The following is a 57671-nucleotide window of genomic DNA, read 5'->3' as shown; positions in this document are numbered from 1 at the left end:
CCGAGGTCCGCCCCGCCGGGCGGCACCGCGCTGCTCATCTGTTCACCTCTCGGTGGAAGTTCGGGGAGGGGGAAGGGTGGTGCGCGAGGGGGTGTGCGGGGCCGGGGCCGGCCCGCCGCCCTGGTGACGGCGGGCCGGCCGGACGGCCTAGTGCTCCAGGGCGGAGCGCAGCTCCCACAGGGTGCGCCAGGTGGCGGCGCCCTGTTCGGCGCGGCGGCGGACCGGGCCGTCCCAGTAGCCGAGCAGCCGGGCGGCGTCGGCCGGGTCGTCCTTGCGGACGACGCCGATCAGCTGGCCGGGGAGCCGGCCGAGCAGGTCGCCGCCGTCGGGCAGGTACGCGGCGCCGACCCCGATCGCGGTGGCCACCGAGACCGCCTCGGCGGTGCTCATCACGGTGGACGGGCGTTCGACGTCCCAGCCCTCGGTGGAGCGGCCGGTCCGCAGGTCGCGGAAGGCCGTGACCAGGGCCTCCAGCACCGCGTCGTCGACCGCGTAGGCGGCCCCGGCGCGGGCGACGGCGGCGGTGGACTGCCGGCGGACCAGCTCGACCTCGGCCGCCAGGCTCCCGATCGGCCCGACCGTCTCGAAGTTGAACCGGCGCTTGAGCGCCGCGGACATCTCGCTGACGCCCTTGTCCCGCAGGTTCGCGGTGGCGATCAGGGTGAAGCCGGGGGCGGCGTGCAGCTGGCCGTCCGGGGTGCCGGCCAGCTCGGGGACGGCGATCCGCCGCTCGGAGAGCAGCGAGACCAGGGCGTCCTGGACCTCCGGGAGGCAGCGGGTGACCTCCTCGACCCGGGCGACCGCGCCGGTGGCCATCGCGCTGAGCACCGGGGAGGGCACCAGCGCCTCGCGGCTGGGGCCCTTGGCGAGCAGCAGGGCGTAGTTCCAGCCGTACTTGAGCTGGTCCTCGGTGGTGCCGGCGGTGCCCTGGACGGTGAGCGCGCTGGTGCCGCAGACGGCGGCGGCGAGCAGTTCGGAGAGCATCGACTTGGCGGTGCCGGGCTCGCCGACGAGCAGCAGGCCGCGCTCGCCGGCGAGGGTGACGACGCAGCGCTCGACGAGGGCCCGCTCGCCGACGAACTTCTGCTCGATCGCCAGGCTCCTGCGGCCTGCCTTGAGCTTCTCGCCGCCGCTGCCCATCACGAAGGTGACGACGGCGCGCGGGGTGAGCCGCCAGCCGGGCGGGCGCGGGCCGGAGTCGTGCGCGGCGAGGAACTCCAGTTCGGCGGCGAACCGCTCCTCCGGCGGGACGACCTGCCGGGCCGGGGTGTCGGTGCCGGCGCTGGAGGTACTGGTGGCGGGAGTGGTGGTCATCGGCGGGCCTTCCTGCGCTTGCCGGTCCGGAGCTCTTCGAAGCCCGGGGCGTCCCCGTCGGTGACGCGCTGCCAGGCCCGGGCGAACAGCTCCGGGACGGCGAACCGCGGCAGCACGTCGTGGTGGGTGGGGAGATCGTAGAGGGCGGCCTTCCAGGTCTCGACGGGCAGACCGGGGGCCTTGGCCTCCTGCCAGCCGCCGGGGAGGAAGAGGGTGCGCCCGGCGCGGGCCCGCTTGGCCTCCATGACCAGGCCGGAGGCGAGGAGTTCGGCGCGCGCCTTCTTCAGCCGGGCCGGCTTCCAGCCCGTCCAGCGCGCGACATTGCGGTCGGTCGGGTCCGGCAGCGCGAGCAGCTGGAGGTAGAGGACGGCGGCGTCCTCGCCGAGCTCGTGGGTCTTGGCGACCTCGGCGACCAGCTCGGGCACCGTGAGCAGCGGGTGGTGGGGCCAGACCTCGGCCCCTTCGGCCGGAGCACCCGCAGCACTGGCAGCACCGGCGGCACCGGCGGCGTCGGCGGCGTCGGGGAGCTCCGGCAGGACGACCAGCCGGTCCAGCTCCCCGCCCAGGAGCGCCGTGAGCACCGTCCGCTGACGGGACAGCCAGTAGCTGTCGCCCAGGCCGGCCAGCTGGTCCAGCGCCTGGTCCTGCGCGCCGTCGAGGCCGGCCGGGCGCCACCAGATCTGCTCCGCCTCGTCGTGCGTCGGCGAGAGCACCAGGGCCTCGCCGCAGCGGACCAGCCCGTCCGCGTCGGCGCCGCCCTCGGCGGGCAGGCCGAAGCGGGCGCGCAGCACGGCGGCCAGCGGCTCGCCCTTGCTGTTGCGGCGCAGTTCGTAGGCGAGCAGCAGCCCCGGGTCGGCCAGGCGGGTGTGCAGGGCCCGGACGGCGGGTGCGAGCGAGGCGCGCAGCGGGCTGTTCCAGGGCAGCCGGTAGGCGAGCCAGGCGATCGCCGCAGCGGCCTCGGACAGGGTGTGGTGGTCGGGCAGGGCCAGCGGGTCCTCGGCCTGCAGGACGGGCGTGGCCGCCTCCCCCAGGGGGAGCACCCGTTGGCGGGTGGTGCGGCTCAGCCACGGGGTGGTCGCGAAGTTGAGGATCTCCTCGACCTTCTGGATGGTGGTGCCGCTGACGGTGGACTGCTCCGCCTCGGGCAGGGTGACCAGCCGGCCGAGGCGGGCCGTCCAGTGCGCGGCGCCGGCGGCGCTGTCCGGGCCGGTGCTCCAGAGTTCCTCCGGGTCGGCGGGCAGCAGGGCGGACCAGACCTCGCCGAGGGCCTCCCGTTCGCACCCGCGCAGCCAGTCCCGGGCGGCCTTGGCCTCGCCGGACTTGAGGCCGTACTCCTTGAGCGCCTCGGGGGGCAGCGGCGCGCCGTACCAGTGGATCAGCGCCTCGGTGGGGCTGAACAGCAGGGTGGAGCGGACTGCGCCGATGCCGGTGCGCGCGCCGAAGTCGGCGGCGCGGTCGGGGCGGTGGGTCATCGCGCCGTGCTCGCGGAGCAGGGCGGTGAAGCGGGCCACCCACGCCGCGTCGACGCTCTCCTCGGTGCCGCGCTCCTCGGCGGTGCCGAAGTGGGCGACCGCGCCGAAGGCTCCGCTCGGGTCGTGGTCGACGGCGATCCAGTGCGCCTTGTCCTCGTGGTGGTGGCTGCAGGCGAGGACGACGACGGTGCGGTCGCCGTGCCGCCAGACCTGGCCGGCCCGCCGCTCGTGCTTGCCCTGCTTGGCGGTGGGGTCGGTCAGCGGCTCGGTGAGGACGATCTCGCGCAGGGTGGCGCCCCGGTCGGCGAGCGGCCCGGCGGTGAGCTCGGTGAGCAGCAGCGCGAGCGAGTCGCGCTGCTCGGCGGAGGTGAGCGGGGCGGCCGCCGCGTAGGCGAGGGTGCCGAGGCGGCCGAGGGTCTGCAGCCAGCCCTGGTGGTCGTCGTCGCCGTGCAGCGCGATCCGGTGCGGGGTGCTCCAGCCGTCGCCCTCGGCCGCGGGGGGCTCGGCGAGGACGGCGGTGACGGCCCTGAGGTTGTTGAGGACGCGGTAGTTGGCGCTGCGGTCCCAGGAGCGGCCGAAGCCGCCGACACCGGGCAGCAGCAGGGCGACGGCCTGGCCGAGCTCGTAGTCGGTGCCGTGCTCGGGCCGGTAGGCGCACTCGACGGCGCCGGAGCCGCCGACGGTGCGGCCGTCGTCCTCGGGCTGCGGCAGGTAGCGGGCGATCCGGTCGAGCAGGTCGGCGGCGGTGCGGGCGAGGCCGGTGACGCCGGCCAGCAGCAGCCTGTGGGTGATGCCGGGCAGGACGCCGGCGACGGCGTCGACCGGCAGCCGCTCCTCGGCCTTGTCGCTGCTGACGACCGGGCGGCGCACGCCCTGGACGGTGATCCAACGCTGCCGGGCGGCGGGAACGGGCTCGGCGTCGGCCGGCCAGGCGGCGTCGACGAGCCGGGCGGCCTGCTCGTGGCTGATGCCGCGCAGCTCGGTCGAGCCCTGCTCGTCGCGCGGGCGCAGGACGTGCCAGTGGGAGAGCGGCAGGACGAGGGCGGTGCCGGCGCCGCCGAGCCCGCCGGGGCGGCCGGGTTCGAAGTCGGCGGTGAAGCCGGCCGGGTCGGCGGTGACGGTGCCCTCGGCCGGGGAGTCCGCGGTGGGCAGGGCGAGGGCCAGGTGGCGCCCGCGGCCCTCCTGGACGACCGGCCGGCCGCCGCCGGGCAGGGTGAGCCGGCCGAGCGGGTACAGCGATCCGCCGCCGGTGTTGTCGGCGACGAGCGTGGTGCCGTCGGCGGTGACGGTGGTGATCCGCTTGCCGTCCTTCCGGAGCCAGCTGCCGAGGACGGTGCCGTCGGTGCCGAGCGGGGTGGCCTCCAGGCCGGGCTGGAGCGGCAGCAGCCAGGTGCGGCGGACGTCGAGGCGGCCGGCCGCGGCGCCGGCGGCGATCCGCGGCGGCTCGGCGGCTCGGCCCGCGGTGCCGGTGGCGGCGTCGAGTTCCTCCAGGTCGGGCCCGCCGGAGCGGCGCTGGGCCGTCCAGTGACCGGTGCCGTCGCCGAGGACGCGGCTCTGGGCGGGCAGCACGGTGTCGCCGACGTGCAGCGGCCGGTGGCCGCCGGTGCGGCCGCCGCCGGGCAGCGGCAGGGTCGGCGTCTCGATGTCGCCGCCGCCGTAGTAGTGGGCGATCTGCTCGCCGCCGAGCTCGAAGATCTCGGCGGGCCGGCCGGACCAGTAGGCCCGCTGCTTGCCCTCGTGGGCCCAGGCGACCAGGAGTTCGCCGTCGACGAAGCGGAAGCGGGGGCGGTGCCAGGAGTCGAGCTTGTCGGGGATGCGCAGGGTGTGTTCGAACAGGATGCCCTGCGGGCCGGCCACCACGACCTGGTTGCCGCGGGCGAGCACCAGGTGCGGCCAGGCCTCCTCCAGCAGCAGCCCCTCGGGGAGGTTGCGGCCGCTGCCGACGCCGGGGGTGTCCGAGGCCTCGACGCCGAGCCGGACGAGCGCCTCCTCCAGGGCGGGCCAGCCGAGTTCGTCGAGGATCCCGCCGCGCAGGGTGTCGGCGAGCAGTGCGGTCACGTCGAGTGCGGCGATCCGCCGTGCGGCGGCCGGGTTCTCGTCGCGGATGCCGGTGCGGTGGGCGCTCAGCTGGTGCAGGATGCCGCTCGCGCTCTCCAGGCCGCGGGCGGCCGTCAGCTCGTCGGCGCGGGCGTCGGACCACTCGACGAAGAGCTCGCGCAGGACCGGTCGGGCGGCGAGGCGGCGGCTGTCGACGGTGTCCCAGACGGCCGGGACGGCGGCGCGCAGCGCGGGCCGGAAGCGGGGGTCGGCGGCGAGGGCGGCGAGGGTGCGGCCGTCGGTGTCGGAGGCGGCGACCCAGTCCTGGAGGACGAAGGTGTGGCCCTCGGCCGGGTCGGCGACCGGGACGCCCTCGGCGAGCAGCAGGTCGAGGAGTTCCAGCTGGGTGGCGCTGCGGCGCACGCCGGTGAAGAGGTCGACGGGTACGGCCTCGGCGCGCAGCCGGTCGAGCATCCGGTGGGCCAGCGCGACGGTCTCGGTGCTGAGGCCGATGGTGCGCCAGCCCCGGCCGAGGTGGTTGGTCCAGCGCTGGAGCCAGGCGGCGGCCGGCTCGGCGGGAAGATCCGCCGACGCCCCGGCCGCCGGGTCGGCGGGCAGGTCGGTGAGCAGGCGCTCGGCGCCGCTCTCCGCCAGCACGGCGAGCCAGCCGGCGTCCTGGCGGGTGCGGTCGTCGTTGCCCGGCGGGTCGGGCATCAGCTCCAGCAGGCGGGCGCGCACGGCGGCGTCGCCCCGGCCGAGCTCGACGACGGCCTCGTGCCAGCTCTTCCAGAAGGTGCCGGGCGCGCGGTTGACGGCGGGTGAGGCGAGGAGTTCGAGCAGCAGGGCGCGCTCGTGCTCGTCCCGCTCCAGCCCGGCGGCCTTGAGCAGGGTGCGGGCGTCCTCGGCGACCCCGGCGTAGGGGGCCATGCCGGCCGCCGAGCGCTCGGTGCACAGCTGGCGGAACCGCTGCCAGGCGGTCAGCGGGTCGAGCCGGCCGCTCAGCTCCTTGACGTACTGGCGCAGCGCCTTGACGGTGAGGGCGCCGGCCAGCGCGAACTCCAGGAAGACGGCGCGCAGCCGCTCCTCGTCGACGGCCAGGTTGTGGGTGCGCTCGGCCTCGCGGGCCCGGCCGAAGAAGGTGCTCGCGTAGGTCTGGTTCTCCTGCTCGAGGAAGATCCGGCCGACCTGCTCGCAGTAGGTGGGCAGGAAGTGCGGGACGGCGCGGCCGAGCCGGCGGCCCAGCTCGTCGAAGCCGTCCTTGGCGTTGCCCGGCTTGGACTTGGCCTGGCGGGCGAGCCGCTCCATCTCCTTGACCAGGGCGAGCGCGTGGTGGCCGTTGGCCGGGTCGTGGACGAGCGCCCAGGCGGGGAAGCCCAGTGCCTCCTGGCGGACCTGGCCGACCTCGACCGGCTCCTCGGCGGGGACGAGCCCGAGGAAGTCGACGGCGAGGTCCTCGGCGGGTCCGAGCGCGCCGGGGACCAGGCGGACGATCCGGCGGCCGTCGAGCGCGGGGTGGGCGTAGGCGCGGGCGGTGAGGACGTCGGCGGCGCTGTCGGGGGTGCCGGCGCCGGGCAGGGTGCCGGGGGCGAGGATCGCCCCGGACTCCAGCAGCCGCTGGTGACGGTCGGCTCCGCCGAGGGCACCGGTGGCGGTGCGGTCGGGCCCGGTGGTGGTGCTCATGCGGCTTCCTCCCCTTCGATCGTGCGGCCGGCGTACAGTGCGGCGGCCATCCGCATCCCCTCGGACCAGGCGACCGGTCCGACCTCGGCCAGCGGCAGGACCTTGCCGTCCGGGCCGGTCCAGCTGAGCGCGCCGGTCTCGCACTCGTCGTACTCGTAGTAGTCGCCGACCCAGACCCGGGCCTCCAGGGCCCGCCCGTCCTCGACCACGGGCAGCACGGCGTGCCCGCCGCGGACCCGGTGGCCGAGCCTGGCGCAGCGGCCGAGCAGCTCGCGCAGCGCGGCGTAGCGGCCGCCCGCGTAGGTGTCGACCTGGGTGCCGGTGACGCCCTCCGGCCGGTGCCAGACCTCCCGGTACAGCTGCTGGACCTGCTGGGAGACGCCGAGTTCGACGGCGAACTCGCGCAGTTCGTCGAGCTCGTCCAGCAGGACCGGGTGGGGTATCCGCAGCTCGCTGCCGGTGAGCCGGACGGTGTCCCCGTCGAGGTCGACCAGGCCGATGCCGCGCTCGGCGTCGGCCCCGCGCAGGAAGCCGGCCACCTCGCCGTCGGCCCCCGTGACCACGAGGTCGCGCAGGACCTCGCGCCACGCCTCGTCCGCCCAGACGGCGGTGACGACGGCGGCGGGCACCGGCAGCGAGCGCACCATCCACCGCTCGGCGGTCTCCAGGCAGCCGCGCCGGTGGGCGTCCAGCCAGTCGGTGAGCTGCCGGAGTCCGAGCACCACCGGATCGTCGTTCAGCTTCGGCGGGACGGCTTTCAGCTGACGGCCCGCCGCATTGCGGCAGACCACCTTGCCCTCCTCGTCGAAGGCGACGAAATAGCCGCCCGAACCCGTTTCAACCCACGCCACGGCCGCTCTCCTCCCAGCTGGTCGGTCAGTTGGGAGGAACGTAACGGGACACACTGACAACGCGGCGGGCAGGGAGGGGTACTGAACGGTAGGAAGTGGCGGATCCCCGGTCGAACCGCGTTCAAACCGCTCGAACGGGTGGCCGGATACGACTCTCCGTCACCCGCCGTTGACGTCCAGTCGCAGAATCCGGTCGTCGCCCGGCCGCGGCGAGCCCCGGCCGTCGGTGTTGTCCGTGACGAGGAGCAGGGTGCCGTCCCCGTCGGCCGCCACGGTGCGCAGCCGGCCGTACTCGCCCTTGAGGAAGTCCTGCGGGGCGCCGGCCGCCCGGTCGCCGTCCACCGGGACCCGCCAGAGCCGGGTGCCGCGCAGCGCGGCCACCCAGACCGCGCCGCGGGCGAAGGCGATGCCGCTCGGCGAGGCGTCGGCGGTGTGCCACTGGGCGATCGGGTCGGTGAACCCCGCCCGCCCGGCGGCGCCCTCGACGGTGGGCCAGCCGTAGTTGCCGCCGGGGGTGATCAGGTTCAGCTCGTCCCAGGTGTCCTGGCCGAACTCCGAGGCCCAGAGCCGCCCCTGCGGGTCCCAGGCCAGCCCCTGGACGTTGCGGTGGCCGAGCGACCAGACCGGCGAGCCGGGGAACGGGTTGCCGGGCGCGGGGTCGCCGTCGCGGGTCAGCCGGAGGATCTTGCCGCCGAGGGAGTCGCGGTCCTGGGCGAGCGAGCGGTCGTTGGCGTCGCCGGTACCGGCGTAGAGGAAGCCGTCCGGGCCGAACGCGATCCGCCCGCCGTTGTGCCGGGGCCCGTGCGGGATACCGCTGAACAGGAGCGTGGGGGCGCCGAGTCGGGAACCGGCGGGCCGGGAGGGGTCGAGGTCGAACCGGACGATCCGGTTGTCCGAGCCGGTGGAGAAGTACGCGTACACCTGGTGGTCGGTGGCGAAGTCCGGCGAGAGGGCGAGGCCGAGCAGGCCGCCCTCGCCGCCGGAGGTGACACCCGGGACGGTACCGGCCACCGCCTTGCCGCCGCCCTTCGCGGAGACGCGCAGGATCCGGGCGCTGTCGCGTTCGGAGACCAGCAGGTCTCCGCCGGGCAGGACGGCCAGGCCCCAGGGGGACTCGAGGCCGTCGGTGACGGTGCCCCGGACGGACACCGAGGCGGGGGCGGGAGCGGAGGAAGAGGAGGGCGCGGGAGCCTCGGTCGAGGCGGAGGCCGTCGGAGCAACGGGCGTCGGAGCAGGGGTCGTCGGAGCAGGGGGCGTCGACGCGGAGACCGCCGGCGTGGAGACCACCGGGGTGGGCACGGAGGCCGCAGCACCCGCCCCCGAGGACGACCCGCCGGCCGGCTCGGGACCGGCGGCCGAGGAACAGCCCGCCGCGGCGGCCGAGCCGAGGGCGATGGCGACGAGCAGGGCGGCGGTACGGCGGGGCATCGGTGACCCTCCCGGAGGCGGCGCGGGCGCGGCGGCGGCCCGGACGTCCGGCGGACGCCCGTCCAGCAGACCACACCGGGCCCGGCGCCCGCCCGGCAACCCGCCGCGCCCCCAGGTCCGTTCGGAGGACCCCGGAAGGCCGGACCGGTCAGGCCGCCGCCCGGCTCCCCGCACGCGGGACGATCACCGGCGCGCCGTCCCCGGGGGCCGCGAGCACATCGCTGTCGACGTCGTACAGCGCCCGCACCAGCGGCGCGTCCACCACCTCGCGCGGCGGACCGCAGGCGATCATCTCGCCGCCGCGCATCGCCACCACCAGGTCGGCGTAGCGGGCGGCCGCCGCGAGGTCGTGCAGCACCATGACGACGGTGCGCCCGCCCGCCGCGACCTCCCGCACCAGCTCCAGCACCTCGACCGCGTGGCCGAGGTCGAGGGCGCTGGTCGGCTCGTCGAGCAGGACCACGGGCGCGTCCTGGGCCAGCACCATGGCGAGCCAGCAGCGCTGCCGCTGCCCGCCGGAGAGCCGGTCGAGCCGGCGGTCGGCGAACTCCTCGACACCGGTGGCCCGCAGGGCCTCGGCGGTGAGCCGCTCGTCGTCGGCGGACCACTGCCGGAACAGGCCCTGGTGCGGGTGGCGGCCGTAGCGGACCAGCCCGGCCACGGTGACCGCCTCCGGTGCCTGCGGGCTCTGCGGCAGCAGCGCGACCCGGTGCGCGGCCTGCCGGGGGCGCAGCTTCCAGATGTCCTCGCCGCCGACCAGCACCCGGCCGGAGTCGGGCCGGTGCAGCCGGGCGATCGATCGCAGCAGGGTGGACTTGCCGCAGCCGTTCGGGCCGACGACGGCCACCACCTGCCCGCCGGGCACGGTGAGGTCGACGCCGCCGAGCACCGGGCGTCCGGGGCCGTAGCCGGCCGTGAGGCCCTCGACCGTCAACTCCATGGCGGATTCCTCGGTTTCGCAATATGGCGGGATGGCAACGATGGCGGGACGGCACAGATGCCGGGACAGCAGAGATGCCGGGACAGCGGGGAAGGGGCGCGGCGGGCAAGGGACCGCGGTGGGGAAACACCGAACGGCGGGCGCCCGGTGAGGAGGGCGCCCGCCGTCGGCGGGTCACTTGGCGGCGAGCGCCTTGCCGATGTCGCCGATCACGACGTCCGCGGCGAGCGGGCCGCCGCGGGTCGACCAGACCGAACCGTCCACGGTCACGGTGTGGTTGTTCTTCACGGCGCCGAGCTCCTGGTAGGCGGGCTTGGACTGGACGTCCTTCAGCGCGGCCTTGCCGTCGTCGGTGAGGGTGGACAGGAACAGCCAGTCGCCGTCGATCTCGTTGATCTTCTCCAGGCTCAGCGCCGGGGTGTGCGCGTTGCCGTCCTTGTCCTGGGCCTTCGGGCGGGTCAGGCCCATGTCGAGGGCGACGCCGCTGGCGAACTGCTTCTTCTCCATCCAGCTGGGGCCGGTCGGGTTCCAGCGGACGATGGAGACGGCCGCGCCCTTGTTGGCGCCCAGCTCGCCGCCGGCCTTGACGGCCTTGGCGTCGTAGTCGGCGATGACCTTGTTGGCCTGCTCCAGCTTGTTGAGGGCGTTTCCGATGCCGCGGAAGGAGAGCTTCCAGTCGTCGGTCGGGGCCATCGTGACCAGGGTGGCGGGGGTGATCTCGCGCAGCTGCTTGAGGACCTGCTGGTCCTGCATGTCGCCGGCCAGGATGAGGTCGGGCTTGGCGGCGATCACCTTGTCCATGACGGGCTGGAGCAGGTTGCCGACCACCGGGATGCCCTGGACCTTGTCCTTCAGGTACGCCGGCGGCTCGTTGAGGCCCTGGCCGTTGGTGATGCCGGCCGGCTTGAGGCCGAGGGCGAGCACCGCGTCGAGGTCCTCCTGGGTGAGGGTGACGATGCGCTTGGGCTCGGCGGGGATCTCGACGGCCGTACCGGTGGCGTCCTTGACGGTCCGCTTGTCACCGGCGGCCGGGGCGGCCGGGCTGCCCGCGGCGGTCGAGGCGCCCGCGGTCGTGGCGGCGGACGGGGAGCCCTTGTCGGAGGACGCCTTGTCGGAGGAGCCCGACGAGCCGCAGCCGACGAGCAGGAGCGTGGCCGCCCCGGTGGCGGCCACCGCCTGGACCGCACGACGGCGGGCGAGGTGCAGCGGGCTCTGGGGGGTGGACATGGATGCCTCCGGGCAAGGGTGTTACGTACGGGCCGTACGGACTGACGGTGCGGAATACGACGGTGCAGCGGTGGTGCGGTGACGCGAACCGGGATGATCCGGACAGATGCCCCCCGACTCGGACACCCGTCCGACCGCGCTGAGCATTAGGTTAGCCTTACCTTATGACATTGTCGCAAGTGGGTGCCGTCGAAGCGGCCGGCGCGGAGCCCTCCGCCCCCGCACCGCCGACGGCCGACCGGTCCCGCCGCACCGCCTGGATCACCCTCGGCGGCATCCTCGCCGCACTGCTCGCGCTGACGGCGCTCTCGCTGTCCGTCGGCGCCGGCGAGGTGGGCCCCGGCCGCGTGCTGGACTACCTGCTCGACACCGACGGCGCCCGCGCCGACAGCCGCCTCGCCCTGGTCGTCGGCGACCTGCGCCTCCCCCGCACCCTGACCGCGCTGCTGGTCGGCGCCGCACTCGGGGTGGCGGGCGCCCAACTCCAGGCCGTCACCCGCAATCCGCTCGCCGAGACCGGCCTGCTCGGCGTCAACGCCGGCGCCTCGCTCGGCGTCGTCCTCGGCATCGCCGTGCTCGGCGTCCAGACCTCTTACGGCTACCTCGCCTTCGCCTTCGGCGGCGCCGTCCTGGCCAGCGGACTCGTGCTGGCGATCGCCGGCAGCCGGGGCGGCGGCTCCCCCATGCGGCTCGTCCTCGGCGGCTCCGCCGTCGGCGCCACCTTCGGCGGCCTCACCGGTGTACTGATCGTCAACTCCCCTGAGGCGTACGACCGCTACCGGGTCTGGGTGCTCGGCTCGCTGGCCGGCGTGGAGGGCTGGACCACCCTGGGCCAGCTCGCCCCGGTGCTCGGGGTCGGCTTCGTGGTCGCCCTGCTCACCACCCGGCCGCTGTCCGCGCTCGCGCTCGGCGACGACCTCGCCCGCGGCCTCGGCCACCGCCCCGGCGCCACCCGCGCCGCCGTCGCGCTCGCCGTCACCCTGCTCACCGCCTCCGCCGTCGCCCTGGCCGGGCCGATCTCCTTCCTCGGCCTGCTCGCCGGCTTCCTGGCGCGGGCCGCGGCCGGCCCCCGGGTCGGCCGGCTCACCCTGCTCGCCGGGCTCGTCGGCGCCGCCGTGCTGACCGGGGCGGACGTGCTCGCCCGGGTGGTCGCCCGGCCCTTCGAGGCCCCCGTGTCGGTCATCGTCGCGCTGGTCGGCGCGCCCACGCTGATCGCCATCGTGCGGTCCAGGAAGAACGCCGCGCTCGGACTGACCGACACCGCCCCCACCGAGTCCTCCGGCCGCAGCGGCCACCCGGAGGAGAAGCCGCCCAGGCCGGACGTGGTGATCCGGCGCGGCGCGCTGTCCGTCCTGCTCCCGCGGCGCTCGGCACTGGCCGCGCTCGGCCTCGCCGCCGCGCTGCTCGCCGCCGTGGTGGTGTCCGCGCACGCCGGTCAGAGCGAACTCGACCTCGGCTCCACCTTCCGGGCCGTCTTCGGCTACGGCGACCGCCTCGACGTCCTGCTGGTGCAGAAGTTCCGGCTCGGCCGGATCGTCGCCGGCCTGGCCGCCGGCGCCGCGCTCGGCCTGGCCGGCTGCCTCACCCAGACGCTGGCCCGCAACCGGCTCGCCACCCCCGAACTGCTCGGCGTCAACGACGGCGCCACCGCCGCCGTACTGATCTCCGTCACCGCCACCGGCGCGTTCGGCGCCTGGTGGGCCGGGCCGATCGGCGCGCTGGTCGCCGTCGCCGTGGTCACCGCCGTCTCCGGCGGCCTCGGCGCCCGCGGCTACCGGGTGCTCGTGGTCGGCCTCGCCATGTCGGCGCTGGCCTCCGCGATCATCCAGGTCGCGATGGCCCGGCGCTCGCTCAGCTCCGCCTCCTCGCTGTACGTCTGGACCTCCGGCAGCCTCAATGGCCGGGACTACGAGGTCGCCACCCCGGTGCTGATCGGCCTCGCCGTCCTGGTGCCGGTCGCGCTGGTGGTGGCCCGCCGGCTGGCGGTGCTGCGCTTCGACGACAATGTGGCCTCCTCGCTCGGCGTCGACCCCGGCCGGGTCCGGCTCGCCTGCCTGCTGCTGGCGGTGGCACTCGCCGGACTCGCCGTCGGGATCTGCGGACCGGTCGGCTTCGTCGCGCTGGCCGCCCCCGTCGTGGCCGGCCGGCTGGCCGGGCCGTCCCGCGTCCCGGTGCTCGGCTCGGCCCTGGTCGGCGCGGTGCTGATCGTGCTCGCCGACACCCTCGGCCGGGTCCTGATCTCCGGCGTCGAGATCCCGGTCGGCATCGTCACCACCGTGCTCGGCGGCCCGTTCCTGCTCTGGGTGTTGCTCGGCCGCAAGGGCAACCCCGCCTGATCATCGAGGAGTTCTCACAGTGCAGAACGAACAGCCCTGCCCGGCAACAGCGAATGAGCAGCCCGGCACCGCGGCGCAGCACGGACAGCCCGGCACCGACGACGCGTTCTGGGCCCGGGTGGCCGCCGAGGGCGCCCCGCTGGTCGACCCCGACCCCGAGGACCCGGCCTACCGGCAGGTGACCTTCGTGCTGCGCGACGAGCCGGGCGAGGCGCCGTACGACGGCGTGCTCGCGCTCGTCCACACCGTCACCGACAAGGACCGGCACGCCGGCGACCTCACCCCGCACCTGATGGAGCGCCGGGCCGGCGGCTGGTCGCGCACCTACCGGCTGCGCGCCGACCACCGGGCGTCCTACCAGCTGTACCCGGTGCGCGGGACCGTCCCCGGTACCCATCGGGCGGACTGGCTGAAGGTCCTGGACGACGCCCGCCCCGACCCGCTCGACCGGGGACCCCGGCTGCCCGGCCGCGACGGACGCCACCCCTCCTCGGTGCTCGCCCTGCCCGAGGCGCTCCCCCAGCCGTACGCCGAACGCCGACCGGAGGTCCCGCGCGGGCGCACCGTGCGCGCCGAGGCGGCCGGGCGGACGATCGACGTCCACCTGCCCGCCGGGCACCGCGCGGACGGCGGCCCCTACCCGGTGCTGGTCCTGCTGGACGGCGACGTGTGGGGCGAGCAGCTGTCGGTCGGCGACACCCTGGACAACCTGACGGCCGAGGGGCTGATCCCGCCGACCGTCGCGCTGCTCGTCCACACCCCGCCCCGGACCCGGCCCGACGACCTCAGCTGCAACCCGGACTTCGTCGACCTGCTCGCCGACCGGGTGCTGCCCTGGGCCGGCGCCGAGTACCGGGCCACCGCCGACCCGGCCCGCACCGTGATCGCCGGCCAGAGCGCGGGCGGCCTCACCGCAGCCTTCGCCGCCTTCCACCGGCCGGCCCGGTTCGGCAACGCGCTCTCCCAGTCCGGCTCCTTCTGGTGGCCGGACCCCACCGAGCACAACGACGGCAGCGAGTGGCTGACCCGCCGGTTCGCCGCCGCCGAGCGGCGCGACGCCCGCTTCTGGGTGGAGGCCGGCCTCCAGGAGTGGCTGCTGCTCCCGCAGAACCGCAACCTGCGTGACGTGCTGCTCGACCGGGGCTACGACCTCGCCTACCGCGAGTTCAACGGGGGGCACGACTACGCCTGCTGGCGCGGTGGCCTCGCCGACGGCCTGGTCCACCTACTGGGGCAGCACGGCTGAAACCCCGGATTCCCGAGGGGTGGTGGGTGCGGCAGTCGCACCCACCACCCCTCCCGCTCAGAGCTCGACCTCCGCGAGGACCCCGGTCGCGACGTCGAACACGAAGCCGCGCACGGACCGGGTGTGCGGGATGAAGGGGCTGGTCCGGATCCGCGCGGCCGACTGCCGGACGTCGGTCTCCAGGTCGGAGAACGCCTCCGCCGCCCAAGGCGGCTTGACCCCGGTCTCCTTCCGGATGTCCTCGCGGAAGGCGTCGTCGCCGAAGGTGAGCATCCCGCAGTCGGTGTGGTGGACGAGGATGATCTCCTCGGTCCCGAGCAGTCGTTGGCTGATCGCCAGCGAACGGATGGCGTCGTCCGTGGCGACGCCGCCGGCGTTGCGGATCACATGCGAGTCGCCCTCGTTGAGGCCGAGCGCGCCGTAGACGTTCAGCCTGGCGTCCATGCAGGCCAGCACGGCCGTGCGCCGGGCCGGCGGGAGCGGCAGCGGACCCTCGAAGGCCGCGGCGTAGTCGGAGTTGTTGCGCAGGTAGTGGTCGGTGGCGGTGTCGGTCATGGCGGACGGACGTCCCTTCGGTGCGGTCGGATCGTGGTCGTCCGGGGACGCGGGGACGCCTGGCGGTGCGCAGGGGTCGGCCGGTACGCCCGGGACGGCGCCGCGCGGGCGCGGACCGGCCCGCCCGGAGGCGGCGGACCGAACGCGGCGGCGGAGAACGACGGCCGTCCGGCGCGGCGCCGTCCGGTACGGCGGCGCGGCCCGACGGGCCGGGGATCGATCGATCGATCAGAAGGTGACCGGACAGCCGGTGGAGTGGATGCGGCCGAAGTCGATGTGACGACGGCGGACGAGCACGGTCATGCGGGCACCGTACCGCCCACCGCACCCACCCGCCGGGCGAATCCGGCATTCTCCACCCCCTCGGGTGACCGCGCGCGTTGTCCGGGACGGGCGGCCGCCCGGTGTGCCGGGGAAACCCCGGACGGGACGCCGTCGAGGCCAGTACCGTGTCACATGTGACGCACTCGATTCTGTCCGGCGGCCGCGGGTGATCCGCGCGTTCCGGCCCGACACCGACTACCCCGCGCTGGCGGAGCTGCTCTCCGCCGACGGGGCCGGGCCGCCCGTCACCGCCGCCGAACTGCGCGGCCGGGACGCGGCGTTGCCCAACCTGGACCGGCTGGCCACCGACCGGCGGGGGCGGCTCACCGGGCACGGCCGGGTCCGGCTGGTCCAGCCCGGGCCCACCGGGGACCTGCTCGGCTACGCCACCGCCTGGCGCGCCCCCTGGACGCCGCCCGGCGACCTCGCCTCGCTCGTCGTCAGCGCCCCGGGGCGCGCCCCGGCCTGGCTGCTGCCGCTCTACGACGGGCTGGAGCGCTGGGGCCGCGAGGCCGGAGCCGGGCGGCTGCTCGGCGAACTCCCGGACGGGCACGACGGGTCGGCGACGGCGGGGCGGGACCCGACCGCCGACCTGACCGGGCTGCTGCTCGGCCGCGGCTACCGGGTGGACGCCCATGTCCGGTCGGCGAGCGCCCCGTTGGGCCCGCACCTGCCCGCCCCGCAGCCGCCGCCCGGCCTGTACCTGGACACCCTCGCCACCACCCTCGCGCCCGAGCCCGAGCAGCAGCTCCACCACCTCTACCGCGAGACGCTCCGCGACAACCCCGGATTCGCCGACGCCCTGCCGGAGTTCGACGGCTGGCGGGCCGAGGTCCTGGCCGGTCCCGGCGGCCGCCCCGACTGGGTGTTCACGGCCGAGTGCACCGGGCGGATCGTCGGCGCCACCGTGGTGCACGGGACGGACGACCCGACGGCCTGCCACGTCCACTACACGGCGGTGCTGCGGGCCTGGCGCGGACGCGGGCTCGCCCGGGCGCTCAAGCTGCACGCGGCGCGGCACCTGCTCGGGCACGGGGTGCGGACCGCGCACACCGAGGTCGAGGCCGGCAACGTGCCGATGGTCGCGGTGAACGCCGCCCTCGGGTACCGGTGGGGCGCCGGGCACCGGCGGCTGGTCAAGGAGCTCTGAACCGGGCGCGAACGGCCGGAAACGGCCGCAGGACGGCACCCCGGGCGGGGTGCCGTCCTGCGAGTGCCACGAGGTGCTCAGTCCATCGGCGGCGGCCCCGGGGCCTCCTTCGGCAGCCGGGCCGCGACCAGGGCGCCGAGCGCGACCGCGCCCGCCGTGGCCAGCAGCGCGACCCGGTAGGGCCCGGGTTCGGCGCTGTGCGTGCCGTCCTCGGCCAGCGCGCCGATCAGGGCCGCGGCGCCGGCGATGCCGAACGCGCCGCCCAGCGTGCGGACGATGGTGAACAGACCCATCGCCCGGCCCATCGCGGGCCCCGGCACGTCCGCGAAGCCCGCGATCTGCACCGTCAGCACGGCGGTGCCCAGGATCAGGCCGACGCCGAACATCAGGGCCCGGACGGCCCAGGCGTTCTCGCCCACACCCGGCAGGGCGAGGGCGGCCAGCACCAGGGCCGCGAGCAGCAGGGCCGGCAGCGCGAGCCGGCGCGGGCCGAGCCTCGGCAGCAGCCGGTCGACCACCTGGGAGGCGGCCATCAGGCCGATCGCCTCCGGGAACACGCTCAGGCCCGCGTCCAGCGCCGAGGCGCCGAGCGCCGCCTGGTGGAGCAGCGGGAACGCGAACAGCGCGCCCATCAGCCCGGCGGCGGTCAGCAGGGCCAGCCAGCTCGCCGCGCCGAAGGTCCGGTCGGCGAGCAGCCGCAGGTCCACCAGCGGCTCCTCGGCCCGCAGCTGGTGCCGGACGGCGAGGACGAGCAGCACCGCGCCGAGGACCCCGGACAGGCCCACCGCCGGGGAGGTCCAGCCGTGCGCGGGGCCGAAGCCGAGCGCGTAGGTGAGCAGGCCCAGGCCCGGGGTGGCGAGCAGGAAGCCGGTGGTGTCGAAGCGCCCGGCCGGCGGCTCCTCCTGGTCGCGCAGGGCGAACACGCCGGTCAGCACGGCCGCCACGCCGATCGGCACATTGACCAGGAACAGCCAGTGCCAGGACAGGTGCTCGGTCAGGAAGCCGCCGAGCGGCGGGCCGAGCGCGGGCATCAGGGCGGTCGGCACGATCAGCACCTTGCCGAGGCCGGCCCGCTCGTGCGGCTCGAAGGCCCGGAACAGCAGGGTCATGCCGACCGGGGTGAGCAGGCCGCCGGCCACGCCCTGGGCGGCCCGGGCGGCGGTGAGCGCGCCGAGGCCGGGGGCGGCCGCGCACAGGGCGCTGGCCAGGGTGAACACCGCGAGCGAACCGAGGAAGACCCGCCGGACCCCGAACCGGTCGCCGAGCCAGCCGGCCGCCGGGAGGCCGACGGCGAGGCCGACCAGGAAGGCGGTCTCCACCGCGTTGGCGGCGGAGACCGGGCGGCCGAAGTCGCCGGCGATGGTGAACAGGGCCGGGTTGACGATCGTCGAGTCCAGGCCGTTCATGCACATCGCGGCCGTGTACACGAGCACCACGGCGAGGCGCCCCGCGAACAGGGGGCGGGCCGGGGCGCCGCCCCCGGCCCCGGCGGGGGTGCCGGGACCGGGGGCGGGCTTGGCGTCCGTGTCCGTCATCGGGCCGGGCTCAGCTCGGTCCAGTGCGCGGTGATCCAGTCCAGCGCGGCGGCGCGCTCGCACGGCCCGTGGGCGACGGTCCAGCCGGCCGGGACGGCGGCGAAGTACGGCCAGAGCGAGTGCTGGCCCTGGTCGTTGACGAGCGCGAGGAACTCGCCGTCGCCGTCGAAGGGGTTGGCGGGGGCGTCACTCATGGGGTGGGTTCTCCTGATGCTTTCGGAGCGGGTTGCGGGTTCGGACCGGGCCGTCGGTTCGGACGGCGCCGGGTTCAGCGGCCGGCGTCGAGGGCGGTGAGGTGCTCGGCGACGACGCCCGCGATGTGCGCGATCGGCTCCGGCAGCGTCATGTCCTTGTGCGAGCAGGCGACATCGGTGTTGTCGATCCGCCCGGCCACGTACGGGGTCCACAGCTCGGGCACCAGGGTGTCGTCGATGGTGTCGACGACGGCGCGGAAGAACAGCACGTCGCCGGTGAGGCGGCGGTGGTCGTACTCGCGCACCAGCTGGTTGACGTGCAGGTAGATCCGGTTCAGCGCCTCGACGGTGGCGTCGTCGAGACCGGCCAGCGGGCTGCCCTCGCGGCGCAGCACCTCGGTGACGTGGGCGAGTTCCAGCGGGCGGCCGTCGAGGTCCTCGGGGCCGAAGCCGCCCATGGTGAGCAGCGCCTCCAGGGCCTCGGCCTGGTCCGGCACCGGCAGGTCGCGGAAGCCCTCGGCCGGGTAGGCGTCGAGGACGGCCAGCAGTTCGACGACGCAGCCGAGTTCCTCCAGCCGGGCGGCCATGGCGTGGGCGATGATGCCGCCGGTGGACCAGCCGAGCAGCCGGTAGGGGCCCTCGGGCTGGACCTCGCGGAGCCGGTCGACGTAGTGCGCGGCGAGGTCCTCCATGGTGGCGGGCAGCGGCTCGCCGGCGGTGGCGGCGCCGACGCCCTGGGCCTGGAGGCCGTAGATCGGCACGTCCGCCGGGATGTTGCGGATCAGTCCGGTGTAGCACCAGCTGAGGCCGCCGGCCGGGTGGACGGCGAACAGCGGGTTGCGGCGGCCGGGGGCGGCGGGCCGAAGCGGCAGCAGGACGTCGAGCGCGTCGGCACCGGGGGTGTCGGCGGACAGCGCGGTGTCGAGCGCGGCGACGGTCGGTGCCTGGAACAGGGTGCCGATGCCGACCTCCAGGCCGAGCACGGCCCGGATCCGCCCGGCGAGCCGGACGACCAGCAGGGAGTGGCCGCCGAGGGCGAAGAAGTCGTCCTCGACGCCGACCGCCGGCACTCCCAGGACCTCGGCGAACAGTTCGCAGAGCTGCTGTTCGCGCGGGTTGCGGGGCGGGCGGCCGGCCCCGGCGGCGGGGGCGTCGGGGGCGGGCAGGGCGCGCCGGTCGAGCTTGCCGTTGGCGGTGAGCGGCAGCCGGTCGAGCAGGACGACGGCGGACGGCACCATGTGGACGGGCAGGTCGGCGGCGGTGCGGGTGCGCAGTTCCTCGCCGGTGACCAGGTCGGCGCCGGGCGCGAGGACGGCGTAGCCGACCAGCCGCTTGTCACCGGGGACGTCCTCGCGGACGATCACGGCGGCGTCGGCGACCGCCGGGTGGGCGGCCAGGACGGCCTCGATCTCGCCGAGCTCGATCCGGAAGCCGCGGATCTTCACCTGCTGGTCGGCCCGGCCGAAGTACTCCAGGACGCCGTCGGTCCGGCGGCGGGCGAGGTCGCCGGAGCGGTACATCCGGGTGCCGCGCTCGCCGAAGAGCTCGGCGTAGGGGTCGGCGACGAAGCGCTCGGAGCTGAGCGCCGGGCGGCCGAGGTAGCCCCGGGCCAGGCCGGCGCCGGCCACGTACATCTCGCCGGTGACGCCGGGCGGGACGGGCTGCAGGTACTGGTCGAGCACGTAGATCCGCAGGTCGGGGATGTTGACGCCGATGGTGCTGCTGCTGCCGGCGGCGGCGCTCGCCCGGTCCAGGGCGATGTAGGAGACGTGCACGGTGGTCTCGGTGATGCCGTACATGTTGACCAGGGTGGGCGCGTCGTCGGCGTGCCGCTCGTACCAGTCGTCGAGGCGGCCGAGTTCGAGTGCCTCGCCGCCGAACACCACGTAGCGCAGGGCGAGTTCGGTGCCGGGCCGTTCCCGGTCGGCGGCGCTGAGCTGGTAGAAGGCGGACGGCGTCTGGTTGAGGACGGTCACCCGCTCGCGGGCGAGCAGGTCGAGGAAGGCCGCCGGGTCGCGGCTGACCAGGTGCGGGACGACGACGAGCCGGCCGCCGTGGAGCAGGGCGCCCCAGAGCTCCCAGACCGAGAAGTCGAAGGCGTAGGAGTGGAACAGCGTCCACACGTCCTCGGCGCCGAAGCCGAACCAGTGGTCGGTGGCGGAGAACAGCCGGACCACGTTGTGGTGGGTGACCGGTACGCCCTTGGGGCGGCCGGTGGAGCCGGAGGTGTAGATGACGTAGGCGGTGTCCTCGGCGGTGAGCGGCCGGGTGCGCTCGTGCTGGGCCAGCGGGACGGCCGGGTGGGTGTCCGCCTCGCCGCCGTCGACCAGGATCTGCGGCACCCGGTGCTCGGGCATCCGGGGCGCGGTCGCGGTGTCGGTGAGCAGCGCGGCGGGCGCGGCGTCGGCGAGCATGTAGGCGAGCCGGTCGGCCGGGTACTCGGGGTCGAGCGGCAGGTAGGCGGCGCCGGACTTGGCGACCGCGAGCAGGGCGGTGACCAGGTCGAGGGAGCGCGGCAGGGCGAGGGCGACGATGGTGCCGGGGCCGATGCCGCGGGCGGCCAGCAGCCGGGCCAGCCGGTCGGCGCGGGCGGCGAGTTCGGCGTAGCCGAGGGTCTCGCCGTCGCAGCTGACGGCGGTGGCCTCCGGGTCGGCGAGGGCGGCGGCCTCGAACAGCTCGGGAAGGGTGGCGCCGGGCTCCGAGCGGACGGGGGTGCCGTTCCACTCGACCAGGGCGCGGTGGTGCTCCTCGGCGCCGATCAGCGGGAGCCGTCCGATCGTGGTGTCGGGCGCGGTGGCGGCGGCGGTGAGCAGCCGGGCCAGGCGCTCGGCGAGGGCGCGCACGGTGGCCTCGTCGAAGAGGTCGGTGCGGTACTCCAGGAAGCCGGCTATGCCGCCCTCGCGCAGTTCGCCCGCGTTGAGGGTGAGGTCGAACTTGGCGGTGCCGGAGGGGATCGCGGCGACGGTGGCGGTGAGGCCGCCGCCGAGCGCGAAGGCCCGGTCGGGGACGGACTGCCAGGCCAGCATGACCTGGAACAGCGGGTGCCGGGCGAGCGAGCGGCGCGGGTTGAGCTCCTCGACCAGGCGGTCGAAGGGCAGGTCGGCGTGGTCGTGGGCGCCGAGGACGGCGGTGCGGGTGCGGCCGAGCAGTTCGCGGAAGCTCGGGTCGCCGGACGTGTCGGTGCGCAGGACGACGGAGTTGACGAAGTAGCCGACCAGGGCGGCGGTCTCGTCGGAGTCGCGGCCGGCGACGGGGGTGCCGACGGGGATGTCGGTGCCGCAGCCGTGCCGGGTGAGCAGTGCTGCCAGGCCGGCCTGGACGGCGGTGAAGACGCTGGTGCCGGTGGTGCGGGCGAGCGCGGCCAGCGCGGTGTGGGCGTCGGCGTCGAGGCGGAACGGCACGGTGGCGCCCCGGTGGGAGGCGACGGCGGGCCGGGGGCGGTCGGTGGGCAGATCGAGCTGGTCGGGCAGGCCGGCCAGGGTCTTGCGCCAGTGGTCGAGCTGGCGGACGGCGAGGGCGCTGGGCGCCTCTCCGGTGCCGAGGAGCTTCGCCTGCCAGTCCACGTGGTCGGCGAACTGCACGGTCAGCGGAGGCAGTTCGGGGGCGCGCCCGGCGAGGCGGGCGGTGTGGGCGGCGGCCAGGTCGCGGGCCAGCGGGGTGGTGGAGGCGCCGTCGCCGGCGATGTGGTGGAGCAGCAGCAGGAGGGTGTGGGTGCCGTCCTGGTGGGCGAACAGGCTGGCCCGCAGCGGCGGTTCGGTGCCGAGGTCGAAGGCGTGGCGGACGGCGTCGGTGATCTCGCCGGTGCCGGTGTGGAGTTCGACCGGGGCGGGCGGCAGGATCCGCTGGTAGGGCTCGCCGTCGGCGGACTCGCCGTAGACGGTGCGCAGGGTCTCGTGGCGGGCGACGAGGTCGCCGACGGCGAGCGCGAGGGCGTCGCGGTCCAGCGGGCCGGTGAGGGTGAGGGCGAGCGGGATGTTGTAGGTGGGGCTGGGGCCCTCCAGCCGGTAGTGGAACCAGAGGCCGCGCTGGGCCGGGGAGAGCGGCAGCCGCTCGGCGCGCTCGACCGGAACCAGGGCGGGGCGGGGTTCGGGGGCGGAGCGCTCGCGCAGCAGGGCGGCGAGGGCGGCCGGGGTGGGGTGGCGGAAGACGTCGGCGAAGCCGACGGCCACGCCGAGGGCCTCGCGCAGCCGGGCGGCGAGGCGGCCGGCCAGCAGCGAGTGGCCTCCGAGGTCGAAGAACCCGGCGTCGCGGGAGAGCGGTCCGGCCAGGTCGAGGAGGTCGGCGAACAGCCCGCAGATGATCTCCTCCTGCGGGGTGGCGGGCGCGGCGCCCGCCTCGGCCGCGTCGGACTCGGGCTCGGGCAGGGCGCGGTGGTCGAGCTTGTCGTTGCCGGTGCGCGGCAGGTCGTCGAGCACGAGCACGGCGGCGGGCACCATGTGCTCGGGCAGCCGGGCGGCGAGGCCCGAGCGCAGCGCGGCCGGGTCGAGCACGGCGCCGGCGGCGGGCACGGCGTAGCCGAGCAGCCGCTTGCCGCTGGGGCCGGTGCGGGCGATCACCACGGCCCGGTCGACGCCGGGGAGTTCGCCGAGCACGGCGGCGATCTCGCCGGGCTCGATCCGGAAGCCGCGGATCTTCACCTGGTCGTCGGCGCGGCCGAGGAACTCCAGCGTTCCCTCGGGGCGGCGGCGAACGAGGTCGCCGGTGCGGTACATCCGGCTGCCGGGCGGGCCGAAGGGGTCGGCGAGGAAGCGTTCGGCGGTGAGGTCGGGGCGGCCGAGGTAGCCGAGGGCGAGGCAGGCGCCGGCCACGTAGAGCTCGCCGGCGGCGCCGTCGGGGGCGGGGCGCAGCGAGCCGTCGAGCACGTAGGCGCGCGAGCCGCGGACGACCTTGCCGACCGGGGCGCCGTCCGGACCGGGGGTCCAGGTGTAGGCGTCGACGGTGGTCTCGGTGGGGCCGTAGAGGTTGACGGGGCGCAGGCCGTCGACGGCGGTGAGGCGGCGCCAGAGCGGCTCGGGGGTGGCCTCGCCGCCGACCGCGACCACGGCGGGGCGGTGGGCGTCCTCGGCGAGCAGGCCCTCGGCGATCAGCACGTCCAGGTAGGACGGGGTGACGTCGAGGTAGTCGATCCGCTCGGCGCGGACGTGGCCGACGAGGGCGGCCGGGTCGCGGTAGGTCCCGTCGTCGAGCAGGTGGAGCTCGTGGCCGTGGAGCATCCACAGCACCGGGTCCCAGGAGGCGTCGAAGGCGAAGGAGGCGCTGTGGGCGATCCGCAGCCGCTGGCGGCCGGTGCGGGCGAGGGCGGGGGTGATGTGGTCCTCGTCGTGGCCGGCGGCGAGGTTGGCGAGCGAGGCGTGGGTGACCACGACGCCCTTGGGGCGGCCGGTGGAGCCGGAGGTGTGCAGCAGGTAGGCGGTGTGCGCCGGGTCGGGGGCGGGCAGCGGTCCGGCGGGCAGCGCGGCGAGTTCGGCGCGGACGGCGGGGTCGTCGAGGGCGACGGCGGGGCGGTGGGCGGCGCCGGGCAGCGCGGCGAGGGCCTCGGCGGTGCCGACGGCGCACACCGGGCGGGTGTCGTCGAGGATGTCGGCGGTCCGCCGGCGGGGGGGGGGGAGGTCCAGGGAGAGGCAGGCGCCGCCGGCCTTGAGCACGGCGAACATCGCGACCAGGGTGTCGGCGCCGCGCGGCATGGCGAGGGCGACGGGGGTGCCGGCGCGGACGCCGAGGTCGGTGAGGCGGTGCGCGAGGCGGCTGCTGGCGGCGTCGAGCTCGGCGAAGGTGAGGGTGGTGCCGCCGCTGCGCAGGGCGACCGCGTCGGGGGTGCGGGCTGCCTGTCCGGCGAGCAGTTCGGGCACGGTGCGGGTGGCGGGCGGCTCGGTGCGGCCGGCGGTGGCGCGGCGCAGCGCGTCCTGGTCGAGCAGGTCGATCCGGGCGATCGGGGTGTGCGGGGCGTCGAGCAGCAGGGTGGCGAGGCCGTCGAGGTAGCGCAGCAGGCCGTCGCGGTGGGCGGCGAGGGCGTCGGCCCCGTACTGGTCGGGGTGGGCCTCCAGGCCGATCCGCAGGGCGCCGTCGGGGCCGGGCGAGACGGCGAGGGCGAGGTCGTCGACGGGGCCGGCGGCGAGGTTGCGGACGGTGCCGGGCAGGCCGGCGAGGTCGAGGTCGCGCTCGAAGGCCTTGATGTTGACCATCGGTCCGAACAGGGCGCGGCGGGTGCCGGTGAGTCCGAGGTCGCGGCGCAGGTCCTCCAGCGGGTAGCGCTGGTGGCGGCGGACGTCGCGGACCTCCAGCACGACCCGGCGCAGCAGTTCGGCGGCGGTGTCGCGGGGGTGGACGGCGAGGCGCAGCGGCAGCACGTTGGCGGTGGCGACGGGGGTGCGCAGGGCGGCGGGGCCGCGGCGGTTGGCGAGCGGCAGGCCGAGCACGACGTCCTCGGTGCCGGCGAGGCGGTGCAGGTAGCCGGCGGTGGCGGCGACGACGAGTTCGGCCCAGGTGGCGCGGGCGGCCTTGGCGGCGGCCTCCAGCCGGGGCAGGGTGCCGGCGGGGAGGGAGGTGGCCAGCCGGGGCAGTCCGGCGGGGCCGGCGTGGGTGCCCCCGGGGAGGGTGGCGGGGGCGTCGGCTCCGGCCAGGCGGTCGCGCCAGTAGGCGCGGTCGGCGGCGTGCTCGGGGCCGGCGCGGTAGGCGGCCTCCTCGGCGGCGACCTCGGCGGGGGTGGCGAAGGTGCGGTCGGTGGGGCGGGTGCCGGCCGTGAGCGAGGTGTAGAGCTCGGCGACCCGGCCGGTGAGCAGGGTGAGCGCGTAGGCGTCGACGGCGAGGTGGTGGACGCGCTGGTACCACCAGTGGCGGTCCTCGGCGAGGCGGATCAGGGCCTGGGTGAAGAGCGGGCCCTCGGTGAGGTCGACGGGGCGGGCCAGGTCGGCGCGCATCCAGGCTTCGGCGGCGGCCTCCGGGTCGGCCTCGGCGCGCAGGTCGAGGTGGTGCAGGGTCCAGGGACGGCCGGGGGTGAGCCGCTGACGGGGCGCCGGGTCGGTGTCCTCGCCGCTGTCGGGTCCGTCGGCGGCGGCGGAGTCCGGGGTGACGACGACGGCGGAGAGCGCGTCGGCCTCGTCGACGGTGCGGCGCAGGGCGCTCTCGAACAGTCCGGCGTCGAGCGGGCCGGTGATCTCGACGGCGTCGCCGGTGTTGTAGACCGGGCTGTCGGGGTCGAGCGCCTGGGCGTACCAGATCGCCGCCTGGGTGGCGAGCAGCGGTACGTCGGCTGCGGCGGGGACGGCGACGGGGTCGGACGCGGCCTGGTGGCGACGCATGGTTCTGAAAGCTCCTCGGGTCCGGCGGACGGCACGCCAATTGCCTGGTTAGGTTAGCCTAAGCTATCTGCATATTGTCTGGTCAACAGCCTGCCGCTGGGCAGGCCCTGACAGCCCCGGAGGCGCCGATGTCCCCCTTGAACGCGAGCGTGCCCGCGCCCGGTCCGGCGGTCGCCGCCGGACCGGCCGACCCCACGTCGAAGGAGGCCGTGCGCGAGCGCGTCCTCGCCCACCGGGACGAGCTGCTGGCGCTCAGCCGCCGCATCCACGCCCACCCGGAGGTCGCGTTCGAGGAGCACCGGGCCGCCGAGTGGTGCGCCGAACTGCTGCGCGGGCACGGCTACTCCGTCGAACCCGGCACCGGCGGCCTGCCCACCGCGTTCAGCGCGAGCACCGGCAGCGGACCGGTCACCGTCGCGATCGTCTGCGAGTACGACGCCCTGCCCGGCCTAGGCCACGCCTGCGGCCACAACCTCATCGCCGCCGCCGGTCTCGGCGCCGCGCTCGGCCTCGCCCCCCACGCCGACCGGCTCGGACTCACCGTCCGGGTGATCGGCGCACCGGCCGAGGAGCGCGGCGCCGGAAAGGCGCTGCTGCTGGACGCCGGCGCCTTCGACGGCGTGGACGCCGCGATGATGGTCCACCCCTGCCCGGTGGAGGTCGCCGACTTCCACTCCTTCGCGCTCGGCACCCTGTCCGTCCGCTTCACCGGGCGCGCCGCCCACCCCAGCCTCAACCCGCACGAGGGCCGCAACGCCGCCGACGCCCTCACCGTCGCCCAGGTCGCGCTCGGGCTGCTGCGGCAGCAACTGCCGCCGCAGTGGCGGGTGCACGGCATCACCACGGCCGCCGGCACGGCGCCCAACCTCATCCCCGACAGCGCCACCGCCGAGTACGAGATCCGGACCTCCGCCGCCGAGGACCTCGCGGCGCTGCGCGAGCGGGTCGAGGACTGCTTCCGGGCCGGCGCGCTGGCCACCGGGTGCGAGGTCGAGCTGACCCGGCCGGAGCCGGACTACCTGGACTTCCGCAGCGACACCGGACTGCTCGCGCTGTGGCGGGCCAACGCGGCGGCGGCGGGCCGCCCGGAGCCGGTCGAGAGCGGGCCGTTCGCCTGCACCGACATGGGCAACGTCTCGCACGCCGTCCCCTCCATCCACCCGGTCCTGGACATCACCGGCGGCTCCTGCGGCCCGCACGAGGCCGCGTTCGTCGAGGCCGCCGTCTCGCCGGAGGCGGACCGGGCGATCCTGGAGGGCGCGGTCGCGCTGGCCTGGACCGCGGCCGACTTCGCGGCGGCGCCGCGCGGGTGACGGGCCACTGACGACGGGCGGCGGACAGCGGCCGACGGACTCGGAGGTCCGTCGGCCGCTGTCCGTCGGGTCCGTCAGCCGCGCTCCGGGACCAGGTGCACCGGCCCCGGCTCGGGCAGCAGCTCGCCGAGCACCGCCGGCGCCGCACGCAGCGCGGTCACCCCGGCCTCCCGGACCAGCTCCCCGACCTCGCCCGGCCGGTCCGGGTCGGCCAGCACCAGCGCCGCCCCGGTCCGCAGCGGCCACAGGAACTCCCACAGCGGCAGCCCCAGTTGCAGCACCCGGTCGCCCGGGCCCAGCCCGTACGCGGACTGCAGCTCACGCACCCGGCGGTCCACCTCGGCATGGGTGGTCCACACCCCGGCCGGACGCCCGCCCGGCCCGTACGCCCGGCACAGCGGATGCTGCGGGGTCAGCGCCCGCGGCGGGTCGGTGTCCGCCCGCCCGGCCAGCTCGGCGGGGCTCGGCCGCTCCGCGTCCGGCACCCCCTCCCCCAGCACGCAGACCGGCGCCGCGTCGGCCAGCAGCCAGGACAGCCGCCCCGGGGCGTCGTCCGGGTCCAGCGCCAGGTACGCCGCACCCGACTTGGCCACCGCCAGCAGCGCCGGCACCAGGTCGGCCGGGCGGGTCAGCGCGAGGCCGACGACCGTGCCGGGGCGGGCGCCCCGGTCCGCCAGGCAGCGGGCCATCCGGTTGGCTGCGGCGTTCAACTCGCCGTAGCCCACCGGCGCCGCGCCGGCCGGCAGCAGGGCCGGGGCGTCCGGCGTCCGCGCCGCCTGGGCCTCGATCGGCCCGACCACCGTGGTGGCCGGCCACCGCTCCGTCCGCGGCGGCCTCGCCACCGCCGTGCCGGACTCCATCAGGACGCGCCCAGCAGTTCGGCCCAGGCCTCGACGGCCGGACGCTCGGCCAGCTGGAGGAACGCCACCTCGGCGCCCTCGGCCCGCCAGCGCTCGGCCAGCGCCATCAGCCGCACCGAGTCCAGGCCCCAGTCGGCCAGGTTCTCGTCCAGCGGGATGTCCGCCGGGTCCTCGCCGAGCAGGTCGGCGACCTCGGCCCGGATTCGCTCCACGGTGAAGGCCATGGCTGTCACTTCCCTTCCAGGACGGCGTCGGTACCGGTGACGACGCCGCAGCGCCCGGCCACCCAGCTGAGCGCGGCACGGTGCTCGTCCGCGCCGAAGTCGGCGACCGCGTCGGCCACCACGAAGGCCCGGATGTCCCGCATCCAGGCGTCGCAGGCGGTCGCCTGCACCCCGATGTGCGCGTACACGCCGGTGATCACCAGCTCGTCGCGGCCCTGCTCGCGCAGCAGCTCGTCCAGGTCGGTCCGGACGAAGGCGCTGTACTTCCACTTGGTGAGCAGCCGGTCGCCCTCGGCCGGGGCGACCTCGTCCACGATCGCCGCCGCCCGCGGGTCGTCCGGGATGCCCGGGCCCCAGAAGTCCTGCTGCAGGCCGCGCTGTTCGGCGCTCTGCCCGCCCGGCTGCGCCGAGTAGACGACGGGCACGCCGTGCTCGGCGGCCCAGGCGCGCAGCCGGTTGATGTTGGCGAGCAGCTCGGTGACCGGGGAGGCCGAGGTGTCGAAGGCGCCCATGAAGTGGTTCTGCAGGTCGTGCACCAGCAGCACGGCGCGGGACGGGTCGACCGTCCAGTCGACCCGGTTGGCCGGCAGCTCGGCGGCGGCGGGCATCGGATAGGAGGGGATGCGGGGCAGGCCCACGGCGGTGCGTCCTTAACGTTCGGGAGACTGGGAGGTCGGGCGGCGGGGACTCGGGGGTCGGGGCTCAGGAGGAGGTGAGGGAGGCGGCGATGGCGGCGCGCAGGTCCTTCTTGCTGACCTTGCCGATGCCGGTGGCGGGGAAGGCGTCGACGAACTCGACCCGGTCCGGCACCTTGAAGTCGGCCAGTCCGCGCTGGCGCACGAAGCGCTTCAGCTCCACGGACTTGGGCGGCTGCGCGCGGTGCTCCTCGCGCAGGACGACATAGGCGCAGGTGCGCTCGCCGAGGTACGGGTCGGGCATCGAGACCACCGCCGCGTCGTGCACGGCCGGGTGGGCCAGCAGGTGGTTCTCGATCTCCTCGGCGGCGACCTTCTCGCCGCCCCGGTTGATCTGGTCCTTGGCCCGGCCCTCGACAACCAGGTGGCCGGTGCCGGTGCGGCGGACGAGGTCACCGGTGCGGTAGAAGCCGTCCGCGGTGAAGGAGGCGGCGTTGTGCTCGGGCGCGTTCCAGTAGCCGCGGATGGTGTACGGGCCGCGGGTGAGCAGGTGGCCGGTGGTGCCGTCGGGCAGGTCGCGGTCCTCGTCGTCGACCACCCGCACCTCGTCGTCCGGGGAGATCGGCCGGCCCTGGGTGGTGACGATCACCTCCTCCGGGTCGTCCAGCCGGGTGTAGTTGACCAGTCCCTCGGCCATCCCGAACACCTGCTGGAGGGTGCAGCCCAGCACCGGGCGCACCCGCCGGGCCGCCTCCTCGCTGAACTTGGCGCCGCCGACGAGCAGCACCTCCAGGCTCTCCAGGCCGGTGCGCCCCTCGGCCTCGCGGAGCCGCTCGGCGGAGTCCAGCCAGAGCAGGGCCAGCGGCGGCACCAGGCCGGTGATGGTCACGCCCTCGCGCTCGATCAGCGGGAACGCCGTCTCCGGGCTCGGCTGCGGGCAGAGCACCACCCGGCCGCCCGCGTACAGCGTGCCGAGCGAACCCGGCGAGCTGAGCGGGAAGTTGTGCGCGGCGGGCAGGACCACGAGGTAGACGCTGTTCTCGTCCTGGCCGCAGAGCTCGACCGAGCCGCGCAGCGAGTAGATGTAGTCGTCGTGGGTGCGCGGGATGAGCTTGGGCACCCCGGTGCTGCCCCCGGACAGCTGGAGGAAGGCGACGTCCCCGGGCTGCGGCTCCTCACCGGGCGCGCCGGCCGCATCGGCCGGGTCGACCGGGACCTCGGCCAGCGGAGTGTGCTCCCCGGCGTCCCCGCCCACCACCAGCACGTGCCGCAGCGAGGGCGTCTCAGCCTTCACCCGGCTCGCCAGCTCGCGGTGGTCGAAGCCGCCCTCGACGGCCGGGACCACGTAGCCGACCGCGCCGGTGAAGGCGCAGAAGTAGGAGATCTCGGTGTAGCGGTGCGCGGGCAGCGCGAAGACCGGCAGCGCGCCGACCCGGAACAGCCCGAAGACCAGCTCGAAGAACTCGGCGGTGTTGGGGAGCTGGACCACCACCCGGTCGCCCCGGCGGATGCCCCGGGCGCGCAGTCCGGCGGCCATCCGGTCGGCCCGCAGGTCGAGTTCGGCGTACGTCCAGCGGCGGGTGGGGTCCTCGCCGCTGCCGCCGGCCGGGTCGACGATCGCGATCCGGTCGGGGTGGGCGGCCGCGCGCTCGCGCAGCATCGAGCCGAAGGTCTCGCCGCGCCAGTGGCCGTCGGCCCGGTAGCGGGCGGCGAACTCGTCCGGGTACGGGGCGAATCCGGCCAGCACCTCGGCCATCGGGTGGTGCGGATCGGTCACGGCGGAGGCTCCTGGGGCGGTCGGGTCGGTCACCGCGGAGGCTCCCGGAGTGGTCGGGCCGGTCACTGCGGCACCCCGGCGGCGTCCAGGAAGGTGCGGAACTTGGCGCTGGTCTCGGCGAGTTCGGATTCCGGCCGGGACTCGGCGACCACACCGGCACCGGCGAACACCCGCAGCGTGCGCTCGTCGGCCTCGGCGCAGCGCAGGGTGACCACCCACTCGCCGTCGCCGTCCGCGTCGCCCCAGCCGACCATGCCCGTGTACAGGCCGCGGTCGAAGGGCTCGATGCCGCGGATCGCCTCGCGGGCGAGCGGGGTGGGGCTGCCGCAGACCGCCGGGGTCGGGTGCATGGCGACGGCCAGCTCCAGGGCGGAGACGGCCGGGTCGATCAGCTCGCCGGTGATGGTGGTGGCCAGGTGCCACATCGCGGCGGTGCGCACCAGGGTGGGGCGCTCCGGCACGACCAGGTCGCGGCAGTACGGCGCGAGCGCGGCGTGGATCGCGTCCACGACGAAGGCGTGCTCCTGGAGGTCCTTGGGCGACTCCAGCAGCGCGGCGGCGCGGCGGACGTCCTCGCCGAGGTCGGCGCTGCGCGGCACCGAGCCGGCCAGCGGGTTGGCGACGACGGCGGCGCCGGTGCGCGAGAGCAGCAGTTCGGGGCTGGCGCCGATGAGGGTGCGGCCGCCGCCGGCGGGGACGGCGAAGGTGTAGCCGCCGGGGTCGCGGCGGCCGAGGCGCTGGAGGATCGCGGGCAGGTCGAGCGGGCGGTCGGCGTGCAGCTCCAGGGTCCGGGAGAGCACGACCTTGCTCAGCTCGCCGTCGGCCCGGAGCAGTTCCACGGCCTCGGCGACGCCGGCCCCGTACGCCTCGGGTGCGGGCACCGGGCGGACGTCCCAGTCGATCCGGTCGGCGGCCGGGGCGGGCAGCGCGATCAGCGGGTCGTCGCGCAGCGCGCCGCAGGTGCGCAGCGTCGCGGGGACGGCGAGCTCGGCCCGGCTGTCGTGGTCGAACGCCACCGCGCCCACCACCAGCGGGTGTTCGACGCCGTCCCGGCGGGCCCGGGCGAGGGTCTCGGCGACCCGGTCGACCAGCGGGCGCCCGTCCTGGGGCACCCGGGCGTGCACGCCCTCGGCGAGCAGCGTGCGGGTCGGGGAGGCGAAGAACGCCTCGTCGGCCGCGGCCCGATACTGGCCCAGCAGCCCGCTGGCCGCGCCGATGACGGTGTGGTCCGTCCCGGCGGGGGCGTGGTGCACCGTGGTCACCTGGAATCTCCCAGTCTGCGAGTGGTCGCCGGACGCTGCTCGTCGCGGCGGTCGGCGGTGGTCTGGTCCGGGGCCCGCCCCGGTGGGGGCGCGGTCCGGGTGGGGCGCCGGGCCCCGGGTGCTGCTCGCCCCGGGGGTCCGGCCCCGCCGTGGGTGTCGGGGGCCGCGACGGACCGGGGCGGGGCCGTCGTGGAGTCGTGCTGGAGGGCGGGCCGGATCCGGCCCGGGGCCCGCGCCGGGGCGTCAGGCCCGCAGGGTGGCGCCGCCGTCGACGTAGAGGTCGTGCATGGTGATGTGGCGGGCCCGGTCGGAGACCAGGAACGTCACCGCCTCGGCGATGTCGGCGGGTTGCGCGATCCGGCCGAGCGGGATGCCGACCCGGTAGCTGGTCGGGTCGCCGTCGATGACGCGCCGTTCGGCGGCCGCCGCGTCGTCCTGCCAGAGGCCGCGCTGCATCTCGGTGTCGGTGGAGCCGGGCGAGACGATGTTGCAGCGCACCCCGGAGCGGCCGAGTTCCAGACCCAGGCACCGGGTGTACATGGTGGCGGCCGCCTTGGAGGCCGCGTAGGCGGCCATCCCGGTGCGCGGGACGCCGGCCGCGTTGGAGCCGACGGTGACGATGGCGCCGCCGCCGCGCTCGGCCATCCGTCGGCCGAGCGCCCGGGTGGTGTGGAAGACTCCGGTGGTGTTGACCGCGAAGCTGTCCGCCCAGTCCTGGTCGGTGAGCTCTACCGCGGGGGCGACACGCAGGATTCCCGCGACGTTCACCAGGATGCCGATCGGGCCGAGTTGGCCTTCCATCAGCTCGACGGTGGACTCGACCGCCGCCGCGTCGGAGACGTCCAGCAGGTAGGGGTGGACGGGTCCGCCGGAGGCCGCACCACCGGGGGCGGTCCCGGCCGGACGGACCGACAGCTCGTCGGCGAGCTCGGCGAGCGGACCGGGATTGCGGTCGACCGCCGCGACGACGGCACCGGCGGCCACCAGCGCGCGCGTCACCGCCGCGCCTATCCCCTGTCCGGCGCCGGTGACCATCGCGACGGCGCCCGCGAGTTCGGACTGCTGCACTGAAAATCCCCTCCGACCAGCAACATTAGGCAAGCCTAACCTAACACAATTGTTCGGACTCTCCGAGGGGTCCCGCCGGTACGGACCGACCCTGCGGGGCCGTCAAGTGCGTTCGGCCGGAAGCGGGAAGCGCATCCGCCGGCCGGGAGCCGGCCGGCGAGCGAATGTAGACGCAACGTTGCGTCCGGTGTAGCGTCGGGGCATTGAATCGAGACGCAACGTTGCGTCCAGGTTCAGCTCCGAGGCGCGGGCCCCGACCGAAGGCCCCGACGCGCCCTCCTCCCACACCGTCACCCCCGAGGAGCACCCATGCCCTCCGCCCCGCCCCGGCGACCCGGCGGCCCGATCGCCCCGGCCGCCGTCGCCCTCGCGTTCTGGGTCACCATGGCCGGAACCACCGTCCCGACCCCGCTCTACCCGCTCTACCAGCACGCCTTCGGCTTCTCGACCTTCACCGTCACGGTGGTCTTCGCCGTCTACGCGCTCGGCGTCGTCGCCGGTCTGCTGACCCTCGGCCGGCTCTCCGACCGGATCGGCCGACGCCCCGTCGTGCTGGCCGCCCTGCTGCTGGCCGCGGCGGCCGCCACCCTGTTCGAACTCGCCGACTCGCTGCCCTGGCTGCTCGCCGCCCGGGTCCTCTCCGGCCTCGGCGCCGCCCTCGTCACCGGCGCCGCCACGGCCGCCCTGCTCGACCTCGCCCCGCCGGAGCGCCGGCTGCGCGCCCAGACCGTCGCGCTCGCCGCCAACATGGGCGGGCTGGCCGGCGGCACCCTGCTCGCCGGCGCCCTCGCCGAATGGGCCGACGCACCGCTGCGCCTGCCCTGGACGGTGACGCTCGTCCTCACCGGCGCCGCCCTGCTCGGACTGCTCGCCGTCCCCGAGACGGTGCCCGCCGAGGTCCGCCGCGCGGGCCGGACCGGCGGCTCCGCCCTTGGGGCCCGCGCCCGGTTCCGGATACCGCACGTCCCGCCCGGCATCCGACCCGCGTTCCTGCGCGCCGCCCTCACCGGCGGCGCCGGATTCGCCGTCACCGGCGTGCTGACCGCCGTCAGCGGACTCTTCCTGGCCACCGTGCTCGGCCTGCACAACCACGCGCTCACCGGACTCGTGGTCGCCCTGGCCTTCCTCTCCACCGCCGTCGGACAGTTGCTCGTCCGCGTCCTGCCACCGGCCCGCGCCCTGCCGCTGGCCTGCGCCGGACTCGTCCTGGCCGCCGCGCTGGTGGCCGCCGCCCTGCTCGGCGGGACGCTGACGCCACTGCTGCTCGGCGCCTGCGTCAACGGCCTCGCCACCGGCACCGCGATCGGCACCGGACTCGGCACCGTCAACGGCGGCGTGGAGCCGCACCGGCGCGGCGAGGCGGTGTCGGCGTTCTTCGCCGTGCTGTTCACGATGCTCTCGGTGCCGGTGATCGGGGTCGGCGTGCTCGTCCGGGCGACCGGGCTGCGCACCGCCGGGGTCACCTTCAGCGCGGCGGTCGCCGTACTGGCCCTCGCCGTCGCCGCCGGGCTGGTCCGCCGACCCCGGCACGGGGCATCGCCGGGGACGGTGCCGGGGCCGGTGGCGGGGGCGGCGGTGACAGCGACGGCTGAACCGGCACCGGCCGCCCCGGCCGGGCAGGCGTGAGAGGATGGCCGCCACCGTCGTCAACAGCCAGCAGCCGCCCCCGGACAAGGACCACACCGCCATCGCCGCCCAGCCCCGCCCCGCCACCGGAAGCCGGTCCGGCGCGAGCCGCGCCGCCGACGACGGTGCTGTCGCCGACCGCGCCGTCGGCGGTCGTGCCACCGCCGCCGCGCGCGCGGCCCGGGCGAGCGGGAGCGCGACGAAGAGCGACGCGGTCAAGGGCGAGGGGGCGACCACCGGCGGCAGCGGCCGGCGCAGCGAGGCCGCGCGGCTGGCGGTGCTGAACGCCGCCGACGACCTGCTGGTCGAGGTGGGCTTCGAGGGCCTGACCATCGAGGGCATCGCGGCCGCCGCCGGGGTCGCCAAGCAGACCATCTACCGCTGGTGGAAGTCGAAGGTGGACATCCTCTTCGACAACCTCGTCCTGGACGCCGCCACCGGTCTCGCCTGGCCCGCCGAGAACCCCGCCGACCCGGCCGATCTGCGCGCCTACATCCACCGGTTCGCGGACTTCCTCGGCGCGGCACCGGCCGGGAAGGTGCTGCAGGCACTCCTGGGCCATGCCCAACTGGACGCCCGTACCGCCGAGTTGCTGCACGGCGGCTTTCTGGACGCGCTGCGCGCCCGGGACGTCGGGCACACCCGCGCCTGCCTCGGGCGCACCGCCGACGAGCACGCCTCCGACAAGCACGCCTCCGACGAGGCCGCCGTGCTGCTGGACGCCCTGCTCGCCCCGCTCTACCACCGCGCCCTGGTGCTGCGCCGCCCGCTCGACCCCGCGTTCGTCGACGCGCTGCTCGACCAGCACCTGCCGGGCTGAGCCCCGCCCCTTCCCGCTCCACCCCTTCCCGCTTCCCCCCTCCGCGCCGCACCGCGCCACCCGTGTCGATCTCCCCGGGCCCGCGCCGGCGCCACCCTCTTCCCTGGAGTCTCCGTGTTCCGTCGCCCCCGGCCGACCCACGACGTACGGGTCACCGCCGTCACCCCGCTCACCCCCGCCCTGCTCCGGCTCACCCTGGCCGGACCGACCCTGGACACCCTCGCTGTCGAACACGCCACCCAGTGGGTGAAGTTGGCGACCCCCGACGGGCACTCCCGGGCCTACACGATCCGGCACCACCGCCCCGCCGAGCGCGAGACGGACATCGACGTCGTGCTGCACGGCAACGGCCCGCTGTCCCGCTGGGCCGCGACCGCGCGCCCGGGCGACCCGGCCCGGATCGCCGGCCCGCGCGGCCGCCGGCCGTCCTTCGAGGGCGCCGGGCACGTCCTGCTCGCCGCCGACGAGAGCGCCCTTCCCGCCGCGCTCACCGTCCTGGAGGAGCTCCCGCCGACCGTACCGGTGACGCTCTTCGCCGAGGTCGGCGATGCCGCCGGGGCCACCCTGCCGCTGCCCGCCCGGGCCGGTCTGACCACCCACTGGCTGGTCCGCCCCCAGGGCCGTGCCAAGGGCCGGACCCTCACGGACACCCTGCTCGCGACCGACGTCCCGCCCGGCACCACGGCCTGGCTGGCCGGGGAGTCGCAGGCCGTGGCGACCGTCCGCCGCCATTTGCTCACCGACTGGGCGCTGCCCCGCGAACGCGTCCACGGCAAGGGCTACTGGAAGCTCGGCGAGGCGAACCACAAGGACTGACCGACCCCCAGTTCACATCCTGGCAGGTCTACTTGCTGCTCAGACTCGTTCCGCCGGCCGAGAGGCGGTGCGGGCCCAGGAAGTAGGACAGGGCCGCCAGCGAGGCGCCGTCCGCCACCTCGCCCGAGGTCAGCAGTCCGACCACCTGGCGCTCGGTCAGCCACTCCACCCGGCTCGCCTCGGACCGGTCGACCGGCCCGCCGGTCGGCGTCGCCCCGGTGGTGTGGAAGGCGTGGAAGTGCATGGTCGAGATCCCGGACATCGCGTCGAACTCCGTCAACGGCTCGACCGACCCCGGCCGCCAGCCGGTCTCCTCCTCGACCTCGCGCGCGGCCGCCGCAGCGGGCTTCTCGCCGGGTTCGACCCAGCCCGCGGGCAGTTCCCAGGCCCAGCGACCGGTGATGAACCGGTGGCGGTGGAGCATGAGGAAGCGGCCCTCGGCGTCGGTCACCACGGCGACGGCGCACTCCTTGGGCATCCGCAGCACATGGTGGTCGACCCGGCCGACGCCGGGGATGTCGACATCGTCCAGCCAGAGTTCCACCCACGGCGAGCCGTACACCTGGCGCCGCCCGTGCACCGTCCACTCGGTCACTGCCGCTCCCTCACTGCCGCGCTCCCACCACTGCTCCGTCGACGCTCAGCGCGAGGCGGTCGGGGCGGGCGCGGCACTCCGCGCGGCCGGGGCGGCGGGCGCGGTCGTGCGCGCGGACGGCGAGGACGGCGAGGACGGCGAGCCGGACGCCGGCGCGGACGCGGGCCCGGCGGCGGCCCCCGGGACGGGGGCGAGGCCGGTGCAGCCCCGGAGCCCGTCCCGGCGCTTGAGCGCGGCGGTCGCGGCGGCGCCGGTCTGCGGCACCGGCACGCCCTTGTCGTCGATGGTCGCCGGCGCGAACGCCTCGCCGAGCACCTTGCCGTTCGGGCCCAGGGTCAGGGTGGTGACGCCGGTCTCGTTGGAGTTGGCGTAGTTGGAGGTGCCGTACCAGAGGAAGTTGCCGAAGCCGTACCCGATGTAGGTGGAGCCGAGCATGCCCGAGCCGACCATGGTGTGCGCGTGCGTGCCGACCACGGCGGTGGCTCCCGCGGTCGCGAGCTTCTTGGCGATGGCGGTCTGGGCGGGGGTCGGACAGGCCTTGCCCTCGTCCCCCCAGTGCAGGTAGACCAGCACCACCGGCGCCTGCTTCTTCGCCTCCTCGACCGCCTTGACGACCGCGGCCTGGTCCAGCGCCGAGGCGATGCCGGGCTTGTTCGCCCCGGCGCGCCACTTCTGGTTGGTGAGGTCCTCGACCTGGCTGGCGGCGACCACCGCCACCTTCACCCCGCGCACGGTGGTGACGTACGGGGCGTACGCCTCCTGGGAGTTGCGGCCGAAACCGACGATCGGGAGCGGCGAGGCGGCCTTGGCCGCGAGGGTGTCCGCGAGACCGTCGGCGCCGAAGTCGACGGCGTGGTTGTTGGCGAGCGAGACGACGTCGACGCCGGAGTCCTTGAGCGCCGTGAGCGCCTTCGGGGAGGTGCGGAAGGTGTAGGTCTTGGCCTCGGGCGCGCCGCGATCGGTGATCGCGGTCTCCAGGTTCAGGACGGAGAGGTCGGCGGCGGCGAGGCTCTTGGAGATCGGTCCGAGCGCCGTCTCGGGCGGCTGCACGGAGAGCCGCTCCTCGGTGCGGCCCTCGAAGTGGACGTCCCCGGCGAACGCCACCGTGATGCTGCCGTCCGGGCGGGGCGCCGCACTGTCGGAGGCGGCCTGGTCCCCGGCGGCGCCGGAACCGGCGGCGTCCGGCGAGGCCTTCGCGGCAGCGGCGGCGTCGGCGGCGGCCTTGGCGGAGCGGGAGGCCTTGACGGCGGCCGGGTCGGGGTCGTCCGGTCCGCAGGCGGCCACGGGTATCAGCCCCAGCAGCAGTGCGACGGCGGCCGCGGCACGGCGCATGTCTGTTCCCCCAAGGGTCGATCCGGAAGCGGTCAGCCTACGCCACTCCCCCGCGCCGCCTCCGCGCCACCGCCACAATCCGCGCCGGGCCGCCGGGTGGCGCGCGGAGTGGCAGCGTGGAGGTAGGGAGGCACGGCGGAAGCCGGGCGGAGGCCGCCAGGACGGAGGTGCGACGCGGGCTCGGCGGAGGCAGCGGGCGAGGCTCGGGGACCGGACGGCAGGTGGTGGGTCATGACTGACAACGGGACGGGCAGTGGGGCTGGGAACGGGAGCGCGGACACCGGGCGGCGGATCGTGGTCGGGATCGACGGTTCGGCGCCGTCCAGGGCCGCGCTGCGCTGGGCGGTCGGGCAGGCGGCGCTGACCGGGGCGACGGTGCACGCGGTGGCCGCGTGGGAGCCGCCCTCGCTGCACGGGTGGCTGGTGCCGCTGCCGGACGACGACTTCGAGCGGACGGCCATGCGCACCCTGACCGCCGAGGTGGACGAGGTGGTCGGCCGGGACCGGCCGGTGCCGGTGACGGAGACCCTGCTGCTCGGGCATCCGGCCGAGGTACTGCTGGAGCTGGCGGAGGGCGCGGAGCTGCTGGTGCTGGGCAGTCGCGGGCGCGGGACCTTCGCCCGGACACTGCTGGGGTCGGTGAGCACCCGGTGCGCGGCGCACGGGTCGTGCCCGGTGGTGATCGTCCGCGCGGACGGGACCACCGCCGCGCCGTCCCCGCGCCTCGCCGCCGGTGCCGGCGAGGAGGAGCCCGCCGTCCGCACCACCAAGGACTGGCAGCTGAGCCTGCACCTGGTGGAGGAGCGGGACACCACCCGGGTGCACGCCGTGCTGGACGCCGACGGCGCGGTGCTGCACAGCGACGCGTACGCCCGCCGCAATCCGCTCGACGATCCGGCGCCCGCGGTGGGCGACGAGTTCGCGGTCGGCCGGGCGCTGATCGACCTCGGCCACCAGTTGCTCCGGGCGGGCACCCGGCACGCCACCGGGTCCGCCGAGGAGTGACATGCTGGCTGCCGGGGGACGACGGTCCACGAACGCCCCTGACGGCCGACGGCCGAAGATCGACGACTGACGACTGACGACTGACGACTGACAGACCTCGGATGACGGACAACAGATGACAGATTCTGTCGGCCCACCCCCGGGCGACGATCGGGCCCCCGCCGCCGCCCCGGACCTCACCCCGGAGCGCGCCCCCGCATTCACCCCCGACTTCACCCCCGCCGAGCGCGCCCGGGGCCGGGCGCTGCGCCGCGCCCAGCTGCCCTGGGCGCTCGGCGCGCGGGCCACCGGCCTGGCGCTGACCCTCGCCCTCGGCCTGACGCCGGCCGGCGCCGGGCTGGTGTCCACCGTCGGCGGCTGGTTCGGCGGCTCCCGGACGGCGGAGGTGCTCGCCGGAACGGCCGCCCTGGTGCTGGTCGGCCGGGCGGCGCAGCTGCCGTTCGGGGCGGGCTCGCGGTCGGTCCGCGCCCGGTTCGGCCTGGTCACCCAGAGCTGGGCCGGCTGGGCGGTGGACGCGCTGCGCGGACTCGCCCTCACCCTGGCGCTCGCCCTGCCGGTGGTCCTCGGTCTGTACGCGCTCACCGGCCGCTCGCCGGAGCGCTGGTGGCTCCCGGCGGCGGGCGCGGCCGCGCTGCTGACGGCCGCGCTCTCCTTCCTCTACCCGCTGCTCGTCGAGCCGGTGTTCAACCGCTTCACGCCGATGGCCCCGGGCCCGCAGCGCGAGGCGCTGCTCGGCCTGGCCGCGCGGGACGGCGTCCGGGTGCGGGACGTCCTGGTCGCGGACGCCTCACGCCGGACCACGGCGCTGAACGCGTACGTCTCGGGGCTGGGGGCGACGCGGCGGATCGTCGCCTACGACACGCTGCTGACCACCGCCGATCCGCGCGAGGTGGAGCTGGTGGTGGCGCACGAGCTGGGGCACGTCAAGCACCGGGACGTCCTGACCGGGACGGTGCTGGGCGCGGTCGGCGCGGCCGTCGTGGTGGTGCTGCTGGGCCTGGCGTCCGGCTGGGACGTGCTGCTGTCGGCGGCCGGCGCGGCGGACGCGGCCGATCCCCGGTCGCTGCCGCTGCTGGCGGCGGGCGCGGCGCTGCTGGGCGCGCTGTCCGGCCCGGTGCAGTGCGCGGTGAGCCGCCGGGTGGAGGCCAGGGCGGACCGGCACGCGCTCGAGCTCACGGGGGACGCGGAGCAGTTCGTGGCGATGCAGCGCAGACTCGCGGTGACCAATGTGTCCGACGTCGACCCGCCGCGGGTGCTTGAGCTACTGTTCGCGACTCATCCGAGCGCCACCCGCCGGATCGCGGCGGCGCGCGCCTGGCAGGCGGGTCGGGCCGGTGCGGCAGGCCGCCCGCCGGGGGCTTCGGACGCGACCGAAGCTGTTGTATAGTGCAACTAATTTCCGCACTGCGGATTTCCCGAGCCCCCGGAGGACAGTCCCCGTGCCCGACCGCGAGACGTCGATCGCGACCATCCAGCGCGAACTGACCGCCTTCGCCCGCCGCGCCCGGCACAAGGCCTCCCAGCTGCACCCCGACCTCTCCCTGGTCACCTACAGCATCCTGGACCTCATCACCGAGCGCGGCGGCTGCCGGGCCGCGGATGTCGCCGCGCACTTCATGCTCGACAAGTCCACGGTGAGCCGCCAAGTCACCGCGCTGGAGAAGCTCGGGCTGCTGCGCCGCGAGACCGACCCGGAGGACCAGCGCGGCCAGATCCTGCTGGCCACCGAGGCCGGACTCACCCTGCTGCGCGAGGCCAACGAGCAGCGGCGGCTCTCCTTCTCGGCCCGGTTCACCAACTGGTCGGACGAGGACGTCGCCCGGTTCGCCGACTACCTCGCCCGCTACGGCTCCGAGGACTGACCCGGCCCGACCGCGCCGCCCGGCCGCCCCGTCCGACCGCACCTCCCGGCCGCACCGCCGCGCACCCCCGGCACCCGCTCGGGGTGCGGTGGACCACCCGGACGGTGTACAGAGGAGAGGTGCCACTCCGGCAGCCTCCCGACGACCGGCGTTCCCACGAGCGCCGCCGGTCCTGGCCGCCCGACCGCCGGGCACTGACGGCCGTACCGCTCGCCCTGATCGTGGTGATCACGGTGGTGGACGTGCTCGCCCCGCCGGACATCCACCTCGGCCCGCTACTGATCGTCGCCCCCGCGCTCACCGCGTCGCTGGCCGGTGCCCGCGCCACCACCGTGGTGGCCCTGCTCTCGCTCGCCGCGCTCACCGTCATCGGCATCCTGCGCGACGGCCTCACCACGGGCAACCACGAGACCCAGCTCGGCGCCCTGCTCGCCGTGTCGGCGCTGATCGTCGCCCTGCGGGTGCTGCGCGACCGGCACGAACGCGAGCTGGCACAGGTCCGCTCCGTCTCCGAGGCCGCCCAGCGGGTCCTGCTGCGCCCGCTGCCCGACCGGACCGGGCCGCTGCACCTCGCCTCCTTCTACCTGGCCGCCGAGGCCGAGGCCCAGGTCGGCGGCGACCTCTACGCGGCGGCCCGCACCGCCACCGGCACCCGGCTGCTGGTCGGCGACGTCCGGGGCAAGGGGCTGGCCTCGCTCGGCGACGCGGCGCTGCTGCTGGGCGCCTTCCGGGCGGCCGCGCACCTGTACCCGGACCTGCCCGGCCTGGTCGGCCACCTGGACGGCAGCATCGCCTGGGACCTCGCCCAGCTCGCCGAGCAGCAGCGCGCGCAGCGCGAGGACGGCCTCGGCGACCGGCCGCGCCTGCGCGCGTTCCGCCGCGCCGGACCGGCCGGCACCGGGGCTCCGCCGGGCACCGGGCCGCCGGACGGCGGACCGGCCGACACCCCGACGGACGACAGCGGCGAGTCCTTCATCACCGCCGTGGTCCTGGACGTCCCGGACGACGGCGCGGTGGTCCGCCTGGTCGACTGCGGCCACCCCCCGCCGCTGCTCCTGCACGGCGACCGGGTCACCGCGCTGGAGCCCCGCCGCACCTCGCCGCCGCTGGGCCTCGGCGAACTGGTCGCGGCGCCGTACATGGTGGAGGACTTCCCGTTCCTGCCCGGCGACCGGCTGCTGATCTACACCGACGGCGTGATCGAGGCCCGCGACGCCGAGCGGCGGTTCTACCCGCTGTCCGAGCGGGTCGCCGCACGGACCGCCGCCCACCCCTCCGAATCCCCGGCCGCCCTGCTGCTGCACCTGCGCCGCGACCTGCTGGCCCACGCCGGCGGACGTCTCGACGACGACGCGGCGATGGTCGTCGTCGAGCGCCTCGGCCGCTCGCCGGGCCCGGAACCGGCCCGGTGAGTACCCACCCCGGCCGGTTCCTCGGCGTCCTCGGCGTCCTCAGCCGACGGTGAGGACGATCTTGCCCCGGACATGGCCGCGCTCGCTCTCGCGCTGCGCCTCGGCCGCCTCCGCCAGCGGGAGCACCCGGTGCAGCGGGAGGTTCAGGCCGCCCTCGGCGGCGAGCGCGAGCGCACCCTCCAGCGCCGGGCGGAGGTAGTCGGTCGGCTCGTCGCCGGCGGTGAAGCGGACCCCGTGCGACGCGGCGCTCCAGTCGGCGATGGTCAGCACGTGCTCCGCGCCGCCCGCCAGCTCGATCGACAGCGGCAGCACACCCGCGCCGACCAGGTCCAGCACCAGGTCAACGCCCTCGGGCGCGGCGGCGCGGACCCGCTCGGCCAGCCCCTCCCCGTAGACGACCGGCACGGCGCCCAGCTCGCGCAGGTACGGGTGGTTGGCCTCGCTCGCGGTGCCGATCACCCGGATCCCGCGGGACCGGGCGAACTGCAGCACCAGCGTGCCGACACCGCCGGCCGCCCCGTGCACCAGCAGCGTCCGGCCGGGCTCGATGCCCAGCAGGTCGAGCGAACGCCAGGCGGTCTCGGCGGCCACCGGGAGCGCCGCCGCCACCGTCCAGTCCACCCCGGCCGGCTTGCGGACCAGCTGGTCCGCCGCCGCCAGCGCGTACTCCGCGTACCCGCCGCCGCGGACCTGGCCGAACACCTCGTCGCCGGGCTGCCACTCGGTGACGTCCGCGCCGACGGCCTCCACGACGCCCGCGATCTCGTAGCCGAGCACGGCCGGGAGGGTGACCGGGAAGACCTCGGTGAGCGCGCCGGAGCGGACCTTGTGGTCGAGCGGGTTGACGCCGGCCGCACGCACGGCCACCCGGACCTGGCCCGGGCCCGGCGCGGGCACCTCGACCTCGATCGGCCGCAGGACGTCCGCGGCGCCGTACTCGGTGATGCCGACGGCCTTCGTCGCGAGGGCAGTGGTGTCGGGGGTGCTGCTCATGGAGGATCTCCACCGTTCTTCCGGATCTGGGGGGACGCCGGGGCCGGGAGCCGCCGCCGTCCTGGTGACGGGCTCCAGCCTGGTACGGCGGGCCCGGTCGACCGGCCGGCTGTTCGGACAGTTCCACCTGGCCGTTCGGACGGGCGGGTGCGGGCGCTCGCGGACTAGGCTGGACCGCATGGTCGAACACAGCGGTGCGAACGACGACGGGGCGGCGTCCGGGAGCGGGCACGGGGCCGCGTGGTCCTGGGACGACGCCGAGGGAGTGCTGGCCCTCGCCGCCGAGCTGCTGCGCGAACCCCGGGTGACGATCCTGCCCAAGCTCTCCGAGGTGCTCGCCGGACTCGTCCCGCACCTCGCGGTGGCGCAGCTCAGCGGCGTCTGCACCTACTCGCCCGCGAACGCCGTCGGTCCCGAGGAGCTTTCCGCCCGGATCACCGGCAGCGAGCTGGGCCAACTCGCCCAGGAGGTCACTCCCGGCCGCCCCTGGCAGGGCGAGGCCGTGCTCGGCGGGCGCCCGCGCCCGGCGGTCGCGGTGGCCTCGGCCCCGCCCGGGAGCAACGGCGCCCTGCTGGTGCTGGTCCGCGCGGCCGCGACCGGACCGGCCGCCCCGCGCGGACGAACCGGCGGGCGGGCCGACGGCCGCGCGAAGGAGCCGCTGAAGCCGGTGGAGCTGCTGGAGCCGCTGCCCGAGCGCTCGCTCGGTCTGCTCCAGCTGCTGTGGGAGCTGCTGACCACCCACTCCCACCACCGCGCCGTCGACGCCGCGCCCGCGCAGGCCGCCGCCTCCCGCGCCTCGGCCAGTGCCCGGGCCCGGGCGATCGCCGAACTCAGCGGCGCCCACGCCTCCGCGCTGTCCGCGATCCTCGGGCCGCTGCGCTCCGCCGGACTGGACGACGCCACCGCCCGGCGCAACGCCACCGAGCTGGCCGTGACCGCGCTGCTCGACCTGCGCAGCGCCGGCGAGCTCGACCGCGAGCTGAGCGAGGAGCCGGCCGCCACCGCCTTCGCCCGACTCGCCGACGTGGTGAGGCCGTTGCTGCGGCACAGCCCGGTCCGGCTGGACCTGCTGGCGCCGACCGAGGGGGACCGCTCGGTGCCCACCGACACCGCGCACACCGCCCGCACCGCCGTCCGTTCCGCCGTGCTCGCGATGCTGGAGCAGGACGGCCTGACCCGGCTGCACGTGAGCTGGCAGTTCGTGGCGGACGGTCTGCGGGCCGTGGTCCGGGACGACGGCCCGGGCCTGCTGACCGCCGACGCGCTGGCCGTCCACCGCACGGCCGACCGGATCGCCGCGCTGGCGGGCCGGTTGACGGTCGAGGCGGTCCCGGGCTGGGGCACCGCGGTGACGGTCGACCTGCCGCTGCACGCCCCGGCCGGGCCGATCGGCGCGGCCCGGCCGCTGGAGGGCCTTCAGCCACGGGAGTTGGAGGTCCTGGACCAGCTGGCCCTGGGCCGCCGCAACCGGGAGATCGCCGCCGCCCTGCACATCAGCGAGTCGACGGTGAAGTTCCATGTGGCGAACATCCTGGCCAAGTTGGAGGTGGGCTCCCGGGGCGAGGCCGCCGCCCTCGCCCACCGGGCCGGCCTGCCGGCCACCCCGGCCGCGTGCACGCCGACCACCCTGCACGCCGCCTCCTGAGCCGCCCCGACCGGGCCCCGACCGGGCCCGGGAGCGTCCGGGGAACTCCGCCGCGCGGTACGGTCGGGCGCGTACCGCAGCCGTCGACACAGGAGCCGCGATGGGACCGGACCATGTCTCCGAGGGGTTCTGGGAGGTCCTGGAATCGACCCGACCGCGCCTGTCCGCCCTGGAGGCGTGGCTCGGGTCCCGGCCGCGGGAGGCACTGGAGGCGTTCGCGCTCGCCTACGAGTCCGCGGCGGAGTCGCTGGCCGACTTCTCCGAAGGCGTGAGCGTGGACGGGGAGGTCTGGTCCGAGGACAGCACCGAGGACCTGTGCCTGTGGGTGGTCGGGCAGGGCCGCGGGCTGTGGAGCTCGGTGGTCGAGGGTGACCTGCCACTGGAGGAGGCCGCCCGGATGTACCTGGGGCGTGCTCCGCTGCTTCCGGACGTCGTGACGCCCTGGGACGGGGAGGTCTCGGACCCCGGGCACCGGGGCTACCAGTCTCCCGGGGCCATCGTGCACGGCGTCTACCGGACGCGGTTCGCCGAGGACCTCCATGAACGGCTCGGGGGCAGGTGATCGGGGGCAGGTGATCGGGGACATCTGAGGGGATTGCCCGGGCCGGGCGCCCCGGCCCGGCGGAACCCTCAGTAGTAGCGGCGCAGTTCGGGCCAGAGCGCGGACCACGGCCGGTGCGGTCCCGGGCAGACCAGGACCGGTGCGTGCTGCTCCTCGTTGCGCACACCGTGGCCGTTGTCGACCCGGGCGACCTGGCGGCAGTCGGTGAAGTACCGCTCCACGTCCGGGAATCCCTCCGGGTGGACGAGCAGGACCGGACCGTCCCGGGTGTCCGGCGGCGGCCCCCAGTCGGCGAGGCTCATGTGGCCCGAGTACGGCGCCGGGAGGCCGAGCGCCGGGCCGTAGAGGGCGAGCGCGCCCGCCTCTCCGTAGTTGACGGCGAACACCACGGCCCGGTCGCGGAGTTCGGGCGGGACGGTGCGCCAGCCCGCGGCGGCGGCCGCGGCGAGTTCGGGCCAGCCGATCTGTTCGCCCTGCTCCTGGTAGATCCAGCCGACGGCCGGGGTCAGCCGGGCCGGGAGGAGGGGCAGGGTGATGACCAGGTTCACCGCCGCGCCCAGGGCCAGCGCACCCGCGAACGACCGGATCCGGCGCGGTCCGGCCGCCGTCAGCCGCCGGGCGACCGGTTCGCAGCCGGCCGCCGTCAGCACCAGCAGCGCGGGCAGCGCGTAGTACGGCTTGCCGCCGCTCGCCAGCACCAGCAGGCACAGCAGCGGGTGGACGACCGCGAAGGGCTTCGCCCAGGCGAGTTCGGCGTCCCGGCGCAGCCGCCGGAATCCGGCCAGCCAGACGGGCACCAGGACGGGCGACAGGTAGAGGAACTGCATCGGCACGAGGAGCAGCCGGTTCTCCGCGCCGTCCTGCCCGCTGATGCCGCCGGCGACGGTCAGTTCGGGCCAGCCGTGCGCGGCCTGCCACCACAGGTTCGGCAGCGCGACCGCCGCGGCGACGGCCAGGCCCGCCACCGGCCACCACCCGCGCAGCACCCCGCGCGGCCCGACCAGCAGCACGGCGGGCACGAGCGCGGCGGCCAGCAGCAGGACGAGGTCCTTGTTCAGCAGCGCAACCCCGGTGGCCGCGCCGACGGCGAGCCACCAGCGGCCGTCCCCGGTGCGCAGCAGCCGCAGGGCGAGCAGGCAGACCAGGAGCCAGGCGCACAGGTCGAAGGTGGCGGTGTTGAGCAGGTGCCCGACCGCGAGCACGAACGCCGAGCAGGCCGCGGCACCGGCGGCGAGCAGCTGCGCGGCCCGTCCACCGCCCAACTCCCGCGCCAGCAGGGCCACCAGGACGACGGTGGCGGCGCAGAGCAGGGCGGGCAGGATCCGCAGGCCGATCGGCCCGTCGCCCGGTCCGCCGCCGAACAGCGCCGTGGACACCCGCCCGAGCAGCGGGGTGAGCGGCGGTTGGTCGACATATCCCCAGGCGGGGTGGCGACCGGCGTTCAGGAAGTACAACTCGTCGCGGTGGAAGCCGTACCGGCCCGCCACCGCGATCTGCAGCGTGGCGACCCCGGCCGCGACGGCGGCGACCGGCCCCCGGGCGAACGGCTTCGGCGCGAACAACCCCCGTGTGTTCACGAGGGGAGTGTGACAGTCCCGCGGCGGCGCGGGAAGTCGTCGCGGCCGACTTCCGGTACCGGTCCGGCACCGCTCCGGCACCGGGGGCACCGGGGTCGGCTCAGGACTCCTTCGGGCGGGTGCGGGCGCGCAGGTGGAGGCGTTCGCCCTGCTTGCCGAAGAGGCTCAGGACCTCCACGTCGCCCGTCCCGGTGGAGCCGAACCAGTGCGGGTTCTGGCAGTCGAACTCGGCCGCCTCGCCGGGCGCGAGGACGACGTCGTGCTCGCCGAGCAGCAGCCGGAGGCGGCCGGAGAGCACGTAGAGCCACTCGTGGCCGGTGTGGGTGGCGAGGGTGGGGGTGTGGTGGGCGGCCGGGATCAGGATCTTGAACGCGCGGGGCTCGGTGCGGTGGCGGGAGAGCGGCACGAAGGTCCGCCCGTCGGCCCGGCCCGGGTGCTGGTGCACCCTCGGGTCCTGGACGCGCGGGGCGGCGACGATCTCGTCCAGCGGGACGGCGAGCGCGGCGGCGATGGGCAGCAGGAGTTCGAGGCTCGGTTTGCGCTGCTCGGACTCCAGCCGGGAGAGCGTGCTCTTGGAGATGCCGGTGGCCTGGCTCAGGTCGGCCAGGGACAGGTCCTTGCGCTCGCGCAGCCGGCGCAGCCGGGGGCCGATCTGGCGCAGGGTGGCCGCGATGGCCGGGGCCGAGGCGGCGGCGGCGCCGGCGGGGTCGTCGGCGGCGGAGGCGTGGTCGGGGGCGGGGTCGGAGACGGGGTCGGGGTCGGAGACGGGGTCGGGGGCGGCGGCGGATTCCTGGTCCATACGGACGATCGAACCAGGGCGTCCCGGTTCCGGCAACGCGGTGTCCCGCCGGGGCGGGCGGCCCGGTGCTCCCGGGTGCCCGCCCCGGCGGGACGCCGGGCGCGCGTCGTCAGCCGACGAGCAGCTGGCTGCGCAGGTCGTGCAGGTCCCGCTTGTCCAGGCCCAGGCCGGACTTGAGGTAGGCGTCGAAGGAGCCGAACTTCCGCTGCACCTCGTCGAACCCGGCGGCCAGGTACTCGGACCGGACGTCCAGCAGCGGCTTGTAGATCGCCTGGTAGGCCGGCGGCAGCTGGGCGAGGGTGGCCGCGATCTCGGCGGCGCGGTAGGTGTTGCTGGCGAGGTAGTCGGCCTCGACGGTCCCGCGCGGCACGCCGAGCGCGGTGAGCAGGGCGGCGGAGGCCCAACCGGTGCGGTCCTTGCCGGCGGTGCAGTGGAAGAGCACGTTTTCGTCGTTCCGCTCGACCAGGGCGTTGAGCACCGAGTGGTAGGCGGTGCGGGCGCTGTCGGCGGAGATCATGGTGCGCTCGGCGTCGACCATGGCCTGGACGGCGGCCTGCGGGCTGGTGACGTTGAACGCGCCGGTGTCGGCGACGCCCAGCACATTGGCGTTCACGGCGGTGGCACCGGCCGGGATGCGGTCGGGGGCGGTCTTCTGCTCCCCGGGGGTGCGCAGGTCGAAGACGGTGCGGACGCCGAGGCGGCGGAGCTTGGCGAGGTCCTGGTCCGTCAGCTTGGAGAGGTCGCCGGAGCGGTAGACGACGCCCATCCGCACCCACTGGCCGTCGGCGGTGCGGTAGCCGCCCGCGTCACGGAAGTTCGGCGCGGAGGCGAGGTGCAGCGAGCGGTCGGCGACGACCAGCGGCGCGCCCCGGTCCGGGACCAGCTCGAAGAACCAGCGGTCGGCGGCGGCCAGGCCGGTGACCGTGACCGTGGCGGAGCCCGCGCCCTTGGCGACGGCCTTGCGGTGGCGGATGTCGTCCGCGTCGGTGCCGGCGTAGACGGTGACGTTGCGGGCGCCCGGGGCGGCCCACGTCAGGGTGAAGCTGCCGTCGGCCTGCTGGGTGACGGTGGCCACGGTGAAGGGGATCGCGTGCCGGGCGACGGCCGGGGCAGAGGCCGAGGTGTCGGCGGAGGCGGAACCGGCGGCCGGGGCGGCGACGGCCAGCGCGGGGGTGCCGAGGACGAGGGCACCGGTCAGCGCCACGGCCGCGGTCAGCCGGGTGTGGGAGATGGTCATGGCCCGGCACGCTAGGCAGCGCGGAGTGTCACCCTGTGGCCGCCGGATGGCGTGATGGCAACAACTTGTTGAACGTCCTGGTGAACAGCCCTGCGAGCCTCGCACGAGCCCGGTCGCCGCGGCCGGCCGCCGCGCTGTGATCGAGGTCACCGCGCGACCGGCGGCACCGATCGCCGACCGGCTGTCACATCCGGCGGCACTGCGTCGTCTCCCTCGCGACAACGACGGTCGGGGCCCGGGGGTCCGGACGGTCGGACGCGAACGAGCACGGAGGACGGGGACATGGCACGGCGGATCACCATCATCGGCGGCGGCTTCGGCGGTCTGACGGCGGCAGTCTCGGCGGCGGAGGCCGGCGTCGAGGTGACCTTGCACGAGGCGCACCGGACACTGGGCGGCCGGGCCCGCACCGCCCCGGCGCCGTACCGGACCAACGAAGGCCCGCACGCCTTCTACCGGCGCGGCCCGCACTGGGCCTGGCTGCGGCGGCGCGGGCTGGTCGGACCGCTCGCGAGGGTCCCGCTGACCGCGCTGCCGCGGATGCGCTACCTGCTCGACGGCCGGCTGCGGGCGCTGCCGCCGCTCGCGGTCTCCCGGCTCGCGGCCCGCCGGGACGCGCCCGTCGGCCGGACCTTCCTGGGCTGGGCGACCGAGGTGGCGGGCGAGCGGACCGCGCGGGCGGCCGCCAACTTCGCGGCCGTCGCGACCTTCCACCACGCGCCCGGCCTGCTGTCGGCGGCGTTCACCCAGGAGCGGCTGCACCGGGCCGCGAGCCTGCCGCCGGAGGCCGTCTACCCGGTGGGCGGCTGGCAGTCGGTGATCGACCGGATGGCGGCCCGGGCGCAGGAGCTGGGCGTGCGGATCGAGACGGGTTCGCGACTGGAGGCGCTGCCGACCACCGGCGACCCGGTGATCGTCGCGACCTCCCTGGAGTCGGCGCGCCGGCTGCTCGGCGACCCGGACCTGCGGGGCGAGAGCGGCCGGACGCTGCTGCTCGACGTGGCGCTGCGGTCGCGGCGCGGCGACGCCTTCTTCGTCTCGGACCTCGACGGCACCGGCTGGGTGGAGCGGTTCACCACCCAGGACGCCGGCCTGGCGCCGACCGGCGAACAGCTGGTCCAGGCTCAGCTGCCGCTCGCCCCGGACGAGTCGAGGGAGTCCGGCCTGGCCCGGGCCGAGCACCTGCTGGACCTGGGCTTCAAGGGCTGGTCCGACCGTGTGCGGTGGCGCCGCACCGCCGTGGCCACCGGCCGCACCGGCGCCGTGGACCGCCCCGGGACCACCTGGCGCGACCGTCCCGCCGTCGACCGGGGCGACGGCGTCCACCTGGTCGGCGACCAGGTCGCCGCACCGGGCGTGCTGAGCGAGGTCTCCTTCAGCAGCGCCCTCGAAGCCGTCTCCCTCGCCCTCGGCCACCACCCCGCCCGGCAGTTCACCCACTGAGGCACCTCCCCGCACCGGAGGTCGGACCCGCCGACTTCCGGTGCGGGACCCCCGGAACCCGCCCCGCTACCCCGCGGCCGTGCCGGTGCGCAGCACGGCCTGGTCGCCGTGCGGGCCGAAGAGGTGGAGGATCTCGACCGCCTCGGTGCCCGCGGGGCCGAACCAGTGGGGTTCGGCGGTGTCGAACTCGGCGGCGTCGCCCGGGTGGAGGGTGAGGTCGCGGTCGCCGACGAGGAGGCGGAGCTCGCCCGCGAGGACGTAGAGCCACTCGTAGCCGACGTGGCTGACGAGCCGGGGTTCGCGCGGGGCCAGGACCTGCTTGAAGACCTGCACCCGGCCCGGGTACTGGGTGAGCGGGACGAGGACGCTGCCGGGGTCCCGGTGGCGGGGCCGGAGGTGGAGGCGCGGGTCGCCGGTCGCGGGGGCGGCGATCAGGTGGTCCAGGGCGACGCGGTGGGCGCGGGCGAGCGGAATGAGCAGGTCGAGGGTGGGGCGGCGGTGGCCGGACTCCAGCCGGGAGAGGGTGCTCACCGAGATCCCGGTGATCGCGGCCAGCGCGTCCAGGGTGAGGCCCCGGCCGAGCCGCAGCGCGCGCAGCCGGGGCCCGATGGCGGCCACGATCCCCTGGACGTCGTCGGTCGCGACGGGCGTGGTGTCCGCCTCGACCGGGCGGTCGGGCCCGGCGGGGCGGTCCGGCTCGACGGGGTCGGCGGGGTCGCTGGATCCGGCGGAATCGGCGGAATCGGAGGGGGCGGCGTCCATGGGGGCGATTCTGCCCCGTCCGCCGTTTTGCGGTTTCCGCAAGGACCCTGGGCCGCCGCCCGCCGCCGGTCCGAACATGGCGGTCACCAGCACGACCCGTACCCGTGTTCCGACCGGAAGGCGCCCCATGACCACCTCCCCCGAAACCGCGACCGCGACCACCGCGGCCGCCGCGGCCCCCGCCCCTCCCCCGCTGAGCGCGCGCCGGCGGTGGACCGTGCTCGCGGTCTGCGCGCTGAGCCTGTTCCTGGTCGGCCTGGACACCACGATCGTCAACGTCGGCCTGCCCGCGATCGGGCACGGGCTGGGCGTCGGCACCCGCGACCTGGAATGGATCGTGGACGCCTACACCGTGGTCCTGGCCAGCCTGCTGATCTCGGCCGGGGCGCTCGCGGACCGGTTCGGACGCCGCCGGGTCTTCCAGTGCGGGCTGGTCGTCTTCGGCCTCGCCTCGCTGGTGTGCGCGCTCGCGCCCTCGGCCGGCGCGCTGGTCGCGGCGCGCGCCCTCCAGGGGGTGGGCGCGTCGATGCTCAGCCCGGTGGCGCTGGCGATCGTGGTGAACGCGATGCCCGACCCCCGGGAGCGGGCCCGGGCGATCGGGGTCTGGGCGTCGGTGTTCGGACTGAGCATGGCGGCCGGGCCGGTCACCGGCGGCGCGCTGGTCGCGGCCCTCGGCTGGCGCTCGGTGTTCTGGGTGAACGTGCCGGTGGTGCTGGTGGCCGTGCTGCTGAGCGCCCGCTTCGTGCCGGAATCCCGCGCGCCCCGGGCCCGCCGCCCGGACCTGCCCGGCCAGCTCCTGCTGACCCTCGCGGTGTGCGCGACGGTGGCCGTGCTGATCGAGGGTCCGCGGATCGGGTGGGGCTCGCCCTGGGCGCTCGCCGGGTACGCGGCGGCCGCGGCGGCGACCGCCGGATTCGTGCTCGCCGAACGCGGCCGGGAGGAACCGCTGATGGACCTCGCGCTGTTCCGGCGGCCGGCGTTCAGTACGGCCGCGCTGGGCGCGGTGGCGGTGTTCGTCGCACTGACGGTGACCCTGCTGCTCACCACCTTCCAGCTCCAGCACGCCCGGGGGTGGACGCCGCTGGCCGCCGGGCTGGCCTCGTTGCCGATGGCGCTGGGCGCGACTGTGTGCGCGCCGCTGTCCGGCCTGCTGGTGGGCCGGGGCGGGCCGCGGCGGCCGCTGCTGCTCGCGGCCTGGTCCACCACGGCCGGCGGGGCGCTGCTGCTGGTCCGGGCGTTCCTGGTCGACGACGCCCCGCACGGCGCGGGCGGCCTGTCCGGCGCGGCGGACCTGCCCGGCCTGCTGCTCGCCCTGCTGCTGCTCGGTGTCGGCTTCGGCTTCGCCAACGCGCCGATCACCAACACCGCCGTGGGCGGGCTCCCGGCGGACCGCGCGGGGGTGGCCGGGGCCATCACCTCCACGGCCCGCCAGCTCGGTTCGGCGGTGGGCATCGCGATCGCCGGCGGACTGGTCGCGGGTGCGGCCCCGGACGGCCTCACCGCCGCCTCCCGGACCGGCTGGGTGGTGGTCACGGCCTGCGGCCTGTTCCTGCTCGTGGTCGCCCGCGCCGCCCGCCGCCGCTGAGCACCGCAGCAGGGCACCGCGGCGGCGAACGGGTGCCCGGGGCGGGCGCGGAAAACCCTTCGCGCCCCGTCCGGGGCCCGTGTTACGGTCGATCGTCGAGCCCGGCCCACCGGCCGTTCGAGCTCGCGCGAAGTCCGCTACGGAGACAGGGAAGGTGAATTGTGGTCGCGGTGACAGCCGCTGCGCACGTGCTGCGCGGCACCCGGACTGTTCTCACCTCCCGGGTCCCGGTCTGACGCCCTTCGCTCTCCGGGGCCCCTTCTCCAAGGGACTCCCATGTCTTCTTCCGCTTCCTCGCCCGCTTCCTCCTGGCACACCCGGGTCGAGCAGCCCCACGACCTCCCGGCCGTCCACGAGCTGACGGTCGCCGCCTTCGGGCGGCCGTCCGAGGCCGATCTCGTCGAGGCCCTGCGCGCCGACGAGGCGTGGATCGACGGTCTGTCGATCGTCGCCGCCGCCGGGGCCGGGGCCGACCCGGTCGGCCATGTGCTGCTCACCCGCGCCTTCATCGGCGACACCCCGGCACTCGCGATGGCTCCGGTCTCCGTACACCCCGACCACCAGCGCTCCGGCGCCGGCTCCGCCCTCGTGCGCGCCGGACTCGACGCCGCCCGCGCCCGGGGCGAGCGGTTCGTGATCCTGCTCGGGCACCCGTCCTACTACCCGAGGTTCGGCTTCGGCCGGGCCTCGGAGCACGGCATCACGCTCACCGTCGACGCGCCGGACGAGGCGTGGATGGCCCTGAGCCTGGACCCGGCCCGCCACCCGCTGCCGTCCGGCACGGCCCGCTGGGCCGCCGCCTTCGGCATCGCGTAGCACCTTCCCGGCGGGCCCGGGGGCAACCCCGGGTCCGCTACGCCGGCGGCACCACCGTCAACGGGGTGCCGCCGGTCAGCTCCAGCAGTTCCCCGTACGTCATCGGCACCACGGTGTGCGGGTGCCCGGCGGCCGCCCACAGCAGGGCGTGGCCCGCGAGGGCGGTGTCCACCACCGTGCGCAGCGGCGCGGGGTGGCCGACCGGGGCGACTCCCCCGATGGCCTGGCCGGTGGCCTCCCGGACCTGCGCGGCGCTCGCCCGGGTGATCGGGCCGGTGCCCAGTTCACGGGCGAGATGGCCGGTGTCGACGCGGTGGGCGCCGCTGGTCATCACAAGCAGCGGCGCGCCGTCGCAGATGAACACCAGGCTGTTGGCGATGGCGCCGACCTCGCAGCCCAGGGCCGTGGCGGCCTCGGCGGCGGTGCGGGCGGAGTCCGGCAGGACGCGGACCTCGCCGGGCAGTCCGGCCCCGGCGAGTGCGTCGGCCACCGCCCGGCTGCGGGCGGGCAGGCTGTCGTCGGTCATGGCACCATCCTGCCCCACCCCCACCCCTCCGGACGCCGAGCGGCGAGGCCGCGGATCCGGACGTGATCCCCCGGACGCGAACCCCCGGACGTGATCCCCCGAACGCGAACCCCTGCCGCGAGCCCCGGACATGATCCCCGGGGCTCGAACCCCGGACGTGAACCTCCGCCGGGGGCCCTCCCGTTCTTCCTCCGACGGCCGCTTCCCGGCAACGGGGCGGGCGGAGCCGGCGGACACCGTCCGACCAGCTCCGGAGGGGTGTCGGAACACCACCGGGAGACCCGGTGCGGGCATGAACCGCGTGCTACCGCGATGTTAAGGACTTGTGTGTGCACTGTCCGAAGATCGAACGGGCTTTCACTCCTAACACACCGTATGACTAGTATCGCTTCGTCATAAAGCCCGTGCCCCGGACGGTCCGACCCTCGCAGGCAGACCGGCCAGTCCCAAGGAGTCAGCTCTGCGCGCGCGTGCGAATCGGCGGCCCCCGACGCCGAAGGCCCCCCGCAGGCGTCGACCGCGCCTGTCGCTGCGGACGGCACTGCTCGTCCTGGCCCTCGTCCCCAGCATCGCCCTGGCCGCCCTCTGGGCGGTCACCAGCGGCGTAACCTTCTTCGACTTCCAGCGTCTGGCCGCCCAGGGCCTGCTGGCACAGAAGGCGGGACAGCCGTCCAACATCGTCTACTACAACCTCCAGGAGGAGCGCCGGCTCAGCGCCGAGGCGCTCTCCCGGCCCGGCAGCGTCGCCGACCAGCTGAAGCGCCAGCGCCAGCTGACCGACGAGGCCGTGGAGAAGTTCCAGACCCTGTCCGGCGAGACCGCCGACAGCGCGCCCGCCGAGGTGCGCACGGCCGTCGCCGAGGCCCGGCGCGCGATGGAGAAGCTGGGCGACCAGCGGGCCCTCGTCGACAAGGGCACCGCCGACCAGCAGGGCGTCTACGCGTACTACACCGACCTGATCGCGGTCGACCTGCGCCTGTTCACCGCGCTCAGCCATGTCGACACCGGTGAGGTCACCTGGATCTCCAAGACCCTGGTCAACTCCTTCTGGGCCAAGGAGATGCTGGCCCGCGAGGACGCGATCCTGGCCCGGGGCTGGCCGTCCGGCAAGCTCAGCGCCTCCGACTACCAGCTCGTGCAGCAGGCGATCGGCGCCCAGGAGCACCTGTTCACCGTCCAGGTCGTGCCCTATGTGCCGGCCGACGAGCGGGCCGCCTGGTCCGAGCTGATGAGCGGTCCGGCCTGGCAGGCCAAGGCCGCCGTCGAGCAGGCGCTCACCCGCCCGGCCGTCGCCGACGCCACCGGCACCGTCCGGCTCCCGCAGCTCCAGGACCAGTGGCGGCAGGCCGTCGACCAGGTAAACCCGCAGCTGGTGAAGGTCATCGAGACCCGTACCGAGGGCGTGGTCGAGGTCGGCAAGGGCTCGATCCTCTCGCTGCTCACCCGGGTCGCGCTGACCTCCGTGATCGGTCTGCTCGCGGTGATCGTCGTGGTCCTCGCCAGCTGGCGGCTGACCCGCTCGCTGCGCCGCCGGATCAACGACCTGCACGCCCAGGCCCAGGACATGGAGCACACCCTGCCCGAGGTGGTGGAGCGGCTGTCGCGCGGCGAGCAGGTGGACGTCGAGGCGGAGAGCCGGGCGATCACCGCCGGGGCGCACGCCCGCGGCGGCGACGAGCTGGCGCAGCTCGGCCAGGCCATGAACCTCGCCCGCACCTCCGCGCTGGGGGCCGCCGTCCGGCAGGCCGAGCAGCACCGGGGCTTCGAGCGGCTGCTCCAGCGGATCGCCCGCCGCACCCAGCTGCTGATCGGTCAGCAGCTGCGCAAGCTGGACGCCCTGGAGCGGCGGCACGAGGACCCGGAGGTGCTGGAGGGCCTGTTCGACCTCGACCACCTGACCGCCCGCCTGCGCCGCTACGAGGAGAACCTGGTCATCATGGCCGGCGGCCAGCCGCAGCGGAAGTGGCGCAAGCCGGTGCCGCTGCTGGACGTGCTGCGCGCCGCGCAGGGCGAGGTCCAGGAGTACCGCCGGATCGTGCTGGACGTCGAGGGCCACCCGTGGCTCTCCGAGCGCGCGGTCGGCCCGATCGCGCACGTGGTCGCCGAGCTGATGGAGAACGCGGCGAGCTTCTCCAAGCCGCCGACGCCGGTCGACGTCCGGGCGGCCGTGGTCGGCCGCGGGCTCGCGATCGAGATCGAGGACCGCGGCCTGGGCATGGAACCCGAGCAGTACGACACGGCCAACGCCCTGATGGCCGCCGCGCTCGCGGACGAGCCGCCCCGGACGGACATGCTGGCGCGCGGCGACGACATCCGCCTCGGCTTCCACGTGGTGGCCCGGCTGGCGTCGGCGATCGGCCTGCAGATCGAGTTCCGCCCGTCGGCGTTCGGCGGGACCAGGGTGGTCGTGCTCGTCCCCGGCGAGCTGATCCTCGACGGCGACTCCGGCCTGCCGGACCACGCGGCGGTCAAGCCGATCCCGCTCGCCCGGCGGCAGCGGCCGGCGGACCGGGCCCAGGCGGCCGTGCCGCTCGCCTCGGTGACCGAGATGCCTTCCCCGGCGTCCCCGGCCCCGGCCACGACGGAGACCGTGCCGGCGGCGGACACCACGACCTCCTCGGCGGTCGTCGCGGTGGACGAGGAGGAGGAGCGCGCGGCCCACGCGGACGCCGCCCCGCACCCCGACCGGCCCGGCGGCGACTGGTTCTCCCCCGGCAGCGCCCCCGTCGTCACCCCCGGCGCGGCCTCCGGCGCCCAGGCGCCCTCCCAGGCCCAGGCGTTCGGGTACGTCGAGTACGTGCCCCCGTCGGACGACGAACTCCTCGGCGCCCCGGTCCGGATCGACTTCGGGAAGCCGGACGACTTCGGGACCCAGGACGGCTTCCCGGAGCACGGTGCCTTCCCCGGGCAGGACGCCTTCGGCGCCCGCGACCTCTTCGGCGGGCCCGACTCGGACGCCTACGGCGGACCCGACGCCTTCGACGGCCGCGACGGCGCCTTCCCCGGCATCGGGGCGGACGGGTACCTGCACCCGTCGGCCGAGCACGGCCAGCCGGTCGAGCACGGTTCGCCGGCCCCCGCCGACGGCGGCCACGGCTACGACGGGCAGCCCTACGACGCCTCCCCCCGCTCCGCCGGGGACGCCCCTCCCGCCTACCCGGACATCGCCTACGCGACGGTGATGCCCGCCGAGGCGCCGTACGCCGACGAGCAGTACCGGCCCGCCGACCACTACCGGCTGGCGGAGCGGCGGCAGCACGACGGGCAGCCGGCGCACCCGCTCCCCGGGTCCGCCGTCGCACCGGCCGACCCCCCGGCCGACGCCCCGGGCGCCCCGACCGGCGGTCTCCAGCCGCCGCTGCCCCAGCGGGTGCGCCAGGCCAGCCTGGCCGCCGAGCTGCGCGTCCCGCCGCCGCCCCGCACCCCGTACCCCGGGGCCGGGACGGGCACCGGCTTCGGACCCGGCTTCGGCGACGCGACCGGCGGCGCACCCGGGTCCGGCCCCGCCGAGGGCCCGTTCCCGCGCCCGCCG

42 protein-coding genes and 1 pseudogene (1 of these 43 cut by a window edge) are annotated in these 57671 nt (G+C 76.0%); 18 read left to right on the top strand and 25 right to left on the bottom strand.

Going from position 1 to position 57671, the window contains the following annotated elements; translation table 11 throughout:
- The 7 genes from BI06_RS02830 to BI06_RS02800 form a co-directional block, all read right to left on the bottom strand.
- Nucleotides 1-38, bottom strand: the start of a protein-coding gene (locus tag BI06_RS02830) for a DUF5682 family protein (RefSeq protein ID WP_082558225.1). It extends 3760 nt beyond the left edge of the window; only the first 38 of its 3798 coding nucleotides appear in the window; its start codon is at nucleotides 36-38; the stop codon falls past the left edge of the window.
- A gap of 109 nt (nucleotides 39-147) precedes the next feature.
- Nucleotides 148-1314, bottom strand: coding sequence for an AAA family ATPase (locus BI06_RS02825; protein ID WP_043464806.1), 1167 nt, complete (start codon nucleotides 1312-1314; stop codon nucleotides 148-150).
- Entirely contained in the window at nucleotides 1311-6503 is a 5193-nt protein-coding gene (locus tag BI06_RS47640; RefSeq protein ID WP_051740158.1) for a hypothetical protein, read from the bottom strand. Before BI06_RS47640 ends, BI06_RS02825 begins: the two co-directional genes overlap by 4 nt.
- Nucleotides 6500-7354: a DUF4132 domain-containing protein gene (locus BI06_RS02815; protein ID WP_043464803.1), complete on the bottom strand. Its 855-nt coding sequence runs from the start codon at nucleotides 7352-7354 to the stop codon at nucleotides 6500-6502. The genes BI06_RS47640 and BI06_RS02815 overlap by 4 nt, the downstream gene beginning before the upstream one ends.
- 159 nt (nucleotides 7355-7513) lie before the next feature.
- Complete coding sequence (locus tag BI06_RS02810) at nucleotides 7514-8782, bottom strand: sorbosone dehydrogenase family protein (protein WP_043464799.1); 1269 nt, start codon at nucleotides 8780-8782, stop codon at nucleotides 7514-7516.
- A 148-nt stretch (nucleotides 8783-8930) separates the two neighbouring features.
- The gene (locus tag BI06_RS02805; RefSeq protein WP_043464796.1) at nucleotides 8931-9722 is read right to left on the bottom strand and encodes an ABC transporter ATP-binding protein; all 792 of its coding nucleotides are present in this window, start codon (nucleotides 9720-9722) and stop codon (nucleotides 8931-8933) included.
- A 174-nt stretch (nucleotides 9723-9896) separates the two neighbouring features.
- A complete protein-coding gene (locus tag BI06_RS02800; RefSeq protein WP_030391825.1) occupies nucleotides 9897-10949 on the bottom strand; it encodes an ABC transporter substrate-binding protein in 1053 nt (350 codons plus the stop codon).
- 164 nt (nucleotides 10950-11113) lie between these two features.
- Here BI06_RS02800 and fhuB point away from each other — a divergent pair, with 164 nt between their 5' ends.
- Together fhuB and fes are read left to right on the top strand one after the other, a co-directional pair.
- Nucleotides 11114-13285, top strand: coding sequence for a Fe(3+)-hydroxamate ABC transporter permease FhuB (gene fhuB / locus BI06_RS02795; RefSeq protein WP_030391824.1), 2172 nt, complete (start codon nucleotides 11114-11116; stop codon nucleotides 13283-13285).
- Between the two features lie 19 nt (nucleotides 13286-13304).
- Nucleotides 13305-14531 carry an enterochelin esterase gene (gene fes, locus BI06_RS02790; protein WP_051740157.1) on the top strand — a complete coding sequence of 409 codons (1227 nt, stop codon included), beginning with the start codon at nucleotides 13305-13307 and terminating at the stop codon, nucleotides 14529-14531.
- Between the two features lie 57 nt (nucleotides 14532-14588).
- Here the strand turns inward: fes and BI06_RS02785 are convergent, their stop codons facing one another.
- Nucleotides 14589-15086, bottom strand: coding sequence for a carbonic anhydrase (locus BI06_RS02785; RefSeq protein ID WP_043464793.1), 498 nt, complete (start codon nucleotides 15084-15086; stop codon nucleotides 14589-14591).
- A gap of 490 nt (nucleotides 15087-15576) precedes the next feature.
- Here BI06_RS02785 and BI06_RS53120 point away from each other — a divergent pair, with 490 nt between their 5' ends.
- On the top strand, nucleotides 15577-16560 hold the full coding sequence (locus BI06_RS53120; protein ID WP_043464790.1) for a GNAT family N-acetyltransferase: 984 nt from the start codon (nucleotides 15577-15579) through the stop codon (nucleotides 16558-16560).
- A 77-nt stretch (nucleotides 16561-16637) separates the two neighbouring features.
- Here BI06_RS53120 and BI06_RS02775 read toward each other — a convergent pair whose 3' ends face one another.
- From BI06_RS02775 to BI06_RS02765, 3 genes are all read right to left on the bottom strand, one after another.
- On the bottom strand, nucleotides 16638-18095 hold the full coding sequence (locus BI06_RS02775; protein WP_078879637.1) for a DHA2 family efflux MFS transporter permease subunit: 1458 nt from the start codon (nucleotides 18093-18095) through the stop codon (nucleotides 16638-16640).
- Nucleotides 18092-18289: an MbtH family protein gene (locus BI06_RS02770; protein WP_043464787.1), complete on the bottom strand. Its 198-nt coding sequence runs from the start codon at nucleotides 18287-18289 to the stop codon at nucleotides 18092-18094. Before BI06_RS02770 ends, BI06_RS02775 begins: the two co-directional genes overlap by 4 nt.
- Before the next feature lie 74 nt (nucleotides 18290-18363).
- Nucleotides 18364-25587, bottom strand: coding sequence for a non-ribosomal peptide synthetase (locus BI06_RS02765; RefSeq protein ID WP_051740156.1), 7224 nt, complete (start codon nucleotides 25585-25587; stop codon nucleotides 18364-18366).
- 128 nt (nucleotides 25588-25715) lie between these two features.
- Here BI06_RS02765 and BI06_RS02760 point away from each other — a divergent pair, with 128 nt between their 5' ends.
- Nucleotides 25716-26900, top strand: coding sequence for an amidohydrolase (locus BI06_RS02760; protein WP_043464784.1), 1185 nt, complete (start codon nucleotides 25716-25718; stop codon nucleotides 26898-26900).
- A gap of 74 nt (nucleotides 26901-26974) precedes the next feature.
- On the opposite strand, the gene BI06_RS02755 is transcribed toward BI06_RS02760, so the two are convergent.
- From BI06_RS02755 to BI06_RS02730, 6 genes are all read right to left on the bottom strand, one after another.
- Entirely contained in the window at nucleotides 26975-27742 is a 768-nt protein-coding gene (locus BI06_RS02755) for an AMP-binding protein (RefSeq protein ID WP_158516371.1), read from the bottom strand.
- Nucleotides 27743-27759: 17 nt separating this feature from the next.
- The gene (locus BI06_RS02750) at nucleotides 27760-27984 is read right to left on the bottom strand and encodes a phosphopantetheine-binding protein (protein ID WP_030391815.1); all 225 of its coding nucleotides are present in this window, start codon (nucleotides 27982-27984) and stop codon (nucleotides 27760-27762) included.
- Nucleotides 27985-27989: 5 nt separating this feature from the next.
- The gene (locus BI06_RS02745; protein ID WP_030391814.1) at nucleotides 27990-28622 is read right to left on the bottom strand and encodes an isochorismatase family protein; all 633 of its coding nucleotides are present in this window, start codon (nucleotides 28620-28622) and stop codon (nucleotides 27990-27992) included.
- A 64-nt stretch (nucleotides 28623-28686) separates the two neighbouring features.
- On the bottom strand, nucleotides 28687-30375 hold the full coding sequence (locus BI06_RS02740; RefSeq protein ID WP_043465797.1) for a (2,3-dihydroxybenzoyl)adenylate synthase: 1689 nt from the start codon (nucleotides 30373-30375) through the stop codon (nucleotides 28687-28689).
- An 83-nt stretch (nucleotides 30376-30458) separates the two neighbouring features.
- Nucleotides 30459-31658: an isochorismate synthase DhbC gene (gene dhbC / locus BI06_RS02735; protein ID WP_043464781.1), complete on the bottom strand. Its 1200-nt coding sequence runs from the start codon at nucleotides 31656-31658 to the stop codon at nucleotides 30459-30461.
- A gap of 243 nt (nucleotides 31659-31901) precedes the next feature.
- Nucleotides 31902-32759, bottom strand: coding sequence for a 2,3-dihydro-2,3-dihydroxybenzoate dehydrogenase (locus BI06_RS02730; RefSeq protein ID WP_043464778.1), 858 nt, complete (start codon nucleotides 32757-32759; stop codon nucleotides 31902-31904).
- Between the two features lie 276 nt (nucleotides 32760-33035).
- Here BI06_RS02730 and BI06_RS02725 point away from each other — a divergent pair, with 276 nt between their 5' ends.
- The 3 genes from BI06_RS02725 to BI06_RS02715 all read left to right on the top strand — a co-directional run bounded on the left by BI06_RS02725 (nucleotide 33036) and on the right by BI06_RS02715 (nucleotide 35988).
- A complete protein-coding gene (locus tag BI06_RS02725) occupies nucleotides 33036-34352 on the top strand; it encodes an MFS transporter (protein WP_051740155.1) in 1317 nt (438 codons plus the stop codon).
- A 4-nt stretch (nucleotides 34353-34356) separates the two neighbouring features.
- On the top strand, nucleotides 34357-35172 hold the full coding sequence (locus BI06_RS02720) for a TetR/AcrR family transcriptional regulator (protein ID WP_082558220.1): 816 nt from the start codon (nucleotides 34357-34359) through the stop codon (nucleotides 35170-35172).
- 114 nt (nucleotides 35173-35286) lie between these two features.
- Entirely contained in the window at nucleotides 35287-35988 is a 702-nt protein-coding gene (locus BI06_RS02715) for a siderophore-interacting protein (protein WP_051740154.1), read from the top strand.
- Between the two features lie 28 nt (nucleotides 35989-36016).
- Here BI06_RS02715 and BI06_RS02710 read toward each other — a convergent pair whose 3' ends face one another.
- Nucleotides 36017-36583 carry an NUDIX hydrolase gene (locus BI06_RS02710; protein ID WP_051740153.1) on the bottom strand — a complete coding sequence of 189 codons (567 nt, stop codon included), beginning with the start codon at nucleotides 36581-36583 and terminating at the stop codon, nucleotides 36017-36019.
- Between the two features lie 45 nt (nucleotides 36584-36628).
- A complete protein-coding gene (locus BI06_RS02705) occupies nucleotides 36629-37915 on the bottom strand; it encodes a CapA family protein (protein WP_063794899.1) in 1287 nt (428 codons plus the stop codon).
- Nucleotides 37916-38146: 231 nt separating this feature from the next.
- On the opposite strand from BI06_RS02705, the pseudogene BI06_RS53115 reads away from it, so the two are divergent.
- The 5 genes and pseudogenes from BI06_RS53115 to BI06_RS02685 form a co-directional block, all read left to right on the top strand.
- A pseudogene (locus BI06_RS53115) lies at nucleotides 38147-38608 on the top strand (universal stress protein); the annotation flags it as partial.
- A complete protein-coding gene (locus BI06_RS53110; protein WP_233290034.1) occupies nucleotides 38591-38920 on the top strand; it encodes a dsRBD fold-containing protein in 330 nt (109 codons plus the stop codon). The pseudogene BI06_RS53115 and the gene BI06_RS53110, both read left to right, overlap by 18 nt.
- Nucleotides 38921-39035: 115 nt before the next feature.
- Nucleotides 39036-40307, top strand: a complete 1272-nt coding sequence (locus BI06_RS02695) for a M48 family metalloprotease (protein ID WP_082558218.1) — start codon at nucleotides 39036-39038, stop codon at nucleotides 40305-40307.
- 52 nt (nucleotides 40308-40359) lie between these two features.
- Nucleotides 40360-40782, top strand: coding sequence for a MarR family winged helix-turn-helix transcriptional regulator (locus BI06_RS02690; protein ID WP_030391803.1), 423 nt, complete (start codon nucleotides 40360-40362; stop codon nucleotides 40780-40782).
- Nucleotides 40783-40901: 119 nt separating this feature from the next.
- Complete coding sequence (locus tag BI06_RS02685; RefSeq protein ID WP_043464775.1) at nucleotides 40902-42194, top strand: PP2C family protein-serine/threonine phosphatase; 1293 nt, start codon at nucleotides 40902-40904, stop codon at nucleotides 42192-42194.
- Nucleotides 42195-42233: 39 nt separating this feature from the next.
- Here BI06_RS02685 and BI06_RS02680 read toward each other — a convergent pair whose 3' ends face one another.
- Entirely contained in the window at nucleotides 42234-43187 is a 954-nt protein-coding gene (locus BI06_RS02680; protein ID WP_051740152.1) for an NADP-dependent oxidoreductase, read from the bottom strand.
- A gap of 178 nt (nucleotides 43188-43365) precedes the next feature.
- On the opposite strand from BI06_RS02680, the gene BI06_RS55025 reads away from it, so the two are divergent.
- Both BI06_RS55025 and BI06_RS02670 read left to right on the top strand, forming a co-directional pair.
- On the top strand, nucleotides 43366-44832 hold the full coding sequence (locus BI06_RS55025; protein ID WP_082558217.1) for a LuxR C-terminal-related transcriptional regulator: 1467 nt from the start codon (nucleotides 43366-43368) through the stop codon (nucleotides 44830-44832).
- A 100-nt stretch (nucleotides 44833-44932) separates the two neighbouring features.
- Nucleotides 44933-45394, top strand: a complete 462-nt coding sequence (locus tag BI06_RS02670) for a hypothetical protein (RefSeq protein WP_043464771.1) — start codon at nucleotides 44933-44935, stop codon at nucleotides 45392-45394.
- 68 nt (nucleotides 45395-45462) lie between these two features.
- On the opposite strand, the gene BI06_RS02665 is transcribed toward BI06_RS02670, so the two are convergent.
- The 3 genes from BI06_RS02665 to BI06_RS02655 all read right to left on the bottom strand — a co-directional run bounded on the left by BI06_RS02665 (nucleotide 45463) and on the right by BI06_RS02655 (nucleotide 49007).
- A complete protein-coding gene (locus tag BI06_RS02665) occupies nucleotides 45463-46971 on the bottom strand; it encodes a glycosyltransferase family 39 protein (protein ID WP_043464768.1) in 1509 nt (502 codons plus the stop codon).
- Between the two features lie 100 nt (nucleotides 46972-47071).
- Nucleotides 47072-47770 carry a helix-turn-helix domain-containing protein gene (locus BI06_RS02660; RefSeq protein ID WP_082558216.1) on the bottom strand — a complete coding sequence of 233 codons (699 nt, stop codon included), beginning with the start codon at nucleotides 47768-47770 and terminating at the stop codon, nucleotides 47072-47074.
- 109 nt (nucleotides 47771-47879) lie between these two features.
- Complete coding sequence (locus BI06_RS02655) at nucleotides 47880-49007, bottom strand: tyrosine-protein phosphatase (protein WP_051740150.1); 1128 nt, start codon at nucleotides 49005-49007, stop codon at nucleotides 47880-47882.
- A 282-nt stretch (nucleotides 49008-49289) separates the two neighbouring features.
- On the opposite strand from BI06_RS02655, the gene BI06_RS02650 reads away from it, so the two are divergent.
- A complete protein-coding gene (locus BI06_RS02650) occupies nucleotides 49290-50450 on the top strand; it encodes an NAD(P)-binding protein (protein ID WP_043464765.1) in 1161 nt (386 codons plus the stop codon).
- A 66-nt stretch (nucleotides 50451-50516) separates the two neighbouring features.
- On the opposite strand, the gene BI06_RS02645 is transcribed toward BI06_RS02650, so the two are convergent.
- Nucleotides 50517-51212: a helix-turn-helix domain-containing protein gene (locus BI06_RS02645; protein ID WP_082558215.1), complete on the bottom strand. Its 696-nt coding sequence runs from the start codon at nucleotides 51210-51212 to the stop codon at nucleotides 50517-50519.
- A gap of 127 nt (nucleotides 51213-51339) precedes the next feature.
- Here BI06_RS02645 and BI06_RS02640 point away from each other — a divergent pair, with 127 nt between their 5' ends.
- Both BI06_RS02640 and BI06_RS02635 read left to right on the top strand, forming a co-directional pair.
- Complete coding sequence (locus BI06_RS02640; protein ID WP_078879630.1) at nucleotides 51340-52797, top strand: MFS transporter; 1458 nt, start codon at nucleotides 51340-51342, stop codon at nucleotides 52795-52797.
- A gap of 276 nt (nucleotides 52798-53073) precedes the next feature.
- Nucleotides 53074-53613: a GNAT family N-acetyltransferase gene (locus tag BI06_RS02635; RefSeq protein ID WP_043464763.1), complete on the top strand. Its 540-nt coding sequence runs from the start codon at nucleotides 53074-53076 to the stop codon at nucleotides 53611-53613.
- Nucleotides 53614-53650: 37 nt separating this feature from the next.
- On the opposite strand, the gene BI06_RS02630 is transcribed toward BI06_RS02635, so the two are convergent.
- Nucleotides 53651-54139 (bottom strand): YbaK/EbsC family protein, encoded by a 489-nt coding sequence (locus tag BI06_RS02630; protein WP_043464760.1) that lies wholly within the window; start codon nucleotides 54137-54139, stop codon nucleotides 53651-53653.
- 523 nt (nucleotides 54140-54662) lie between these two features.
- Here BI06_RS02630 and BI06_RS50220 point away from each other — a divergent pair.
- Nucleotides 54663-57671 (top strand): nitrate- and nitrite sensing domain-containing protein (locus tag BI06_RS50220; RefSeq protein WP_082558311.1); only part of this gene is annotated, 3009 nt, incomplete at its 3' end.

It is taken from the genome of Kitasatospora sp. MBT66, assembly GCF_000710405.2.
Lineage (GTDB): Bacteria > Actinomycetota > Actinomycetes > Streptomycetales > Streptomycetaceae > Kitasatospora > Kitasatospora purpeofusca.
Note: the sequence above shows the minus strand (reverse complement) of the source record. Positions and strands in the feature narration are given on the sequence as shown.

Excerpts from the sequence above, each read along its gene's own strand:
- BI06_RS02650 (WP_043464765.1), top strand. The coding sequence starts at position 49,290 with ATGGCACGGCGGATCACCATCATCGGCGGCGGCTTCGGCGGTCTGACG.
- BI06_RS55025 (WP_082558217.1), top strand. The coding sequence starts at position 43,366 with ATGGTCGAACACAGCGGTGCGAACGACGACGGGGCGGCGTCCGGGAGC.
- BI06_RS02785 (WP_043464793.1), bottom strand. The coding sequence starts at position 15,086 with ATGACCGACACCGCCACCGACCACTACCTGCGCAACAACTCCGACTAC.
- BI06_RS02770 (WP_043464787.1), bottom strand. The coding sequence starts at position 18,289 with ATGAGTGACGCCCCCGCCAACCCCTTCGACGGCGACGGCGAGTTCCTC.
- BI06_RS02740 (WP_043465797.1), bottom strand. The coding sequence starts at position 30,375 with ATGGCCGAGGTGCTGGCCGGATTCGCCCCGTACCCGGACGAGTTCGCC.
- BI06_RS02660 (WP_082558216.1), bottom strand. The coding sequence starts at position 47,770 with ATGGACCAGGAATCCGCCGCCGCCCCCGACCCCGTCTCCGACCCCGAC.
- BI06_RS02775 (WP_078879637.1), bottom strand. The coding sequence starts at position 18,095 with ATGACGGACACGGACGCCAAGCCCGCCCCCGGTCCCGGCACCCCCGCC.
- BI06_RS02705 (WP_063794899.1), bottom strand. The coding sequence starts at position 37,915 with ATGCGCCGTGCCGCGGCCGCCGTCGCACTGCTGCTGGGGCTGATACCC.
- BI06_RS02645 (WP_082558215.1), bottom strand. The coding sequence starts at position 51,212 with ATGGACGCCGCCCCCTCCGATTCCGCCGATTCCGCCGGATCCAGCGAC.
- BI06_RS02765 (WP_051740156.1), bottom strand. The coding sequence starts at position 25,587 with ATGCGTCGCCACCAGGCCGCGTCCGACCCCGTCGCCGTCCCCGCCGCA.
- BI06_RS02725 (WP_051740155.1), top strand. The coding sequence starts at position 33,036 with ATGCCCTCCGCCCCGCCCCGGCGACCCGGCGGCCCGATCGCCCCGGCC.
- BI06_RS02720 (WP_082558220.1), top strand. The coding sequence starts at position 34,357 with ATGGCCGCCACCGTCGTCAACAGCCAGCAGCCGCCCCCGGACAAGGAC.
- BI06_RS02810 (WP_043464799.1), bottom strand. The coding sequence starts at position 8,782 with ATGCCCCGCCGTACCGCCGCCCTGCTCGTCGCCATCGCCCTCGGCTCG.
- BI06_RS02760 (WP_043464784.1), top strand. The coding sequence starts at position 25,716 with ATGTCCCCCTTGAACGCGAGCGTGCCCGCGCCCGGTCCGGCGGTCGCC.
- BI06_RS02750 (WP_030391815.1), bottom strand. The coding sequence starts at position 27,984 with ATGGCCTTCACCGTGGAGCGAATCCGGGCCGAGGTCGCCGACCTGCTC.
- fhuB (WP_030391824.1), top strand. The coding sequence starts at position 11,114 with ATGACATTGTCGCAAGTGGGTGCCGTCGAAGCGGCCGGCGCGGAGCCC.
- BI06_RS02695 (WP_082558218.1), top strand. The coding sequence starts at position 39,036 with ATGACAGATTCTGTCGGCCCACCCCCGGGCGACGATCGGGCCCCCGCC.
- BI06_RS02640 (WP_078879630.1), top strand. The coding sequence starts at position 51,340 with ATGACCACCTCCCCCGAAACCGCGACCGCGACCACCGCGGCCGCCGCG.
- BI06_RS02655 (WP_051740150.1), bottom strand. The coding sequence starts at position 49,007 with ATGACCATCTCCCACACCCGGCTGACCGCGGCCGTGGCGCTGACCGGT.
- BI06_RS02635 (WP_043464763.1), top strand. The coding sequence starts at position 53,074 with ATGTCTTCTTCCGCTTCCTCGCCCGCTTCCTCCTGGCACACCCGGGTC.
- BI06_RS47640 (WP_051740158.1), bottom strand. The coding sequence starts at position 6,503 with ATGAGCACCACCACCGGGCCCGACCGCACCGCCACCGGTGCCCTCGGC.
- BI06_RS02805 (WP_043464796.1), bottom strand. The coding sequence starts at position 9,722 with ATGGAGTTGACGGTCGAGGGCCTCACGGCCGGCTACGGCCCCGGACGC.
- BI06_RS02825 (WP_043464806.1), bottom strand. The coding sequence starts at position 1,314 with ATGACCACCACTCCCGCCACCAGTACCTCCAGCGCCGGCACCGACACC.
- BI06_RS02680 (WP_051740152.1), bottom strand. The coding sequence starts at position 43,187 with ATGAGCAGCACCCCCGACACCACTGCCCTCGCGACGAAGGCCGTCGGC.
- BI06_RS02630 (WP_043464760.1), bottom strand. The coding sequence starts at position 54,139 with ATGACCGACGACAGCCTGCCCGCCCGCAGCCGGGCGGTGGCCGACGCA.
- BI06_RS02800 (WP_030391825.1), bottom strand. The coding sequence starts at position 10,949 with ATGTCCACCCCCCAGAGCCCGCTGCACCTCGCCCGCCGTCGTGCGGTC.
- BI06_RS02670 (WP_043464771.1), top strand. The coding sequence starts at position 44,933 with ATGGGACCGGACCATGTCTCCGAGGGGTTCTGGGAGGTCCTGGAATCG.